The sequence below is a fragment of the Methylorubrum subtropicum genome (assembly GCF_038442325.1).
GTDB classification, from domain to species: Bacteria; Pseudomonadota; Alphaproteobacteria; order Rhizobiales; family Beijerinckiaceae; genus Methylobacterium; species Methylobacterium subtropicum.
The window spans coordinates 56,229-111,698 of sequence record NZ_JBBXMW010000007.1 but is presented as its reverse complement, the minus strand read 5'-3'; the positions used below and the strand labels follow the sequence as shown (position 1 = coordinate 111,698).

Annotated in this window: 50 protein-coding genes (1 of these 50 cut by a window edge); 23 read left to right on the top strand and 27 right to left on the bottom strand. The window is 70.7% G+C overall.

Going from position 1 to position 55,470, the window contains the following annotated elements; all coding sequences use genetic code 11:
- The 4 genes from AAHG03_RS11910 to AAHG03_RS11895 form a co-directional block, all read left to right on the top strand.
- A protein-coding gene (locus tag AAHG03_RS11910; RefSeq protein WP_342150884.1) for a hypothetical protein crosses the window boundary here: on the top strand, window positions 1-183 show its 3' portion. 63 nt of this gene lie to the left of the window's left edge; the window shows 183 of its 246 coding nt (coding positions 64-246); its start codon lies beyond the left edge, outside the window; the stop codon is at window positions 181-183.
- A gap of 106 nt (window positions 184-289) precedes the next feature.
- Window positions 290-1,018, top strand: a complete 729-nt coding sequence (locus AAHG03_RS11905) for an NUDIX hydrolase (RefSeq protein WP_342150883.1) — start codon at window positions 290-292, stop codon at window positions 1,016-1,018.
- A gap of 63 nt (window positions 1,019-1,081) precedes the next feature.
- Entirely contained in the window at window positions 1,082-2,068 is a 987-nt protein-coding gene (locus AAHG03_RS11900; RefSeq protein WP_342150882.1) for an SPFH domain-containing protein, read from the top strand.
- 12 nt (window positions 2,069-2,080) lie between these two features.
- Window positions 2,081-2,977 carry a diacylglycerol kinase catalytic domain-containing protein gene (locus AAHG03_RS11895; protein WP_342150881.1) on the top strand — a complete coding sequence of 299 codons (897 nt, stop codon included), beginning with the start codon at window positions 2,081-2,083 and terminating at the stop codon, window positions 2,975-2,977.
- Between the two features lie 58 nt (window positions 2,978-3,035).
- Here AAHG03_RS11895 and AAHG03_RS11890 read toward each other — a convergent pair whose 3' ends face one another.
- Window positions 3,036-6,761, bottom strand: coding sequence for a beta strand repeat-containing protein (locus AAHG03_RS11890; RefSeq protein WP_342150880.1), 3,726 nt, complete (start codon window positions 6,759-6,761; stop codon window positions 3,036-3,038).
- Here AAHG03_RS11890 and AAHG03_RS11885 point away from each other — a divergent pair.
- Entirely contained in the window at window positions 6,747-7,058 is a 312-nt protein-coding gene (locus tag AAHG03_RS11885; RefSeq protein WP_342150879.1) for a hypothetical protein, read from the top strand. The genes AAHG03_RS11890 and AAHG03_RS11885 overlap by 15 nt on opposite strands.
- A 397-nt stretch (window positions 7,059-7,455) precedes the next feature.
- Here AAHG03_RS11885 and AAHG03_RS11880 read toward each other — a convergent pair whose 3' ends face one another.
- The 3 genes from AAHG03_RS11880 to AAHG03_RS11870 form a co-directional block, all read right to left on the bottom strand.
- Entirely contained in the window at window positions 7,456-8,364 is a 909-nt protein-coding gene (locus tag AAHG03_RS11880; RefSeq protein ID WP_342150878.1) for an outer membrane protein, read from the bottom strand.
- A 223-nt stretch (window positions 8,365-8,587) separates the two neighbouring features.
- Window positions 8,588-11,539 (bottom strand): RICIN domain-containing protein, encoded by a 2,952-nt coding sequence (locus AAHG03_RS11875; protein WP_342150877.1) that lies wholly within the window; start codon window positions 11,537-11,539, stop codon window positions 8,588-8,590.
- Between the two features lie 51 nt (window positions 11,540-11,590).
- Window positions 11,591-12,241 carry an SCO family protein gene (locus AAHG03_RS11870; RefSeq protein WP_342150876.1) on the bottom strand — a complete coding sequence of 217 codons (651 nt, stop codon included), beginning with the start codon at window positions 12,239-12,241 and terminating at the stop codon, window positions 11,591-11,593.
- A gap of 533 nt (window positions 12,242-12,774) precedes the next feature.
- On the opposite strand from AAHG03_RS11870, the gene gspD reads away from it, so the two are divergent.
- Window positions 12,775-15,147, top strand: coding sequence for a type II secretion system secretin GspD (gene gspD / locus AAHG03_RS11865; RefSeq protein WP_342150875.1), 2,373 nt, complete (start codon window positions 12,775-12,777; stop codon window positions 15,145-15,147).
- 13 nt (window positions 15,148-15,160) lie between these two features.
- On the opposite strand, the gene AAHG03_RS11860 is transcribed toward gspD, so the two are convergent.
- From AAHG03_RS11860 to AAHG03_RS11830, 6 genes are all read right to left on the bottom strand, one after another.
- Window positions 15,161-16,015: a GGDEF domain-containing protein gene (locus tag AAHG03_RS11860; RefSeq protein WP_342150874.1), complete on the bottom strand. Its 855-nt coding sequence runs from the start codon at window positions 16,013-16,015 to the stop codon at window positions 15,161-15,163.
- Between the two features lie 231 nt (window positions 16,016-16,246).
- Window positions 16,247-16,804 carry a DUF4166 domain-containing protein gene (locus AAHG03_RS11855; RefSeq protein WP_342150873.1) on the bottom strand — a complete coding sequence of 186 codons (558 nt, stop codon included), beginning with the start codon at window positions 16,802-16,804 and terminating at the stop codon, window positions 16,247-16,249.
- A complete protein-coding gene (locus AAHG03_RS11850; RefSeq protein WP_342150872.1) occupies window positions 16,801-17,208 on the bottom strand; it encodes a thiol-disulfide oxidoreductase DCC family protein in 408 nt (135 codons plus the stop codon). The genes AAHG03_RS11855 and AAHG03_RS11850 overlap by 4 nt, the downstream gene beginning before the upstream one ends.
- 44 nt (window positions 17,209-17,252) lie before the next feature.
- Window positions 17,253-17,741, bottom strand: coding sequence for a hypothetical protein (locus AAHG03_RS11845; protein ID WP_342150871.1), 489 nt, complete (start codon window positions 17,739-17,741; stop codon window positions 17,253-17,255).
- A 271-nt stretch (window positions 17,742-18,012) separates the two neighbouring features.
- Entirely contained in the window at window positions 18,013-18,555 is a 543-nt protein-coding gene (locus AAHG03_RS11835; RefSeq protein WP_342150870.1) for a GspMb/PilO family protein, read from the bottom strand.
- A complete protein-coding gene (locus tag AAHG03_RS11830) occupies window positions 18,552-19,628 on the bottom strand; it encodes a hypothetical protein (RefSeq protein WP_342150869.1) in 1,077 nt (358 codons plus the stop codon). The genes AAHG03_RS11835 and AAHG03_RS11830 overlap by 4 nt, the downstream gene beginning before the upstream one ends.
- A 133-nt stretch (window positions 19,629-19,761) precedes the next feature.
- Here AAHG03_RS11830 and AAHG03_RS11825 point away from each other — a divergent pair, with 133 nt between their 5' ends.
- Window positions 19,762-21,492, top strand: a complete 1,731-nt coding sequence (locus tag AAHG03_RS11825; protein ID WP_342150867.1) for a GspE/PulE family protein — start codon at window positions 19,762-19,764, stop codon at window positions 21,490-21,492.
- Complete coding sequence (locus AAHG03_RS11820; RefSeq protein ID WP_342150866.1) at window positions 21,492-22,706, top strand: type II secretion system F family protein; 1,215 nt, start codon at window positions 21,492-21,494, stop codon at window positions 22,704-22,706. Before AAHG03_RS11825 ends, AAHG03_RS11820 begins: the two co-directional genes overlap by 1 nt.
- Before the next feature lie 204 nt (window positions 22,707-22,910).
- Here the strand turns inward: AAHG03_RS11820 and AAHG03_RS11815 are convergent, their stop codons facing one another.
- Both AAHG03_RS11815 and AAHG03_RS11810 read right to left on the bottom strand, forming a co-directional pair.
- Window positions 22,911-23,387, bottom strand: coding sequence for an A24 family peptidase (locus AAHG03_RS11815; RefSeq protein ID WP_342150865.1), 477 nt, complete (start codon window positions 23,385-23,387; stop codon window positions 22,911-22,913).
- Window positions 23,384-24,232 carry a hypothetical protein gene (locus AAHG03_RS11810; RefSeq protein WP_342150864.1) on the bottom strand — a complete coding sequence of 283 codons (849 nt, stop codon included), beginning with the start codon at window positions 24,230-24,232 and terminating at the stop codon, window positions 23,384-23,386. The genes AAHG03_RS11815 and AAHG03_RS11810 overlap by 4 nt, the downstream gene beginning before the upstream one ends.
- 176 nt (window positions 24,233-24,408) lie before the next feature.
- Between AAHG03_RS11810 and gspG the strand changes: the two genes are divergently transcribed.
- A complete protein-coding gene (gene gspG / locus AAHG03_RS11805) occupies window positions 24,409-24,852 on the top strand; it encodes a type II secretion system major pseudopilin GspG (protein WP_342150863.1) in 444 nt (147 codons plus the stop codon).
- A 157-nt stretch (window positions 24,853-25,009) separates the two neighbouring features.
- Here the strand turns inward: gspG and AAHG03_RS11800 are convergent, their stop codons facing one another.
- The 6 genes from AAHG03_RS11800 to AAHG03_RS11775 form a co-directional block, all read right to left on the bottom strand.
- Window positions 25,010-25,606 carry a GNAT family N-acetyltransferase gene (locus AAHG03_RS11800; RefSeq protein ID WP_342150862.1) on the bottom strand — a complete coding sequence of 199 codons (597 nt, stop codon included), beginning with the start codon at window positions 25,604-25,606 and terminating at the stop codon, window positions 25,010-25,012.
- A complete protein-coding gene (locus AAHG03_RS11795) occupies window positions 25,606-27,975 on the bottom strand; it encodes an Orn/Lys/Arg family decarboxylase (RefSeq protein WP_342150861.1) in 2,370 nt (789 codons plus the stop codon). Before AAHG03_RS11795 ends, AAHG03_RS11800 begins: the two co-directional genes overlap by 1 nt.
- Window positions 27,976-28,240: 265 nt before the next feature.
- Window positions 28,241-28,714 (bottom strand): arsenate-mycothiol transferase ArsC, encoded by a 474-nt coding sequence (locus AAHG03_RS11790; protein ID WP_342150860.1) that lies wholly within the window; start codon window positions 28,712-28,714, stop codon window positions 28,241-28,243.
- A 186-nt stretch (window positions 28,715-28,900) separates the two neighbouring features.
- On the bottom strand, window positions 28,901-29,404 hold the full coding sequence (locus AAHG03_RS11785) for a UPF0262 family protein (RefSeq protein WP_342150859.1): 504 nt from the start codon (window positions 29,402-29,404) through the stop codon (window positions 28,901-28,903).
- Between the two features lie 127 nt (window positions 29,405-29,531).
- A complete protein-coding gene (gene hisD / locus AAHG03_RS11780) occupies window positions 29,532-30,827 on the bottom strand; it encodes a histidinol dehydrogenase (RefSeq protein WP_342150858.1) in 1,296 nt (431 codons plus the stop codon).
- A 43-nt stretch (window positions 30,828-30,870) separates the two neighbouring features.
- The gene (locus tag AAHG03_RS11775; RefSeq protein WP_342150857.1) at window positions 30,871-31,323 is read right to left on the bottom strand and encodes a DUF2948 family protein; all 453 of its coding nucleotides are present in this window, start codon (window positions 31,321-31,323) and stop codon (window positions 30,871-30,873) included.
- Window positions 31,324-31,473: 150 nt separating this feature from the next.
- Between AAHG03_RS11775 and AAHG03_RS11770 the strand changes: the two genes are divergently transcribed.
- Complete coding sequence (locus tag AAHG03_RS11770) at window positions 31,474-31,785, top strand: hypothetical protein (protein WP_342150856.1); 312 nt, start codon at window positions 31,474-31,476, stop codon at window positions 31,783-31,785.
- Between the two features lie 17 nt (window positions 31,786-31,802).
- Here AAHG03_RS11770 and murA read toward each other — a convergent pair whose 3' ends face one another.
- On the bottom strand, window positions 31,803-33,092 hold the full coding sequence (murA, locus tag AAHG03_RS11765) for a UDP-N-acetylglucosamine 1-carboxyvinyltransferase (protein ID WP_342150855.1): 1,290 nt from the start codon (window positions 33,090-33,092) through the stop codon (window positions 31,803-31,805).
- Between the two features lie 156 nt (window positions 33,093-33,248).
- Window positions 33,249-33,413 (bottom strand): hypothetical protein, encoded by a 165-nt coding sequence (locus AAHG03_RS11760; protein WP_342150854.1) that lies wholly within the window; start codon window positions 33,411-33,413, stop codon window positions 33,249-33,251.
- 118 nt (window positions 33,414-33,531) lie between these two features.
- On the opposite strand from AAHG03_RS11760, the gene AAHG03_RS11755 reads away from it, so the two are divergent.
- From AAHG03_RS11755 to AAHG03_RS11745, 3 genes are all read left to right on the top strand, one after another.
- Entirely contained in the window at window positions 33,532-33,837 is a 306-nt protein-coding gene (locus tag AAHG03_RS11755) for a helix-turn-helix domain-containing protein (protein WP_342150853.1), read from the top strand.
- A 343-nt stretch (window positions 33,838-34,180) separates the two neighbouring features.
- Window positions 34,181-35,602 carry a 5-aminolevulinate synthase gene (hemA, locus tag AAHG03_RS11750; RefSeq protein WP_342150852.1) on the top strand — a complete coding sequence of 474 codons (1,422 nt, stop codon included), beginning with the start codon at window positions 34,181-34,183 and terminating at the stop codon, window positions 35,600-35,602.
- 7 nt (window positions 35,603-35,609) lie between these two features.
- Window positions 35,610-36,065, top strand: coding sequence for a hypothetical protein (locus tag AAHG03_RS11745; RefSeq protein ID WP_342150851.1), 456 nt, complete (start codon window positions 35,610-35,612; stop codon window positions 36,063-36,065).
- A 6-nt stretch (window positions 36,066-36,071) separates the two neighbouring features.
- Here the strand turns inward: AAHG03_RS11745 and AAHG03_RS11740 are convergent, their stop codons facing one another.
- Window positions 36,072-36,626: a DUF2059 domain-containing protein gene (locus tag AAHG03_RS11740; protein WP_342150850.1), complete on the bottom strand. Its 555-nt coding sequence runs from the start codon at window positions 36,624-36,626 to the stop codon at window positions 36,072-36,074.
- Between the two features lie 66 nt (window positions 36,627-36,692).
- Window positions 36,693-37,424, bottom strand: coding sequence for an MBL fold metallo-hydrolase (locus AAHG03_RS11735; RefSeq protein WP_342150849.1), 732 nt, complete (start codon window positions 37,422-37,424; stop codon window positions 36,693-36,695).
- 340 nt (window positions 37,425-37,764) lie between these two features.
- Here AAHG03_RS11735 and AAHG03_RS11730 point away from each other — a divergent pair, with 340 nt between their 5' ends.
- The 3 genes from AAHG03_RS11730 to AAHG03_RS11720 all read left to right on the top strand — a co-directional run bounded on the left by AAHG03_RS11730 (window position 37,765) and on the right by AAHG03_RS11720 (window position 41,147).
- Window positions 37,765-38,334 carry a DUF4337 domain-containing protein gene (locus AAHG03_RS11730; RefSeq protein ID WP_342150848.1) on the top strand — a complete coding sequence of 190 codons (570 nt, stop codon included), beginning with the start codon at window positions 37,765-37,767 and terminating at the stop codon, window positions 38,332-38,334.
- A gap of 10 nt (window positions 38,335-38,344) precedes the next feature.
- Window positions 38,345-39,478, top strand: a complete 1,134-nt coding sequence (locus AAHG03_RS11725) for a helix-turn-helix transcriptional regulator (RefSeq protein ID WP_342150847.1) — start codon at window positions 38,345-38,347, stop codon at window positions 39,476-39,478.
- Window positions 39,479-39,764: 286 nt separating this feature from the next.
- A complete protein-coding gene (locus AAHG03_RS11720; protein ID WP_342150846.1) occupies window positions 39,765-41,147 on the top strand; it encodes a class II 3-deoxy-7-phosphoheptulonate synthase in 1,383 nt (460 codons plus the stop codon).
- Window positions 41,148-41,254: 107 nt separating this feature from the next.
- Here AAHG03_RS11720 and AAHG03_RS11715 read toward each other — a convergent pair whose 3' ends face one another.
- Complete coding sequence (locus tag AAHG03_RS11715) at window positions 41,255-42,271, bottom strand: GlxA family transcriptional regulator (RefSeq protein WP_342150845.1); 1,017 nt, start codon at window positions 42,269-42,271, stop codon at window positions 41,255-41,257.
- Window positions 42,272-42,545: 274 nt separating this feature from the next.
- On the opposite strand from AAHG03_RS11715, the gene AAHG03_RS11710 reads away from it, so the two are divergent.
- The 4 genes from AAHG03_RS11710 to AAHG03_RS11695 all read left to right on the top strand — a co-directional run bounded on the left by AAHG03_RS11710 (window position 42,546) and on the right by AAHG03_RS11695 (window position 48,008).
- On the top strand, window positions 42,546-43,796 hold the full coding sequence (locus AAHG03_RS11710) for a sarcosine oxidase subunit beta family protein (RefSeq protein ID WP_342150844.1): 1,251 nt from the start codon (window positions 42,546-42,548) through the stop codon (window positions 43,794-43,796).
- A 181-nt stretch (window positions 43,797-43,977) separates the two neighbouring features.
- Window positions 43,978-44,295, top strand: a complete 318-nt coding sequence (locus AAHG03_RS11705) for a sarcosine oxidase subunit delta (protein WP_342150843.1) — start codon at window positions 43,978-43,980, stop codon at window positions 44,293-44,295.
- A gap of 136 nt (window positions 44,296-44,431) precedes the next feature.
- Window positions 44,432-47,413: a sarcosine oxidase subunit alpha family protein gene (locus tag AAHG03_RS11700; RefSeq protein WP_342150842.1), complete on the top strand. Its 2,982-nt coding sequence runs from the start codon at window positions 44,432-44,434 to the stop codon at window positions 47,411-47,413.
- Window positions 47,406-48,008: a sarcosine oxidase subunit gamma gene (locus tag AAHG03_RS11695; protein WP_342150841.1), complete on the top strand. Its 603-nt coding sequence runs from the start codon at window positions 47,406-47,408 to the stop codon at window positions 48,006-48,008. Before AAHG03_RS11700 ends, AAHG03_RS11695 begins: the two co-directional genes overlap by 8 nt.
- Window positions 48,009-48,496: 488 nt before the next feature.
- Here the strand turns inward: AAHG03_RS11695 and AAHG03_RS11690 are convergent, their stop codons facing one another.
- Window positions 48,497-50,572, bottom strand: coding sequence for a carbohydrate porin (locus AAHG03_RS11690; RefSeq protein ID WP_342150840.1), 2,076 nt, complete (start codon window positions 50,570-50,572; stop codon window positions 48,497-48,499).
- A 535-nt stretch (window positions 50,573-51,107) separates the two neighbouring features.
- A complete protein-coding gene (locus AAHG03_RS11685) occupies window positions 51,108-51,635 on the bottom strand; it encodes a DUF2147 domain-containing protein (RefSeq protein ID WP_342150839.1) in 528 nt (175 codons plus the stop codon).
- A 314-nt stretch (window positions 51,636-51,949) separates the two neighbouring features.
- Here AAHG03_RS11685 and ndk point away from each other — a divergent pair, with 314 nt between their 5' ends.
- The gene (gene ndk / locus AAHG03_RS11680) at window positions 51,950-52,372 is read left to right on the top strand and encodes a nucleoside-diphosphate kinase (RefSeq protein WP_342150838.1); all 423 of its coding nucleotides are present in this window, start codon (window positions 51,950-51,952) and stop codon (window positions 52,370-52,372) included.
- A gap of 219 nt (window positions 52,373-52,591) precedes the next feature.
- Window positions 52,592-52,972 (top strand): hypothetical protein, encoded by a 381-nt coding sequence (locus tag AAHG03_RS11675; RefSeq protein WP_342150837.1) that lies wholly within the window; start codon window positions 52,592-52,594, stop codon window positions 52,970-52,972.
- 233 nt (window positions 52,973-53,205) lie between these two features.
- On the opposite strand, the gene AAHG03_RS11670 is transcribed toward AAHG03_RS11675, so the two are convergent.
- Together AAHG03_RS11670 and bluB are read right to left on the bottom strand one after the other, a co-directional pair.
- The gene (locus AAHG03_RS11670; protein ID WP_342150836.1) at window positions 53,206-53,721 is read right to left on the bottom strand and encodes a L,D-transpeptidase; all 516 of its coding nucleotides are present in this window, start codon (window positions 53,719-53,721) and stop codon (window positions 53,206-53,208) included.
- A 176-nt stretch (window positions 53,722-53,897) separates the two neighbouring features.
- Complete coding sequence (bluB, locus tag AAHG03_RS11665) at window positions 53,898-54,560, bottom strand: 5,6-dimethylbenzimidazole synthase (protein ID WP_342150835.1); 663 nt, start codon at window positions 54,558-54,560, stop codon at window positions 53,898-53,900.
- Window positions 54,561-55,059: 499 nt separating this feature from the next.
- Between bluB and AAHG03_RS11660 the strand changes: the two genes are divergently transcribed.
- Window positions 55,060-55,419 (top strand): DUF2794 domain-containing protein, encoded by a 360-nt coding sequence (locus tag AAHG03_RS11660; protein WP_342150834.1) that lies wholly within the window; start codon window positions 55,060-55,062, stop codon window positions 55,417-55,419.
- Window positions 55,420-55,470: the final 51 nt, after the last annotated feature.

The following is a 55,470-nucleotide window of genomic DNA, read 5'->3' as shown; positions in this document are numbered from 1 at the left end:
GCCGACATCAAGGCCCGCGCGCTCACCGTGCTCGACGACAAGGACGTCGCCATCGTGGTCGTCCCGTCGATGAACGACCTCGCGTTCCTGCCGGTGCTGACCAAGCTCCATGTCGGCGCGGGTTCGAAGACGCTGCGCAGCTTCACCATCGCGGTCCAAGCGAGCGACGCCCGGATCTGCTGATCGCTCCCGATCCCTCGCGCTCGCGGCCGGATCGCATGGGCACGCCCGCTTGACATAGATGCGGTCTGCATCTTAGTTATTCGCACGACGAGAATAAGGGGCCGTCATGAGTGAGGACGCGTTTCTCGCCGCCTACGATCCGGACGCCTACGGGCGTCTCGCGCTCGCCGTCGATGTGGTCCTGATGGGGATACGCGACGGCCGCCCGGCCGTGATGCTCGTGAGGCGCGAGGAGCCGCCGCAGGCCGGGCTCCGGGCGCTGCCCGGCGGCTTCGTCGGCGTGACGGAGACGCTGGATGCGGCCGCCGCGCGGGTGCTGCGCGAGAAGGCGGGGCTCTCGGACCTCCACCTCGAACAGCTCTACACCTTCGGCGCGATCGACCGCGATCCGCGCATGCGCATCGTCTCGGTCGCCTATCTCGCGCTGCTGCCGGAGGCGGCTTTCACGGCAGCCGCCCGCAACGGCGCGGGGCTGCTGCCGGCCGTCATCGACGTGCCCTGGGCCGGCGAGGCGGGCGGCCCGGTCACGGTGCGGGATGCGGGGGAGGGCGGCCCGCTCGCCCTCGCCTTCGACCACGCCGACATCCTGGCGCTCGCCATGCTGCGGCTGCGGGGCAAGCTCGACTATTCGGCCGTCGGCTTCGCGCTGCTGCCCGAGCGCTTCACCCTGCGCCAGCTCCAAGAGGTGCACGAGGCGATCCTCGGCACATCCCTCAACAAGCCCGCCTTCCGCCGCCGGATGCTCGACCGCAGCTGGCTCGAACCCACCGGCGTGCGCGAGGCCGGCACCTCGTTCCGCCCGCCCGAACTCTACCGCTTCCGCCGACCCCGCTGATCCGCATCGTCTTCTTCCGAAAGCCGGCCACCACCTTTCGGGACGATGCTCAAGGAGGACACCATGGCCACGATCCGCAATCTCGGCCCGGTCGCCCAGCTGCGCAGCGAGGCGAGCCGGCACGTCATCCGCTACCGCAACGGGCGCGTCCGCCAGAGCGGGCGGGGCCTCGTGTTCTGGTTCCGCCCGGAGACGGCGAGCATCAGCGAGGTGCCGATGGACGACCGCGAGATGACCCTGTTCGTGCGCGGTCGCAGCCGCGACTTCCAGAGCGTGACGGTGCAGGGCACGATCGGCTGGCACGTCGTCGATCCCGAGCTTCTGGCAAGCCGGATCGACTTCTCGATCGGCCTTGGGAGCGGCCGGTTCCAGGGCGAGCCGATCGAGCGGATCGAGGCGCGGCTGTCGGGGATCGCCGGTCAGGCGATCCTCCAGCACCTCGGCGCGAGCCCCGTGCGCGCCCTGCTCGACGCCGGGCCGGAGCCGCTGCGGCTGCTGCTCGAAGCGGTGCTGACGCAAGCCCCGGCGCTCGCCGAGATCGGCGTCGCGCCGGTCTCGGTGCGGCTCACCAACCTCGCGCCGACGAGCGAGCTGGAGCGCGCCCTGCAGACCCCGACCTTCGAGGCCCTGCAGCAGAAGGCCGACGAGGCGACCTTCGCCCGGCGCGCGCTGGCGGTCGAGAAGGAGCGCGCCATCGCCGAGAACGAACTCGCGACCCGCACCGAATTGGCGCAGCGCGAATCCGGCCTCATCGCCCGCGAGGCCGAGAACGCCCGCGACCGGGCGGCGGGCCTGGCGCAGGCGCGCGGCCTGGAGGCGGCGGCGGAGGCCGAGCGCATCCGTCTCGTCGAGGGGGCGCGGGCGGAAGCCGAGGCGCGGCGGGTGGCGGTCTACCGCGATCTGCCGCCGACGACCCTGCTCGGGCTCGCGGCGCGCGAGCTGGCGGGCAAGCTCGACACGATCGAGCACGTCACCGTCACGCCCGATCTGCTGGCGAGCGTGATGGGCGAGTTCCGCCGGGCGGCGGCCCCGCTCACCGCCCCCCGCTGAGGACGCGACGCGATGGCGGCGATCCCCCCGCGCGCCGTGTTCGTCACCCGCGACACGGATTACGAGCTGCTGCTCGCCCGGCACGCGACCCGCGGTCAGGCCAAGTTCTTCCTGGAGAGCCGCGGGCAGTCGCTCGGTGAGGTCGAGGACCGCCACGCCCGCTTCCACGCGGTGCTGGGCCGAGCCCGCGCCGCGGTGCCGGGGGAGTGGCGCCAGGCGCTGGCCCGCCGGGCCGACCTCGACCGGTTCCTGTTCGCCCCGGAGGACGTCGTCGTCGCGGTGGGCCAGGACGGGTTGGTCGCCAACGTCGCGAAGTATCTCGACGGGCAGCCGGTGATCGGCCTCAACCCGGCGCCGGACCTCTACGACGGCGTGCTGGCGCGGGTCGCCGTCGAACGGCTCGGGCCCCTGCTGCCCGCGAGCGTCGCGGGCGCCGCGCCCATCGAGCGGCGCACCATGGTGCAGGCGGTGATCGACGGCGGGCAGCGGCTGCTGGCGCTCAACGAGATCTTCGTCGGCCACCGCAGCCATCAATCGGCGCGCTACCGCATCGCGGCGGGCGCGGCGGCGGAGGACCATGCGTCGAGCGGGCTCATCGTCGCCTCGGGCACCGGGGCCACGGGCTGGGCGCGCTCGATCAGCGAGGCGACCGGCCTCGGCTTCCCCTTGGGCCCGGAGGAAGCGGCGGTCGGCTACTGGGTGCGCGAGCCGTTCCCGAGCGTGGCCACCGCCACGCGGCTGCGCGCGGGAAAACTGCTCGCGGCGGCGACGCTCTCGGTGGTCTCGCGGATGAACGAGGGCGGCGTGGTCTTCGCCGACGGCATCGAGCAGGACTTCATCGCCTTCGACTGGGGCCGGCAGGTCGAGATCGGGCCGGCTTCCGAGACGCTCAATCTGGTGACGCCGTAAGGGGGCGCCGCGCGCTTCGGCGTGAGGGGCGCCGGGCGGGCGCCCCTCGGGTGTCGGCTCACACCACGAAGTCGGCGTGGGTGAGCGCGGCCTTGTTGTCGAGGACGGCGAACTTCACCGCCGCCCCGCGGCCCGAACCGTCGGCGTCGTAGAACACCTCGCCGGTCGATTGCTTGTACAGGATGCGGTCGTCGGCATCGACCGCGCCGCGGTCGAGGTTCTTGAACGCGCTCTCGGCGAGTTGCCCCGTGGTCAGCGCCGAGAATACGGTCTTGCCCAGCAGGAACCGGTCCTCGGCGGCAAAGTCGGTGATGCGGTCGACGTTGTTGGCCCCGAGCGCGGTGGCGAACACGAAGCTGTCGGCGCCGCGGCCCCCGGTTAGCACGTCGTTGCCGCCCTTGCCCTCCAGACCGTTGGCGCCGGCATTGCCCACCAGCGTCTGGCCGAACTCGTTGCCCGCGAGGTTCAGCCGCGCCGTGCCCGTCGAGCCCAGCAGGCTCAGGTTCTCGATCTCCTGCCCGCCGGCGAGCGCGTAGTTGGCGGTCGAGAAGATGCGGTCGGAGCCGCCGCCCGCCGCCTCGAACACCCGGTCGGTCGAGCTGTCGACGAGGTAGAGGTCGTTGCCCGCCCCGCCCGTCATCCGGTCGGTGCCGGTGCCGCCCTCCAGCGTGTCGTTGCCGGCCCCGCCGTTGAGGGTGTCGTCGCCGGCCCCGCTCGTCAGCTTGTCGTCGCCCGCCCCGCCGTCGAGCGTGTCGGTGCCGTCAAGCGTCAGGAAGCGGTCGTTGCCGGACCCGCCGATGAGCGTGAGGTTGCCGATGCCCTGAGTGGTGGTGCCGTCGCCGACCAGCGTGGTCGTGCCCTCGACGCTCGTCATGACGAAGCTCAGCGCCGCGGTGGCGCCCGAGCGGTCGATGACCGCGCTGTCGCCGCCGGCCCCGCCGATCAGGGTGTCGACGCCGCCGGTGCTGAAGATCCGGTCGGCGCCGCCGCCGCCGTCGAGGCGGTTGTTGCCGGCGTTGTCGGTGAGCGTGTTGGCGAGTTCGTTGCCGGTGAGGTCGATCGAGGCGGTGCCGGCGAGCTTGAGGATTTCGACCGACTGACCGGCGGCGAGCACGTAGCTGACGGAGGTGCGCAGGGTGTCGGTGCCCTGGCCCGCCGTCTCGAACACGCGGTCGCCGACGTTGTCGATCGTGTAGCTGTCGTTGCCGGCCAGGCCGTAGAGGCTGTCGGCGCCGGCACTGCCGTCGAGGCCGTTGGCGCCGGCATTGCCGATCAGGGTGTTGGCGAGCTCGTTGCCCTTGAGGCCGAGGGGAGAGCTGCTGTTGGGGGCGGCGAGCTTGAGGGTCTCGATTTCCTGGCCGGCGGCCAGCGTGTAGCTGCCGGAGGAGATGACGGTGTCGTTGCCCTGTCCCACGGCCTCGAACACGAGGTCGTCCCCCCCTTCGACGATGTAGGTGTCGTCGCCGCCGAGGCCGACGAGACGGCTCGCGCCGCCGTTGCCGATCAGGGTCTGGCCGACGGAGCTGCCGGTCAATTCGAGAACCCCGCTGGCGCGATTGTCGGCGAACTTCAGGGTCTCGATCGTGGCGTTCGCCTCCAGCGTGAATCGGCCGGAAGAGATGACGGTGTCCGACCCGCTATCGAAGGACGATTCCGAGACCCGATCACCCGCCTGATCGACGTAATACGTGTCGTCTCCGGACCCGCCATACAGCGTGTCGGCGCCGGCCCCTCCATCGAGGATGTCGTCGCCATAGCCGCCGATGATCGTATTCTGAAGTTCGTTGCCGACGAGCTTGAAGGATCGCCCGCTGCTGACATTGCCATCCGCGGCGAGTTCTTCCACGCCCGACCCGCGTTCCAGCGTCCAGTCGACGGTCGTCGTGATCCGGTCGTTGCCCTCTCCGACGATCTCCACGACCCGGTCCTCGGTACTCGTGACCCGATACCGGTCGTCGCCCGCACCGCCGATCATGACGTCGGCCCCGTTGCCGCCATCCAGGGAGTCGTTGCCGAGGCCGCCTTCGAGGCGATCCGCGCCGTTGCCGCCCAACAGCCGGTCGTTACCGCCACCGCCGATCAGCGTATCGTCGCCGTCGAAACCCGTCAGCGTATTGCCCAACACGTTGCCGGTGATGACGTTGGCGAGGGCATTCCCGGTTCCGTTGACCGCCTTGTTGTCCGAATTGTATTCGATGCCGTCATCGAACAGCGTCAGATTCTCGACGTTGTCGCCGAGGGTCAGGCTGATCCTGCTGACGACGGTGTCGGTGCCGCCGCCCGCCGCCTCCTCGACGACATCGTTGAGGGATTGGACGAAGTAGCGGTCGTTGCCGGCCCCGCCGATCATCCGGTCGGGACCGAGCCCGCCATCGAGCACGTCGTCGCCGTCGAGCCCCTGAAGGGTGTTGGCGGCGTCGTTGCCGGTGATGGTGTTGTTCAGCGCGTTGCCGTTGCCCTTGAGGGCGGCGGTGCCGGTGAGGACGAGATCCTCGACATTCGCCGCCAGCGTCGCCGAGTAGGAGGCGTAGGCCGTGTCGCGGCCGGCTCCGGCCGCCTCGACGATCGTATCGGAGGGGCTGTCGATGTAGTAGGTGTCGTCGCCGACGCCGCCGCGCAGGATGTCGTCGCCGAGCCCGCCGTCGAGGACGTCGTTGCCGGCCCCGCCGCTCAGGTCGTCGGCACCGCGATAGCCGTACAGCGTGTCGTCGCCGGCCCCGCCATCGGCCTTGTCGTTGGCCGACGACAGCAGCACCACTTCGCCGGTGCCGTCGCCGACGAAGTTCTGGGCGCCGGAATGGGCCCGAACCTTGACGAGGAAGCTCTGGCTTTCGCCGGGCGTCGTACCTTTCAGGGCCGTGAGCGTCGCCCTGAAATCGCCGTCCCGGTCGTAATCGAGGCCCACCGCCACCGACTTCAGCGTGAATTTGTCGAATACATTCTTGTAGGTGATGGCGGCGGTTCCGTCGCCCTTCGACACGGACACGCCATCGACGACGGCGGCGTCGTTCGCGCTCCTCACGTTGAGGATGAGGAAGCCGGTCGCATCGATCGCATAGATACCGCCGCCGAAGCTGACGAAGCCGCCATTGGGGCTGAAGCCGGGCTTCCCGCTGGCCGGAAACTCGATCACGCTGCCGCCTTCCTTGACGAAGGAGAGCGACGTGACGCCGCCGCCGTCGAGCGACTTGAGGAAGGCGTCCTGCCGGCCGTTGGTGTCGTTCGCGACGAGGTTGGACGCGGTGCTCTGGAAGGCGACCGACCGGCCGTCTGGCGAGAGGACACCGTCGGTCGAATCGCCGTTGCCCGCCGTACCGGAAGCCGTCACGGAGACCAGCGTGAGCGCACCCGTGGCGATATCCTTCACGTAGACGTTCTTGAAGCCGGCGGTGTCGGTCGAGGAGAGGTTGGTGGCCGTGCTGCTGAAGACGACCTTGCTGCCGTCGGCCGACACGCTGACGCTGCCGGAGGCGCCGTTCGCCTGCGCGCCCGAGCCCGACTTGGACAGGAGCGTGACCTCGCCCGTCCTGAGGTTCTTCAGGAAGACGTCGGCGGCGCCGTTGACGTCCCCGGCAACCAGGTTGCTCGACGTGCTCACGAAGACGACGGCGGTGCCGCCGTTCACCGGATGGATTTCGCTGATCTGGCCGTTGCCTGCGCTCCCCGATGCGCTCGCATCGAGAGGGATCACGGTGCCGGTGTTCGTGGCGAATGCCGAGTAGACGATTTTTCCGGCCTCGTACCGCCCGGCTGCTGCCGCGATGGAGGATTGATCGTCCGCCACGATTTCAATGAGCGAAAAAGTATCGGACTCGAAAATGATTTTCGCCGTCCTGGCCTGCAAGTCGTACTGAACGATATTGCTGCTGCCGTCCGAGAAAACATCGGAGTATATTTGTGTGTAATAAAAATACTTTCCGTCCGGGGAAAAGGCCAGCGGAGTATTGCCATCGCCGTTCGTTTGGATGGTAAACTCTTCGCCGGTGGCCTTGTTCGTAATGATGAAATCGCTGGAGCCCGTATAGCGACTGGACAGGTTTCCATCCGCCGAAACAAAACCGTCGCTGCCACTCGATCCTGACGAGCCGCTGTAGCCCGCCCCCTCGAAGATCGGCAGCGGTGGATGAGTGAACGTATAAGTGAAGGGAGAGCTTGCCACGAAACGACCCCTACTTCGCAAAGCGTGCGGACATTCAACGCCGTGACGGTCAAGCTACTGTCGCTTCGAGCGCCGCCGCGGTTGTATCCGAGAATTTGCTACCTGACGAGGGTCGAAGGCGAGACGAAGGCGGAAATCCGGCGCGAAATCGGGCGGGTATGAACGATATCTCCGGATTTCGCCGTCCGGGCCGCCCGTCCTCGCCCCGGCTTCGGGCGGATCGCCCGCAATTCGGCGGTCGGCAGCCGGCCCCGACGGCCCGCACGGCGCTGCTCGCGCCGCCGTCGGCGGGCGGATCCCTCGGGGCCGGCCGGACGCTTCAGTCCACGCCGAACTTGAAGTTGAGTCCGACGCGGGCGAGGTCGCCCTCGGTCCTGATCCGGGAGACGCTGGTCTGCCGTGCCGGGCCGATCGACGGGATCTGCTCGAACGCGGCGACGATGGTGCGCGTGCCGAGGTCGTAATGCAGGTATTCGGCCTTGAGGGTCACGGCGGCGGCGCCGAACAGGTTCAGGACGCTGGTCGCGGGCAGCGCGACCTCGATGCCGCCGCCATAGGCGTAGCCGGTCTGCATGCCCCGGCGCCCGCCCGTGGTCACCGCATCGACGACCACCGGCCCGCCGGGGCAGTTGGCGCAGGTGCTGACCTGATCGACGCGCGAGCCGTAAGTCGTCTCGCCGTAGGCGAAGCCGCCGGTGCCGTAGACCAGCACGCGATCGAAGGCGTAGCCGAGCCGCCCGCGCACGGTGCCGAGAGTGCTCAGGCGCCCGCGCGCCTCGGCCTCGAAATCGTTCTGGATCGTGAGGCCGCCGCCGATCGGCTGCACGAAGCCGCCGCTGCCGGTGCGGCGCCGCCGCAGGTCGGTGTATTGCGCGTCGGCCTCGACGCCGACGACCAAGCCCGCGCCCGGCGTGAACTGGTAGTTGGCGCCGACCTGCCCGCCGCCGGTGAAGCCGCCGCTGTCGAGGCCGATCCGCTCGAAGCCGATCGCCGCGATCGCCTGCCGCGTGAAGCCGGTATCCGGGCCGTCGAGGGCGCGCGTGACGACGCGGTCGTGGCTCCAGGCGTAGCCGAGGTTGAACCCGCCGTAGAGCCCGGTCCAGGTGAAGACCGGCACCGGCGTGAAGACCGGCGGGGCGGCGCGCGCCGGCAGGTCCGCCGCGACGGCACCGCCCGCGCACAGGGCCGAGGCCAGCAGCGAGGCCGAGACGAGAAGACGACGCCGCATGATCCCCGAACCCTCAGAACAATCGTCGCGCCAAGTCCTTCGGCTGCGCCCCGAACCATCATTTGATCGATACAGCCACGCTTGTCGAGGCGGCCGGGCCGGGGCCCGAAATACAATTTTCGCGACGATCCTTGACGGTGTAAGCGCGCCGTCCGACGGCAGAACGCCCCGACCGTGAGGTCGGGGCGCTCGCCTTCTCAGGATCTTGTCCGCATCGGTCCGCCTACCAGCGGAAGATGTTGCGGTTCTGGTCGATCATGATCGCCCGCTGGGCGTTCGGGGCCGTCACGGCGGTGGCCCGGATGCCGCCGCCGAACTGCGTCCAGTTCGCGGTCGCGTTGTCGCCGGTCTTGCGCCACAGCGAGCCGTTGTTGGAGTTGATCACCGTCACGCTGCCGTCCGGCGAGGCCGCGACGTCGGCGACGTCGTTCCCGACCCGGACCCAGTTGCCGTTCCGGTCACCCCGATAGACCCACTTGTCGCTGCCGACGTGCCAGAGGCTGTTGGCGTTCATCACCGCGACCCGGCTGGCCCAGCCCGGCAGGCGGGTCCAGGCATTGGAGTTGTCGTTGGCCTGCTTGAGCCACAGCTCGCCGTTGCCGTTGGCGATCAGCACCGTGCCGTCCGAGGAGGCGCTGATCGAGCGGGCGTTGGTGCCGACCTGGGTCCAGTTCTGGCCGTTGTAGCGGTAGACGTTGTTGTCGAGGCCGATGCCGTACATCGTGTTGGCGCTGATGACGGCGATGTCTTGGAGCTGGATGCCCGGCATCTGGGTCCAGTTGCCGTCGCCGGTCGAGCGCCAGACCGACCGGTTGTCGGAGTTGTTGGTGACGAGCGTCCCGTCCGCTCCGATCGACAGGCGGGTCGAGGGGCCGCCGATCTGGGTCCACTGCCCGTTCGCGGCCGGAAGGCTGCCGCCCGATCCCCCGCCCGTTCCGCCGAGGGCGAAGCTCTGGTTGGCCCCGCCGTGGCAGCCCCAGCCGAACACGGCGGTGCCGGCCTGGGTCGAGGCGCCGGGGATATCGACGCAGAGGTTCGGCGCGTAGGCGGTGGAGAAGGCGCTGCCGCCGTTCTGGGCCTTGGCCGTCCACGCTTGGTTGGTGCCGCCGTGGCAGGCCCACTGGTAGACCCGCGTGCCGTTGCCGACGGGCAGCTTCTCCAGGCTGAGGTCCATGCACTTGCCGGTGGCGGCGTTGACCAGCGCCGAGCCGCCGTTGATCGCCTGGACCTTCCAGAGCTGCTCGTTGCCGCCGGTGCAGGCCTGCTGCGTGATCGCCGCGCCGTCGGCGTTGTTGCCGCCCGGGACCGTGAGGCAGAGGCCGGAATGGGCCGCCTTGAGGGTCATGCCGCCGGTGCCGGCGACGCTGCCGAGATCGGTGCCCGAGCCGGTGCCGGTGCCGGTGCCGCCCGTGCCGCCCGCCGTCCCGCCGGTGCCCGTGCCGCCGCCGGTGCTGCCGCCCGCGTTGCCGGCGACCGGGGTCGCGGATTGCGGGGGGGCGGCGACGTTGCCGACCGCCACGATCACGCCGGGCGAGGGCACGCCCTTCTGGTCGATGGCGACGAGCTGGTAGTAGCCGGGCGGGGCGACGGCGCCCGAGGCGGGGCCGCGCAGCGTCACCGCCGTGTCGGCCTGGGTGAAGGTCAGCGGGATGCGCCGCTGCGTCGGGTTGAAGCTGTGGGTGACCGAGCTGAGGCCGATCAGCACCACCTGCGCCACGCCGTTCTGCGAAGCGAACTCGAACTGCATCTGCGCGCCGTAGCCGAGCCGGTTGGTGTCGAGGCTGACGATCTGCGGCCGGGGGGCGAGTGCCGCCTTCCCGTTCACGCTGGTGAACAGGTAGGGCGGATAGAAGAACTCCGCGTTCTGGTTGGCGACCGGGCCGGGGGCGCCGCCGCCCGCGACCAGCAGGGCGCCGTTCTGGAGCAGGATCGCGCTCGAATGGTAGCCGCGATAGACCGAGCCCGAGGCGCCGACCGACCAGCGGCCGGTGTTCGGGTCCCAGAACTCGCTGGCCAGCACCACGTCGCCATCGCCGCGGTCGTTGTACTTGCTGCCGCCGGTGACGGCGACGGTGCCGGTCGGCAGCACGGTGGCGTTGGCCCAGCCGCGGCCGAAATTCATATTGTTGGTGTCGTTCACGGCCGGGCCGTTGCCGTTGATGTCGATCACGGTGGCGCGGTTGCTCGACAGGAAGCCCTCGCCGTTGGAATAGGCGTTGCCGCCGACCTGGAGGATCTTGCCCGGTGCGTACATCACCGCGGTGGAGGCGGGGCCGACATTCGGTGCGTCCGCCGCGTTGCCGACGTCGCGCTGGCCCTGCTTGAATTGTTGCGTCGTCACCGAGCCGTTGTTGGTGGTGTCGAGGTACCACATCTTCTCGGAGGAGATGCCGAACACCTTGCCGTTCGGGGCGATCCAGGCGCGGGGATACCAGAACCGGTTGTAGTCGGGCCCGAACGCGTCGCGGCTCTTGGCGCCGAACAGGCTGCGCCAGTTCTGGCCGTCGAATACCTCCGGCGTCATGCCGGTCATCCAACCCTTGTCGATGGAGCCCTGCGGATCGGCCCAGCCGCCGAGATAGGGGTAGGAGCCGCCTACGATCACCTGCTGGCCGTTCGGCAGGGTGAGCATGGTGGAGTAGTAGCGGTCGTTGGCGAGCTGCGCCCCGATGGCCGAGACGCCGTTGGCGGCGGTGTTGAGCACCGCGCTGCCCTTGTTGTTGCCGTCGTTGACGATGCCGCCCGACACGAGCAGCGAGCCGTCGGCCTGGAAGGCCTGGGCCGCGCAGAAGCTGTTGACCTTGGCCACGCCCCCCAGGGTGACGTGGCTGTTGCCGGACAGCCCCGCATAGGGGTCCCACACGTCGAAGGTGCGGCCGTCCTGGGTGCCGGGATTGCCGCCGGGCGTGCCGAACGAGACCACCTTGCCCGACGGCAAGAGGCCCATGTGGATCGCGTTCATCGGCCAGTCGCGCAGGCCCGACCACATGCCGACGGTCGGCGCCGCGTCGGGAATCGCGAGGTTCGACAGCAGCGGGTCCTGGACCGGGTTGACCACGATTCCGAACTTGGCGGCCTGCGCCGAAGTCATCAGGCCGGTGGCCAGCATCGTGGCCGAGAGCAGGGCGGTCCGGCGGGCACGCGCCCGGCCGGATGCCGCGTCGTGTCGCGTCATGTCGAGAACTCCGTCGTGGATCGTCAGAAGGGGGGAAGGGGAGGGGAAGGGTCAGAAGGTCGAGGCGGCCGGGGGCGCGCCGCGCGGGGGCCGTCCGAGCCCCTCCTCGAAGGTTTCGAGGGCGGTGAGGTCGGCGAGCAGCCGGGGGGCATCGAGGGGATCGCTGCCGTAGGTCATCGCGATCTCGCCGCGCCGGTCGAACACCAGCAGGGTCGGGGGCGGCTCGGGCAGCAGGCTCGCGGGATAGCGCAGCCGGGCCAGGATCGCCGCGGCGGAGGCCGCGTCCGTCTCGAGGAAGCGGAGCGGGGTGGTCGGCCCGACGAGCCCGTCGGCCATGGCGCGCAGGCGCCCCGCCCCGTCGCGGGCCGGATCGGTGCCGACCGCGAGGAAGCGCACCCGCTCCCGCAGCGGCTCGGGCAGGGCGCGGGCGAGCCGGTCGAGTTCCAGCGTGCGCACCGCACAGACGATGGTGCATTCGCCGTTCACGAACGCGACCACCACGAGCCGGTCGTGCAGGGTCTCGGCGGTGATGCGTGCGCCGTTCTGGTCGAGGCGCGGCGGGGATTCCGCCAGCGGCCGGAGCAGACCGGCGAGGTCGCTCGGGCGGGCCGCCTGTTCCGGCGCGGCGACGCTCGGGGCCGTCGTCGCGAGAACGAGGAAACCGAGGCTTGCCGCGAAGGTTTGTCTGATGAGCGAAGGCATCGGGCGGGTCGTCGAAGTCTTATCGAGTGGATGTGATGTGATCCTCGATCCTAGACGTTGACAAAAGGTGTGGCGCGTTTGCACAGGATGGTTTTGAAGGCGATAACCTGAACGGATTCTTGTTTTTTCAGCTCGTTCGACCAGAGAAAGCGCTTGGGTAAGGCTTCCAGAATCTTGCCGGGATGCGCGGGTCGGGCGTTCGATTCGACACGGCCGGGGTTGGGGTGAACGGGCGCCCCGGCCGGGCGGGGCCGCGATGGTTTCACCAAGTCCGGAGACGCGGTGCCGCCCCGACACCGTGAGCCGATCTCGTCCGACCTATGCTTGTTCAGGCTCGGGCGGCTCGACCGAAAAACCCCCCAAAAAACAATCGCACGGCGAAGACGGTGATGTGAAAGCAGCGCGCCGCCCGGTCCTATTGGTCGAGGTCCAGTCGTCGTCGGAGGGGGCGGCGCCCGCAACACCCCGTTAACCATAAATCCCTAACGTCGCCCTCGAACGATCGGATCGGGGCGCAAAGGCTCGTCGGCGGCATGAAGTGGGGGGCATTGGTCGTCGGAGCGGCGCTCGGCGGCGCCGTGGCCGGCGCGGCGCTCGCCGCCGAACCGCTGGGGGGGCCGGTCTCCGGCCTCAACCCGGACCATGTCGGCGTCGCACCCGCACCACGGCCCTCCGGCGGCATCGTGCTGCGCGGCACCGACCGCTTCGTCGGCGGCGAGGCCCCGGCGCGGGCGCCGCTCCCCGGCGCCCTGGTCAGCCTCAACCTCGTCGAGGTGCCGCTGGCGGAGGCCGCCAAGGCGGTGCTCGCCGATACTTTGGGCTGGGGCTACAGCCTCGATGAGCGCGCCGCCGGCACCATCACCCTCCAGACCGGCGGCCCGGTCACCCGCGACACGCTGCTGTCGATGTTCGAGACGGCGCTGGGCAGCCGCGGCCTCGTGCTGCGCCGCCGCGGGCGCACGGCGCAGATCGTGCCCTCCACCGGCGCGGGCGTGAACCCGGTCCAGGGCCCGGCCGCCGAATCGGGCGCCGTCACCGTGCCGCTGCGCTGGATCTCGGCCGCCGAGATGCAGGCGGTGCTGGGCTCCATCGCCCCGCGCGAGGTGGTGCTGCGCGCCGACCGCGCCCGCAACCTGCTGATCCTGTCGGGCGATGCCGGGCAGATCCGGGCGCTGCGCCAGACCATCGAGGTGTTCGACGTCGATTGGATGCGCGGCATGTCGACGGCGATGCTGCCGGTGCGCAGCGCCAACCCCCGGAGCATCGCCCGCGACCTCACCCAGATCTTCGGCGGCGAGGCGGCGGGCACGGGCGACCTGATCCGCTTCGTGCCGAACGAATCGCTGGGCGCCATCCTCGTGGTCAGCTCGCGCGCCGCCTATCTCGACCGGGCGCGGGCGTGGCTGGAGCAACTCGAGACCTTCGCCGCCGAGCGCGAGCGGCAGCTCTTCGTCTACCGGATCCAGAACCGCTCGGCCAAGGAACTCGCGATGGTGCTCCAGGGCGTCGTCGCGGCCGAGACCGGGATGTCGGTCGGCGGCGGGATGGGCGGCGGGTACGGCGGCGGCTTGAGCGGCGGCATGAGTGGTGGTTTGGGTGGCGGCTCGGGCGGCCTGATGGGGTCCGACCCGACCGGGCCCGGCGGCGGCAGCGGCGGGCTCAGTGGCGACCCGTCGCATGGCGGCTCTGGCAGCCTGCCGAGCCAGAACTCGGGCGGCTTCGGCTCCACGCTCGGCGGTTCGCCGGCGGGACAGGGTGGCGGTTTCGGCGGCGGCCCCTCGGGCGGGCTCGGCGGCGGCTTCGGCGCGGGCGGCGGCCTCGCGGGCGGCGGAGGCGGCACCCTCTACAGCGGCGCCTCGGCCTACGGCGGCACCGGCATGGAGAGCGGCTACGGCGGCGGCATGGGCGCACGGCGCGACGCCATCGGCATCGTGGCCGACGAGGCCAACAACAGCCTCGTCATCTCGGCCACCCGCAACCAGTACGACAAGATCCTGCGCATCCTCGGTCGCCTCGACGCGATGCCGACGCAGGTGCTCTTGGAGACCGTGATCGCCGAGGTGACCCTCAACGATGCGCTCCGCTTCGGCGTGCAGTGGTTCCTCAACAAGGGCGGGGCGCAGTTCAACAACGTCCAGGGCGACGTGGTCGGCCCGACGGGGCGCGGCGGCGGCACCGCCTCGCTGGTCAAGGCGGCGGTCGGCGGCGTGCCGGGCTTCAACTACCTCTTGAACGCCTCCGACTTCAACGTCGTGCTCAACGCGCTCCAGGGCGTGACGCGGGTCAACGTCATCTCGTCGCCCAATATCACCGTGCTCGACAACCGCACCGCCAAATTGCAGGTCGGCGATCAGGTGCCGATCGTGCAGCAGACCGGGCAGAGCGCGCTCTCGACCAACGCGCCGATCCTCAACCAGATCGAGATGAAGGACACCGGCGTCATCCTCTCGGTGACGCCGCGGGTGAACAAGAACGGCCTCGTGGTGCTCGACATCAACCAGGAGGTCAGCGACGTGGTGAAGACCACGACCTCCAACATCAACTCGCCGACGATCCGCCAGCGCCGCGTGGCGACGAGCGTCGCGGTCAACGACGGCCACAGCCTCGCCATCGGCGGCATGGTGCAGGAGAAGGCGCAGATCTCCAACGAAGCCGTGCCGGTGCTGGGCGATCTGCCCGTGATCGGTCAGGCCTTCCGCAACCGGATCGACGAGCGGGTGCGCACCGAACTCATCGTGTTCATCCGCCCCAAGGTGATCCGCGGCACGGCGGAGGCCGACCGCATCGCCGAGGATTTCCGCCAGCAGTTCAAGGCGATGATGCCGGTGAGGCCCGTGCCCGCGCCCCCGCCGATGTCGGTCGCGCTGCCGGGCCAGGAGGGGGTGCTGCGCCGGATGATGGAGTGAGGGCGCGCGCCGGTCAGGCCGCCTTCCGCTCCGCCTTGCGCCGGTACATCTCGGCATCGGCCCGGTCGAACAGGGCCTCGAACGTCGTCCCGGGCGTCCACGCCGCGCAGCCGACGCTGGCGCCGATCCGCATCCGCTGCTCGGCGATGGTCACGTCGCGGTCGAGCAGCCGGCCGAGCGCGTTCGCCCGATGGTGGAGTTCGGCCGGCGAGGCCGCGAACAGCTTCAGGGCGAACTCGTCGCCGCCGAGCCGCGCCACGACCTCGTCCCGCTCCACGGTGAGGCTGAGCAGCGAGCCGATGTGGCGCAGCACGTCGTCGCCGCGGCGATGGCCGTAGGTGTCGTTGATCGGCTTGAAGCCGTCGAGGTCGATCACCGCGAGGCCGAAGCCGCGGCCGGTGGCGGGGGCCTGCGCGATCGTGGTCTCGACGCTGCGCACGAGGCGGCGCCGGTTGGCCAGCCCCGTCAGCGGATCGCGGAAGGCCGCCTCCGTCAGGGCGCCTTCCTCGGCCTTGCGCTGCGTGATGTCCACCGACACTCCGACGATCCGGACGACGCGGCCCGAGGCCGGATCGACGACCGGCGTCAGGGTCGTGCGCAGCCAGCGCAGGCCCCCGTCGCGCTGGAGCCGCTCGTCGTATTCGTGCAGGGCGCGCTTGGCGACGCATTCCGAGCAGCGGGCGATGATGTGCCGGGCGAAGTCGGGCGCCACGCACGCCTCGACGCGGCGCCCGATCACGTCGTCGGCCCGCACGCCGACCGCCTCCTCGTCGGCGCGGTTGATCGCACACACGCGAAAGCCGCCGTCGGAATCGACATCGAGAATGAAGACCGGCACGCCGATCAGATCGATGTCGATGTCCCGCATCCGTCGCCCCCCTGCGCCCGAGCATGGCGCGGCCGCAATCGTCAAAACACAGTCAAGGATTTTTCTATGACTCTACAAGCGTCGAATAGTAGACCTTTCGACGCCCGGCCATCTGCACGAGCGAACGTCGAGCCAAGAAAATCGGGTCCGAATCAAATCGAACGGCTTAGGTTCTCTGCTATAGCCGCTTCCGATCGCTCGATGCCAGCATAGAATGCCCGGCATCGACCCTCACGCCGCGGGGTCGGGCGCCAGCGTCCCGCGATAGGTGACGACGAGCCCGACGAGCGGCACCTGCACGGTGATGTCGAAGGCGAACAGTCCGTCGCGCTCGGTTTCAAAACTCTCGCCCGTCGGCAGCAGGAAACCCGGCATCGGAAGGCCGAGGACCGACCAGCGCCGGGGCACGAACCGGAGACGGTCGCCGTCGGGGATCAGGGCCAGCGCGAAGGCGGCGAGGCCGAAGCGCTCGACCAGCAGGCCGCGGTCGCGGCCCGTCCCGGCCGACTGGAACGAGACGACCGTTTTCCGGCCGATGATGCGGGTCCAGCGCTCGCCGCGCGGCTCCGGCGCGAAGGTCACGCTGACGGGCACGTCGTCGGCGGTTTCGGGGAAGCGGAAGAGCGCGCAGAGGAGCCGGGCCGGGAGTCCGCTGCCGCGCCGGACGCGCGCCGAACCGGTGAGGCGGCGGGTGCCGGTGCCGGCGTGCAGCGCCCGCACGGGGGCGGGCAGGGCTTTGAGGGCGGGCCCGAGGATGGCGCGGTAGAGCGTGCCGCCCGGTCCGCTCACAGGATGCGGTCCCGGAACTGCGCGGGCGCGATCCAGCAGGTGTCGCGCTTGCCGAACAGGCGGTAGCGGTTGCGCGCGACGAGGCGGTAGACCGGATCGCGTAACGCGGCCGGGACGATGCGCAGCAGGCCGGCGAGCCGCCAGGGGAAGCCGAGCCCCTCGTAGATGAACAGCACCGCGTCGCTGTCCCGGCGCATCCGCTCGCCCTCGACCACGAGCAGGCTCACCGGATCAGCCGGGTCCATGCCGTGGCGGCGATAGAGCGACCGGCCGAGTTCGCTCTGCATCGAGGCGAGGCGGAAGCGGGCGGAGCGGTCGCGTTCGAGGATGAAGCGGGCGTTGCCTGAGCACAGCACGCATTCGGCGTCGAACAGGATGATCGGACCGGCGTGAGGCGTCGTCATGCGGAGGTTGTAGCCCGGAGAGCCGGCCGCGGAGAAGTGTCCGGTCACCGCCGCAGGGCCGGATCGAGCGGCTTCGGGCGCAGGGTCGCCGGGGGCCCCATGAAGGCGGCGGTGAAGCTGCGCCCGCGCTGGTCCAGGGTGACGCGGTCGGGGGTGATGGCGGTGACGCGCCAGTCGCCGCGGCCCTCGCCGGCCTTCAGCCACGCGCGCTCGCCGCTGCCGTCGTCGATGAGCGCGTGGGCCACCGCGCCGTCGAGGCGGATGCCGCGCAACGTCAGGACCGGGCGGGGCGGCTCGCCCTCGGCCACGGTCTCGCGGCTGCCCCGCGCGGTCCAGGCACGCCGGCCGGGATCGAACAGCGGGCGCTGCAGGGCGGCCGTGCCCGGCGGCTCGGTCCAGGGCATGGAGGGCGGCGGCGCGGGATCGATCCGCACGGGCCACGCGAAGGCCGCGAGCGCCAGGGCGGCGGCGAGGCCGAACAGGGCGCGGGGCAGGAGGCCGGTGGGGGGGAGAGCAGACAGGCGCAATCTCATGCGGCCTCCGGTTGATCACTTCGGAGGCCGCCGGCTCCCCCCTCTCCCCGCACGCGGGGAGAGGCCTGTAGGGACCTTGTCGTCCCTCCAGGAAGCGCAGGCGAAGCCGGAGCGGAGGTGAGGGGGCGAGTCCGAAAGAGGCTCTTTCGTCGACTCCCCCTCACCCCCGGCTGCCGCCTCGCCGCGCCGACGACGAGGTCATCGCGGCCCTCTCCCCCCGTGCGGGGAGAGGGGATGCAGGGGCCGCCGACGCGATCTGACGAAATCCGTCTCACGGGGCGCGCCCTCCGGTCTCCGGTGGGGGCGGCGGGAGTTGCACGCCGCGCACCGTCAGGCTCGCGCGCATCACCAGCGGCCGGCCGCCATCCTCGTCGGCCGCGCGGGCGACGTCGAGGTCCGCCGCTTCGACCGCCATCAGCGGCGCTTCGGTTTCGAGCGCGTGCAGCAGGCCGTGCAGGCCCTCCGCCGTGCCGCGGAGATACGCGCGCAGGCGCGGCAGGGTCGGCTGGGCCGGGTCGGGCTCATAGTTCGCCGCGTCGATCACCACGGCGCGGTTGGCGGCGAGCCCGTCGAGCCGCGCCCGGAAGGCGGCGAGCAGGGCGTCGGCATCCGGGGCCGTGAGCGGCGCCGGTTGCGGCGGGCGGGTGCTGGCGGCTTGCGCGCGGGCGAGGCGGTCGCGGGCGGCGGCGATCTCGGCCTGCGCGTCGATGGCGCGCGAGACCGGCCCGACGGCCAGCGCCAGCAGCAGCCCGAGGCCGCCGAGCGCCACGAGCACCGGGCGGTTCGGCAGCAGATCGAGGGCGGGGAGCTTCACGGCCGGCCTCCGCTCTTCAAGGCGGGCAATTGCACCACGATGGTGCGCGTGCCGTCGGGGGCGACCGCGTAGCCGCTTAAAGAGGGCGCGCCGAAGCCCGGCACCTTGCTCAGCGCCGCGAGCACGGCCGGCTCGTCGGCGGCGACGAGGGTGATCCGGGCGCCCTCCGCGTCGAGGCTGAGCTTGGTAGCCGAGACCGAATCCAGCAGGGCGGCGGCGAGCGCGTCCCAAGTGCGGGCGAGGGGGGCCGCGCGGCCGGACAAAATCGCCGCCGTGCCGACCTGGACCGGGGCCGGCAGGGCCGGGCCGGCGGCGCGGCGGGCCTCAGCGAAGGCGTCGTCGAGGGCGGCGAGCGTCGCGTCCTGATGCGCGCGAAAGCCCCAGAAGGCGGACAGCACCAGCAGGGCGGCGCCGGCGAGCAGGGCGAGGTCGCCCTTGCGGGCGCCGCCGGCGAGCCCCTGGAGCGTGCGGTGGCCGCCGGTGAGGAGATCGACCGGCATGGTCCGGTCCTCGTCCGGCCCGACCGTGACCGGGCCGGCGGCGATGCCGGCCTCGGCCAGCGCCGCGAGCAGCGGATCGAGCGCGGCGCGCTTGAGGACGACGTGGCGCACCCGCAGGCTGCGCGTGGAGGCGTCCTCGCCCTCGACGTACCAGTCGCTGTGCACGCTTCCCGCCCGGAAGGGCGTCGCCGCCTCCAGTTCCTGCGCCAGCACCGCGCGCATCCGCGGCAGCGCCGCGCTCGGCAGGGTGAGGGTGCGCATGAAGCAGCGGGCCGGATCGACCAGAATTTTCGCCCGGACGCCTGCCTGCCCGGCGCGAATCGCGGCGAGCTGAGCCGGCAAATCGTCGGGTGCTGCGTCGAGGCGCTGGACGAGCGGCGCCTCGCCGCGCCGGTCGATCAGGGTCAGGCCGGGCTCGCCGGGGCCGCCAACCCGGATCGTCAGCAGGCCCGGCGCGCGGTCGGCCCGCACCTCGCTGAGGCCCAACAGATAGGCGGTGGCGTCGAGGCTCTCGCGCAGCACGGCCTTGCGCCCGGCGAGTGCGCGGGCCGGATGGGCGTCCATGGCACTCACGCGCGAAGGCTCCGGGAAAGGCTGACGAGACGAGTTGTTAAGGCTGCCGGTGTTTACGTCGGCTTAAAGGGCGCAGGGCCGGCCGGACCGCCGTTCGCGGGCTCGGCCCGCGGCGTCGGGGGCGATCCGGGACATGCTGAGCGTCTGGGGTTCGAAGAGCCGGCCGCAGCGGGCGCGGCCCGACCGGCGCGGGGGCGCCCGCGACCGGCTCGACGCGCCCAGCGCCTTCATCGAAACGCTCGCCGCCAACGGCCTGCTCGATCCGGCGGGGCACGAGCGGGCGCTGGCGGCGCTGGACCTGCCCGGCCGCCGGCCGCTGCCGGTGCTGCTGACCGAACTCGGCCTCGTCCACGAGGCGAACCTGACGGACGCGCTCGCCGAGGCGACCGGCTTCTTGGTGCTGCAGGAGGAGGACCTTCCGGCCTCGCCGGTTCTCCCGGACATCATCGGCGCCGATTACTGCGCCCGCGCCCGCGTGCTGCCGCTCAGCGAGGAGGCGGACGGCCTCGTGGTGGCGCTGGTCGATGCGTTCGATCCCGAGATTCCGGCGGCCCTCGAACACCTCACCGACCGCACGATCACCTGCCGGCTGGTGGGCCCGAGCCAGTTCGAGCGGGCGCACCGCGCCCTCTACGGCGACGCCGCGGGCGAGGAGGACGGGGGCGCCGACGACGACCTGAGCCGGCTCGCCGACGTGGCGAGCCAAGCGCCGATCGTGCGGCTCGCCGCGCGCCTCGTGCGAAAGGCCTTCGAACTGACGGCCTCCGACATCCATCTGGAGGCGGAGGAGGCCGACATGCGGGTGCGCTACCGCGTGGACGGCGTGCTGGTGGAGGCGGAGCGGCTGCCGAAATCGGTTCAGCTCGTGCTGACCACCCGCATCAAGATCCAGGCGGGCCTCAACATCGCCGAGCGGCGCCTGCCGCAGGACGGGCGCATGAAGGCGCCGGATCGCGGCCAGGACGTCGACATCCGCGTCTCGACCCTGCCCACCGCCCACGGCGAGAGCGTGGTTTTGCGCGTGCTCGACGGCTCGCGCCGGGTCGAGGATTTTTCGTCTCTCGGCTTCGACGCGCCGGCCATCGCCCGCATCTCCGCGATGACGAGTAAGCCCAACGGCCTCGTCCTCGTCACCGGCCCGACCGGTTCGGGCAAGACCACGACGCTCTACGCGGCCCTGCGGCGGATCAACGGCCCGCATCTCAAGGTCGTCACCGTGGAGGACCCGATCGAGTACCGGATGGCGGGCGTCAATCAGGTCCAGGCCCATGCCGGGATCGGGCTCGACTTCTCGGCCGCACTCCGCTCGATCCTGCGCCAGGATCCGGACGTGGTGATGGTCGGCGAAATCCGCGACGGCGAGACCGCGCGCATCGCCGTGCAGGCCTCGCTGACGGGCCATCTCGTGATCTCGACACTGCACACCAACTCGGCGCCCGCCACCGTGACCCGGCTGATGGACATGGGCGTCGAGCCCTACCTCATCGCCGCGACGCTGAACGGCGTCGTGGCGCAGCGCCTCGTGCGGCGGCTGTGCGGGGCCTGCGCGACGCCCGAACCCGCCACTGATCAGGAGCGGCTGCGGCTCGCCGTGCCGGCCTCCCGGCCGTTGACGCTGAAGCGCGCCCGCGGCTGCGCGGCCTGCAACGGCACCGGCTATCGCGGCCGGATGGTGGTGTCGGAAATCATGCCGTTGGACCCGAGCCTGCGCTCGCTCATCGCGGACGGGGCGGGGGAGGGGGCCATCACCAAAAGCGCCCGCGAGGCCGGGATGGCGAGCCTCGTCGAGTGCGGCCGGGCGCGGGTGATCGCGGGCGACACCACGCTCGACGAGGTCGGGCGCGTGCTGGAGGGCCAGCTCTGATGCCGCGCTTCGCCTATCAGGCCTATGCCGCCGACGGACGCGCCCGCTCGGGGAAGATCGAGGCCGACAGCCGCCAGCGCGCGGTGGCGCAACTGCGGGCCGACGGGTTGCAGGTCTTCGCCATCGAGGCCGCCGCCATGGGGCCGGCGCCGTTCTGGAGCCGCGACCTGTTCGGGCGCGACCGGGTCAACGACGCCGCCCGCCTCGCCTTCCTGCGGGAGTTCGGCACGCTGGTCGGCGCCGGGCTCACCGTGGATCGGGCGCTCCGCCTCGTCGAGCGGCAGGCCTCCGCGGCGCTCAAGCCGATCCTCGCCGACATCCTGGAGCGCGTCGTGGCCGGCGCCTCGCTGTCGCGGGCGATGGCGGCGCACCCGCAAGCCTTTCCCGCCGACATGGTCGATATCGTGCGGGCGGGCGAATCGACCGGCACCTTGGTCGACGTGATCGGCTCGCTGACGGGCTCGATCGAGCGGCGCGACGCGGTGCGCCGCCATCTCTCCTCGGCGATGATCTACCCGGCTTTGCTGGTGCTGATGGCGATCGGCACGCTCGTCATGATCGTCGTGGTGCTGGTGCCGGCGCTGGCGCCGCTGTTCGACGGCACCGGCCGCGAGCCGCCCTTCGCGATCCGGGCGGCCGGCGCGCTCGGCGATTTCGTCGGCAAGGGCTGGCCCTGGCTCGTCGGCGGGGGCGGGCTGATCGCGCTGGCGCTGGTGAAGTTCTGGCCGGACCCGGCCTTCGCGGCGGCGCGCGGGCGCTTCGCGCTGCGGCTGCCGCTGGTGCGGGAGATCGTGGTGGGGATCGAACTCGGGCGCATCTGCCGGGTGCTCGGCACGCTCTTGACCGCGCAGGTGCCGATCCCCGACGCGGTGGCGGCCACGCGCCCGCTCGCGGGCAACCGGGTGTTTCGCAAGGCCCTCGAAGAAGCGGGGCGGCGGCTGACCGAGGGGGCGAGCCTCGCCACCGGCCTGTCGAGCCTGAAGGCGCACGCGCCCTCGACGCTCAACCTCATCGCCAGCGGCGAGCAGGTGAACCGCCTCGGCCCCGTGCTGATCCACGCCGCCGAGATGCACGAGACCCAGACCCGCCAGCGCATCGACCGCCTGCTGGCGCTGATGACGCCGCTGGTGACGGTGACGGTCGGCGGGCTGATCGGCGGGCTGATCATCTCGGTGATGGGGGCGATCACGAGCGTCGGCCAGTTGGCGCAGTAAGTCTCGGGATTCCGAAGGGATCATCCCTTTAGCGGGTTCGGGCGGAGCCCGAGCAATCGCTTACAGCGATCACTCGGTTTCTTGCTTGGCCTCAAGCGCCGGCGGCCGCGTCCGCGGCCTTGGGCTGCTCGCTCCGCTAGACGCCTCGGCGATGGCCGAGGCCGCTACGCGGGGCGCTCTTCGCGCCCGGGATACGGAGCCCTTTCAGGGCGCATGCCCCATGAGCAAGGCGGCGTGCAGCCCAACCGCCAGGAACGGCCCGAACGGCAGCCGGAAGTCGCGGGTGACAGCCCGCCCCGCGAGCGCGGCGAGGGCCAGGGTGGCGAGCGCCGTGGTGCTCGCCACGAGGATCAGGATCGGCAGTCCGGCGAGTCCGACCCAGGCAGTCGCGGCGCCGATGAACTTCACGTCGCCGAGGCCGAGGCCGGTGCGGCCGCGCAGGCGCGCGTAGAGGGCGCGCAGGGCCCAGAGCAGTCCGAACGCTGCTGCGGCTTGCGCGAGGCAGGCGGCGAGCGCCGCCGGGTTGGGCTCGCGCAAAGCCGCGACGGCCGATCCAAGAATGAGCAGGAGCAGGTTGAGCGGATCGGGGATGATCCGGCGGCGCGCATCGATCACGCTCAGGGCGAGCGTGATCGGCAGCGGCAGGGCCGCCAGCGTCAGCGAGCCGGGATCGAGGGTCATCGACGGCCGATGAGGACGATGCGGTGCTCCGGAACCGAGGTGAAGGTCATCGGCACCAGCCGCATCGGGTGGGGCGGCGGGGGCGGGGCGTCGCTGAAATCGAGGGGGCGCAGATCGGGGGAGGGGGCGGCCATCCCGCCGCGGGCGCTGCGGGCGAGCAGGTATTGCCAGAAGGCGAAGGCGCCGACCGAGGCGGCGACCACCGCGACCAGCCAGAGCGAGAGCAGGAGGCCGGTCGAGACGCGCCCGTTCAGCTCGCGCATCAGCCCGAGCGCGAAGGCGGCGTACCACGACACGCCGGAGATCGCGCCGGAGACGAGGAAGACGGCCGTGCTCGTGTGCGACACGCCCTCGAACATCGGCCGGCTGACGTCGCGCAGCACGCTCGGCAGGACGAGGGCGTGGATCAGCAGACCGTTGATCGTGAGCGCCAGGACGATGACGAACTTGGCGACGAGCTTGGGGTTGCTCAGCTTTTCCGGCGACTCGACGGCGTAGACCGCGAGGAAGCCGAGGCCGGAGAGCCAGAGCAGGGCGATGCCGACCGAGACGACCTTGCTGACGAACAGGAAGGTGCGGGCGATCTCCGAGGGCAGGCCGCCCCAGCGCATCCAGCGCAGGATCCAGAAATCGAGCATGGTCGCGCCGCCGAGCCCGAAGCATAGGCCGATCAGGTGGAGGCCGACGAGCAGGGTGAGCAGCCGGATCGGCGGGAGCGGCGCGGGCAGCGGCAGGCTCATCACCTTCGGCAGGGTGTCGGCGGCGGCCGGCGCGATGCCGAGGAGCACCGTCAGGATCAGGACGAGCGAGGCCGTCTTGAGAGGCTGAGAGCTGGCCGCGGCCATGAGGGCTTCCCGCAGGCGCGGGACGAGGCCCGCCGGATCGACCGGGAGCGTGGCAGGATTCCGATAACAAACATCAAAAGAAAGGCGGGACGGCGGGCGGCCTCGCATGTCGGCGGTCAGGTCTTGTTCGGGACTCGCGGCGATCCTGCCGCCCGAACAGACCACAGGTGGCGACGATGACGGACGACGCGGTTCAGGACAAGCAACGGCGCGACGAGCGGCAGGCCGGCTTCTCGCTGGTGGAACTGCTGGTGGTGCTGGCGATCATCGGCATGATCGCCACGATGGTGACGCCGCAGGTGCTCGGCTATCTCGGTCGGGCGCGCGGCGACACCGCTCGCGTGCAGGTCAAGAACATCGCCCAGGCGGTGGAGCTGTACTACCTCGACCTCGGCAGCTACCCGAACGCGCAGCAGGGGCTCCAGGCGCTGGTCCAATCGACCGGCCCGACCTGGCGCGGCCCGTACCTGCGCGATGCCCGCGGCCTGATCGACCCGTGGAACCAGCCCTACCTCTACCGCTCCCCCGGCGCGGGCGGGAAGCCCTACGAGATCTACTCGCTCGGCAGCGACATGAAGGTCGGCGGCAGCGACGACGCGACCGACGTGGCGAGCAATTGAGAGGCTGATCTAATCAAACCCCCTCATCCTGAGGTGCGGAGCGAAGCGTAGCCTCGAAGGAGGGCTCCAGGAATCGCGCGATACGCTGGAGCCCTCCTTCGAGGCTGCTCCGCAGCACCTCAGGATGAGGGGGATGGGAGGGAGGGGGAGGCCTGCGCTACTCCGCCGGCCGGTCCCACGATTGCGGCTGGTCGTCGGCGCCCGAACCCAGCGGGCACTGGACCATGACGCTGTCGCTCCAGCGGCCGTACTTGTAGCCGATGGCCGGCAGGTAGCCGACGCGGGCGAACCCGCAGGCCTCGTGCAGGCGCAAGGATGCCTCGTTCTTAGCGTCGATGTAGCCGATCATCTGCCGGTAGCCGCCCGCGGCGCAGGCCTCGATCAGCGCCGGCAAGAGGCGCCGGCCGATGCCGGCGTGCAGGTGGTCGGGATGGACGTAGATCGAGTGCTTGAGGGTGAAGCGGTAGGCCGGGCGCTTGCGGAACGGCACGGCGTAGGCGTAGCCCGCCACCTGCCCGTCGCGCTCGGCGACGAGATGGGGCAGGCGCTTGCTGCGCATGTTCTTGCGCCGCCGCTTCAACTCGTCGGGGAGCAGGCGCTCCTCCTCGAAGTCGCCGGTGTCGCCGACGCCGCGGCGGATGTGGCGCTCGTAGATCGCGATCATCGCCGGCACGTCGGCATCCGACGAGGGCCGGATCACGATGTCCGGCCAGTGGGCCGGACAGGCCCGTTCCGCGAGCGCCCCCTCGGCCATCAGGCCCCCTCGCGCAGCACGTAGGTGTGGAAGCGGATGCGCCCGTCCGGATCGACCTCGCGGTAGACGCCCTGAATCTCGGCCTCGAAGCCGGGAAACAGGTTCGAGGCCGCCTCGAACATCTTGAAGTAGTCGAGCATGGGTTTGGCCCGCTCGTCCAGGCGCTCGCCCGGCAGCACGGTGCCGATGCCGGGCGGGTAGACCAGCATCAGGGTGGTGGCGATGCGCCCCTCCGCTTCCGCGATCGGCACGTAATCGACCCGGTTGCGCGTCAGCATCTGCGCGGCGGCCTTCGGGGGCATCACCATCTCGGGCAGGTGTTCGGGCATGAACTGCTTGCGCTGGAGCGCCGAGGTGCCGGATTCCCGGTGGAAGGTGTGGTAGTCGGCGCAGAGGTCGCGCAGGCGCACGCCGCGGTAGCGCTTGGGCCGGGCGCGGACGAATTCCGGCATCGCCTCCTCCAGCAGCACGTTGTCGTCGTGCAGCCGCTTGAAGGCGACCAGCCCCGAGATCAGCGTGCCGGCCTTCGACGATTCGACGCCCGGCGTCAGCAGGAAGAGCAGCGAGTTCAGATCGTTCTTCTCCGGCACGATCCGGTTCTCACGCAGGTATTGCGCCACGATCGGCGCGGGCACCCCGTGCTCGGCATAGGCACCGGTCTTCCGGTCGAAGCCGGGGGTGAGGATGGTAAGCTTGTTCGGATCGGTGATGGCGAAGCCCGGCTGGCCGCCGTCGCGATGGGACGGCCCGACATGGGTGAAGCCGTGCCAGGACGCGCCCGGCGTCAGCTCCCAGTAGCGGGCGTCGGAGGCCAGGATGTCGGTCGGGATCGATTCCCACGGCGTCTCGCCGCCGTCGGGACCGGCCACCACGTCCGGCACGAAGGGATCGAAGAACCAGCGCCGCTTCGGATCGGCCTCGCGCTCCTCGAACTCCTTGCGGATGGCGCGGGCCTTCTTCCGCCACTCGATGCCGAGCCGGATCGTGTCGTCCCACAGGACGACGCCGGAGCGGCCCTTCATCATCTGCGCGCCGACATCGAGCGAGGCGAAGATCGGGTAGAACGGCGAGGTCGAGGCATGCACGAGGAAGCTCTCGTTGAGCCGCTTGTGCTCGACGCGCCGGGTCTGGCCGCGGATATGGCCGTCGCGGGTGTGGATCTGCGAGGCTTGGCTGAAGCTCGCGAGCTGCTTGTGGGTCGACTGCGTGGCGATGATGCCGGGCGAGGTCTCGTCGAGCCCGGTCAGGCCCATGGCGAAGCGGCGGACGTAGAGCGGGTGGAACTTCATGAAGCCCGCCCAGGCCTCGTCGAACAGGATGTAGTCGCACAGGTGCCCGATCCGCTCGACGAGCGCTTGCGCGTCGTAGATCGTGCCGTCGTAGGTGCATTGCTCGATGACGGCGCAGCGGAACGGGCGCTCCTTCCGCCACGCCTCCTTGTCCTTCACCAGCGGATTGGTGCGGATCTTTTCGCGGATGCGGTCTTCATCGAGCGACTCGTGGTAGATCGGGCCGATCAGGCCGTAGGCGTTGCGGTCCGTCTCCAGAAAGATCGGAATGCCGCCGGCGAGCAGCAGGGCGCCGTGATGGGCGGCCTTGTGGTTGTTGCGGTCGAACAGGACGAGGTCGTCCTCGGCCACCAGCGAGCCCAGCACGACCTTGTTCGAGGCCGAGGTGCCGTTGAGGACGAAGTAGGTTTTTTCGGCGCCGAAGATCGCGGCGGCCTCCTTCTGCGCCTTCAGCGCCGGGCCCTCGTGGGTCAGCAGATCGCCGAGATCGAGCACCGAGTTGTCGAGGTCGTCGCGGAAGATCGCTTCGCCCAGATGCTCCACGAAGATACGGCCGATGGGGGAGCGATTGTAAAAAATGCCGCCGTTGTGGCCGGGGCAGGTCCAGAGCTGGTTGCCCTCCTCGGCATAGTCCACCAGCGCGCCGAAGAACGGGGTCTTCAGCGTGTCGGCATACTGCGTCACGCGGGAGACGAGGCCGCGGGCGATGAATTCGGGGGTCTCTTCCGCGAGGAAGATGTAGCCGTCGATGAAGTCCAGCAGCTCGACCGGGATGTCCTCCAGCCGCTTGCGGCGGACCATGATGACGATCGGCATCTCAAGGCCGCGCTTTCGCATCATGTCGATGAGGGCTGCGGCCTTGCCCTCCAGCCCGCGCTTGCCCCAGTCGACCACGAGGCAGCCGACGGCCGAATCGGTCTGGACCGCGATGGAGGCGTCCTCGACGCGGCGGGCCCGCACCACCTCGAAGCCGCGCGCCTCGACCGCCGCCACGATCTGCTCGACCCGCGCGCCTTCGAGGTCGCCCTGTTCGAAATGGGGCGTGCACATCAGCACGGTGAAACGGCGGTGGAAGTCCATGGGACCGGGCTCTCCTCGCAAGGGTCGGGCCCTGCCTTTCGGGGCGATCCGCGACGATTCGATGACAGCGGCGAAATCTCCGTAGCCGGCTGTATCGCAGGGGCGGTGTTCGGGTGTCGCTCGGTCGTCAGGATGCGGCGCTCTCCTCCCCCTTGCGGGGAGGAGGTAGGAGGTGGGGGTCGGGCCGGATGGGGCTCGGCGGTGCCTCCTGCGCCACCCCCACCCCTAACCCCTCCCCGCAAGGGGGAGGGGAACCTTGCCCCGCCTACCCCTTCAACCGCGCCTTGATCCGATAGGTCAGCCCGTCGCGCACGTCGCGGTAGCCGTCGAGGCGCTGCTCGCGGGTGCCGTCCTGGTTCAGCGTCGGGTCGGGGGTCGGCCAGTATTCCACGTCCGCCGCGACCGTGTGGGTCAGCTCCAGGGCGCGGTGGTGGGCTTCCGGAGAGAGGGTGACGATCAGGTCGAAATTCAGACCCTCCCAGTCCTCCAACTGCTCGATGGTGCGCGGCTTGTGGCGGGCGGCGTCGATGCCGATCTCGTCCAGCGCCGCGATCATGAACGGGTCGCTCGGCTCGCCCGTGCGTACGCCCGCCGACTGCACGTAGGTGGACTTGCCGAAATAGTGGCGCGCGATCGCCTCCGCCGCGAGCGAACGCACCGCGTTGAAGTTGCACATGAACAGGACGGACTGCACCCGCCGCTTCTTCGGCCCCGTCCCCGGGATCGCGTCGTCCGCCATGCCCCGCCTTACGAAGGCCGCCTCGGGTCACCCGTCATAGGGCCGCCCCGCCTCGCCCGAAAGCGCAACGTTTTTCCGATGCGCCCGGTGCCGCGGGCAGGATGATGCGCCCCGCGCGCACATAGGCCCGCATCCGGCCACGCTCGCTGTCGCGGAAGCGACACCCGCTTCCTCTCGACAGCGGTTTCACCCCTTCCAATGCAGGGCGAAGACGAGGGTGAACAGGCGGCGCGCGGTGTTGTGGTCGAGATCGACCTTGCCTTCGAGGCGCTGGCGCAGCAGCTCGGAGGCCTCGTTGTGCAGGCCGCGCCGGCCCATGTCGATCGCCTCGATCTGCGTCGGCGAGGCGGTGCGGATCGCGCTGTAATAGCTCTCGCAGATCATCTCGTAGTCGCGGATCACCCGCCGGAACGGCGTCAGCGACAGCAAGTGGGTCATCACCGGCTCGCCGGCCTCGGTGGTGATCGCGAAGGAGAGCTTGTTCTCCACGAGCCCGAGGACGAGGCCGTAGGGGCCGTCGTCGCGCTCGGGGATGGTGAAGCTGTTCTCCTCCAGGATGTCGTAGATCGCGATGGCGCGCTCGTGCTCCTGGTCCGGGTTGCCGCGGCCGATGGAGGCCTCGTCGAGGCGCACCGCCGCGAGCCGGTTCCTCGGTTTCTCCGCCGCCGCTCGCCCCGCTTCGGCCGTCATCGCCGCCGCCTTCTTCTTGCCGGTGCCGAATCCGCGGGCACCGCTCCCCCTTCACATGAGCCGAAAGCCCACGCCACAGGCAAGTTTTTAGTGTCTCTCATGAAGCGCGCCGCACTTCACGAGGCACTTACAGGTTGAGCCGGATCGCCACCGACCGGGCATGCCCGTCGAGCCCCTCTGATTGCCCTAGGGCAATTGCCGCCGGCCCGAGCGCGCGGAGTGCGGCGGGGTCGCAGCGCAGGATCGAGGTGCGCTTCATGAAGTCGAGCACGCCGAGGCCCGAGGAGAACCGGGCCGAGCGGGCGGTCGGCAGCACGTGGTTCGGGCCGCCGACATAATCGCCGATGGCCTCCGGGGTGTGGGAGCCCAAAAAGATCGCACCCGCGTTGCGGATCTTCAGCGCGAGTTCGTCGGCATCCTCGGTCTCGATCTCAAGATGTTCGGGCGCGATGGCATCGACCAGCGGCACCGACTCCTCGAAGTTCTGGACGCGGACGATGGCGCCGTAATCGCGCCAACTGGCGCGGGCGATGTCTTGGCGCGGCAGGGTCGCCAGAGCGCGCTCGACCGCCCCCTCCGTGGCGTCCGCCAGTTCGTCCGAATCGGTGATGAGCACCGACTGCGCCGCGGGGTCGTGCTCGGCCTGGGCGAGCAGGTCGGCGGCGATCCAGTCGGGGTTGGCGTGGCCGTCGGCCAGGATCAGCACCTCGGAGGGGCCGGCGATCATGTCGATGCCGACCTGCCCGAACACCCGGCGCTTGGCCGCCGCGACCCAGGCATTCCCCGGTCCGACGATTTTCGCCACGGGCGGAATGCTCTCCGTGCCGTAGGCGAGCGCTGCGACGGCCTGCGCGCCGCCAATACGAAAAATTTCGGTGACGCCCGAGAGGTGGGCGGCGGCCAGCACCAGCGGGTTGAGCTGGCCTTCGGGCGTCGGCACCACCATGACGATGCGCGGCACGCCCGCGACGCGGGCCGGCACCGCGTTCATCAGCACCGAGGACGGGTAGCTCGCGGTCCCGCCCGGCACGTAGAGGCCGACCGATTCGAGCGCGGTCCAGCGCCAGCCCGCGGTGACGCCGAGATCGTCGGTGGAGAGGTGGTCTTCCGGGATCTGGCGGCGGTGATAGGCCTCGATCCGTTCGGCGGCGAGTTCGAGCGCCGCGCGCGCCTCCGCCGGGCAGGCCGCGACCGCCGCCTCCACTTCCTCTGCGGTGATCCGCAGGGAGGCGGCCGAAAAGTCCTGGCCGAGCCGGTCGAAGCGGCGGGTGTAATCGACGAGCGCGGCATCGCCGCCGGAGACGACGCCCGCGATGATGCCGCGCACGGTCTCGTCCACGTCCTCGGCGATCTCGCGCTTGAGGCCGAGCAGGCGCTTGAAGGCTTGCGCGAAATCGGGCGCGCGGCTGTCGAGGCGGATCATCGGGCGGGGCCGGTCTCAGAGGAAAGGGTCTTGCGAGAGGACATCACGGGCGGTTCTCGACGAGGGGGCGCACGGCCTCGTGGTCGGGCGTGCCGTCGGCCTCCCAGACGGGACCGAGATCCTTCAGGCGCACCTCGACGCATTCGAGGTCGAGGCGGATCGCGGCCCCCCCGGAGAATACGAGCGTCGCGATGCCGGACGGCGCCTCGCCCTCCTCGAAGGTGACGGCGAGCAGGCTCAAGGTATCGTCGGAGGCGCCCGGGGTGATGCCGCGGGTCTTCACGCCGTTGACGCGCTCGAAATGCACGCCGGTGAGCCGCCGCCGCGGTGCCTCGCCGGGGGCGACCGACCAGTCGAACCGGCGCGCCACCAGCACGAAGCGGTGCTCGCCCGGCAGCCACGCGAGGTCGCCGGCCCGCAGGACCGCGTCCTGAAGGTGGGCCGAGATCACGGCGAGATCCTCGGCATCGAGGGCGGCGAGCTTGAGAAGCTCCATTCGTGGCTCCGGGCGCCTAAGAAGGGCCGATGACGGAAGACGTTGGGGCGTAGGTAGCGACGCGACCCCTTCCCGGCAACCGGAACGGCTTTTCTCATCGTCCGTTCAGATGCGTCCGACGAAACTCGCCGGAATCTTGAGGAGGGAACGATGCGACGTGGACTTCCGGCGCTGGGCGCCGCCCTGATCCTCGGGCTGGCCGCCGGCCCGGCCGCCGCCCAGTACCGGTACTACGACGACGGCTACGGCCCGCCCCGCCGCTACGCGCCGCCTCAAGGCTATTATTACGAGGAGCCCCCCGCGCCGCCGGCCCGGGTACGTCGGCCCGACGGCGACCCGCGCGGCAGCCTCTGCGTCACGGCCCGCGGGAGCTGCCCGACCTGGCTCGCGCCCCCGAACGCGCCCTGCGCCTGCGACATCCCCGGCTTCGGGACCAAGCGCGGCGGCGTCGCGCCTTACTAGGCGCGCACGGCGAGCCCTCAGGCTCGCACGCGCTCGATCTGCGCGCCGCAGCGCCCGAGCTTGGCCTCCAGCGCCTCGAAGCCGCGGTCGAGGTGGTAGACCCGGTTGATCTGGGTCTCGCCCTCGGCCGCGAGCGCGCCGATCACCAGCGACACCGAGGCGCGGAGATCCGTCGCCATCACCGGCGCACCCTTCAGCCGCTCGACGCCCTCGACCACGGCCAGATCGCCGTCGAGCCGGATCTTGGCCCCCAGCCGCGCCAACTCCTGCACGTGCATGAAGCGGTTCTCGAAGATGGTCTCGCGGATGCGCGATTGGCCCTTGGCCAGCGTCATCAGCGCCATGAACTGCGCCTGGAGATCGGTCGGGAAGCCGGGGAACGGATCGGTGGTGATGTCGACGGGGCTGATGCCGCCGCCGTTGCGGCGCACCCGGATGCCGCCGGGAATGTCGCTCACCTCGGCGCCGGTGGCCGAGAGCGTTTCGAGGGCCGAGGCCAGCAGATCGGCGCGGGTGTTGACCAGCGAGACGTCGCCGCCGGTCATCGCCACCGCCATGGCGTAGGTGCCGGTCTCGATCCGGTCGGGCAGCACCTCGTGGCGGGCGCCGCCCAAGCGCGCCACGCCCTCGACGACGATGCGCGACGTGCCCGCGCCCTCGATCCGCGCGCCCATCTTGATGAGGCAGTCGGCGAGATCGACCACCTCCGGTTCGCGGGCGGCGTTGTCGATCACGGTGGTGCCGTAGGCCAGCGCCGCCGCCATCAGCGCCACGTGGGTGCCGCCGACCGTGACCTTCGGAAAGTCGATCTCGGCGCCGCGCAGGCCGTTCTTGGTCTTGGCGACGACGTAGCCGCCGTCGATCTCGATCTCGGCCCCGAGCTTTTCCAGCGCCATGATCAGGAGATCGACCGGCCGCGTGCCGATGGCGCAGCCGCCCGGCAGCGACACCTTCGCCTCGCCGAAGCGGGCGAGCAGCGGCGCGACCACCCAAAAGCTCGCCCGCATGGTCGAGACGAGTTCGTAGGGCGCGGTGGTGTCGATGACGTTGGAGGCGGTGAGCCGCACGGTCTGGCCGGTCTCGGTGGTCTGGCCCGGCCGCTTGCCGACGACCATGTGATCGACGCCGTGGTTGCCGAGGATGCGGGTCAGCGCGGCGATGTCGGCGAGCCGCGGCACGTTGATGAGTTCCAGCGTCTCGCCGGTGAGCAGGCTCGCGATCATCAGCGGCAGGGCCGCGTTCTTGGCCCCCGAGATCGGGATCGTGCCGTTGAGCGGCGCGCCGCCGGTGATGTGGATACGGTCCATGGGGGTCCTCGGCTCGCGCGCGCTTGGAAGCGCCGCGCGGCGGTCGCGTCGTGTTTTGCGGATGCGCGGCGTTCCGGCGCATCGCCTCGTGGCTTCAGGTATAGGCGCAGTCCGGCGAAAAGAAGAAGCGTGGCCGCAACATCGAGCCGGTGTTGCTCAGGTGCCGGAGCGCTCGCGGTCGTCCGGTGGGCGCGGTGCGGGCGACTCGGCCTCGGCCGGGCCCGGCTCCTCGGCGCGGCCGCGGGCCTGCGTCTTGCGGCGGCGCAGGTTGTCGCGCAGGGCCGCCTTGAGGCGGGCGGCGCGGTCGTCGTTCGGGGGCATGCGGCGGTCTCGCGGCGTTCCGGGTGACGCACCGATTACACCATCGGCGTCGCGCCCTCGCCATCCTGGCCGCTGCGTGAGAAGAAGGCATCGGCTTCCTGCAAGAGCAGAGCGTCCGATGAACCTTGAGGCCACAGACGGCGACACCGACCGCGCCGCCCTCGCGACCTTTCGGGAGCGCTTGGCCTCCGGCGAGGAAGAGCTGATCCCGTCCGAGATCGTGGACCGTCTGCTCTCGGGCGAAAGCCGGCTCCGGGTCTGGCGCGAGCATCGCGGCCTGACCGTCCGGGCGCTCGCGGAGCGGGCCGGCCTCGCCCAGCCCTACCTGTCGCAGATCGAGACCGGGCGGCGGGAAGGGACGGTCGAGACCTATCGCAAGCTCGCCGGCGCCCTGTCCCTCAGCTTGGACGGCCTGCTGGGCTGAGAACCGGGCTACCTCGCGACCCATCGTCACCCGAAACCGCGCGTCGGGGGCGTGATTCCGTCGCGTCCGGGGCCATGCAAAGCAGGAATGTCTCGAACTCACCTTGAACCAATTCGAAAATACGCCCAATCTCGCGGACGCAGCGGAACCGCATGACGACGGTGCCGCCGGCCGATGACGAGGGGCTGACCGACAAGCCGCCCGCGAAGGACGGGCGATCCTCGAGCCGTCGTGCCGTGAACGGCCCGGACCTGCCCCGATCGGATCAGGCCCAGACCCGGATTCTTCGAGCCGAGACGCGCCCTTGAGAAGAGCGCCCGGCCAGCACAAGCGTCGAGGACGGATGCCCGTGAACCTGATGCCCGTGAACGCCGACGACGCCGCCAAGAATGCGGCCAAGGGGGCGTCCATGCCCGACCACATGCTCATGGGCGGCGACGGCGGCGTGGACGATGCCCCCGCCATCGACGCCTGCAACATGCGTGCCGGGGCCGGCCGCAGCGCGCCCGCGCGCCCGGCCGGCCCGCGCACCGACTACGAGAACTATTTCCGCGGCGCCCTCGACCGGCTGCACAGCGAGCGCCGCTACCGCGTCTTCGCCGACATCGAGCGCATCTCCGGCCGCTTCCCGCAAGCGACGTGGCGCCGGCCCGAGGGCGGCACCCGCGAGATCACGGTGTGGTGCTCCAACGACTATCTCGGCATGGGCCAGCACCCCGAGGTCGTCGAGGCCATGACCCAGACCGCCGCCCGCTGCGGCGTCGGCGCGGGCGGCACCCGCAACATCGCCGGCAACAATTCGCCGCTGGTCGATCTCGAGCGCGAACTCGCCGACCTGCACGGCAAGGAGGCCGGCCTCGTCTTCACCTCGGGCTACGTCTCGAACCAGTCCGGCATCTCGACCATCGCCAAGCTGATCCCGGACTGCCTGATCCTGTCGGACGCCTTCAACCACAACTCGATGATCGAGGGCGTACGCCATTCGGGCTGCGACAAGCGCGTCTTCCGCCACAACGACCTCGCCCATCTCGAAGAGCTGCTGATCGAGGCCGGCGACCGGCCCAAGCTGATCTGCTTCGAATCGGTCTACTCGATGGACGGCGACGTGGCGCCGATCGCCGCGATCTGCGACCTCGCCGACACCTACGGCGCCATGACCTATCTCGACGAGGTCCACGCGGTCGGCCTCTACGGCGAGCGCGGCGCGGGCATCGCCGAGCGCGACGGCGTGATGCACCGGGTCGACGTCATCGAGGGCACGCTGGCCAAGGGCTACGGCTGCGTCGGCGGCTACATCACCGGCTCCGCCATCCTGTGCGACGCCGTGCGCAGCCACGCCGCGGGCTTCATCTTCACCACCGCGCTGCCGCCGGCCATCGCGGCCGCCGCCCGCGCCTCGGTGCGCTACCTCAAGCGCTCCAGCACCGAGCGCGAGGCGCATCAGCGCCAGGCCGCGCAGACCAAGGCGGCGCTGGCGGCGGCCGGCCTGCCGGTGCTCGCCACCGAGACCCACATCGTGCCGGTGATGGTGGGCGACGCCGAGCTGTGCAAGGCCGCCGCCGACCACCTGCTGGAGCACCACGCCATCTACATCCAGCCGATCAACTACCCGACCGTGCCCCGCGGCACCGAGCGCCTGCGCATCACCCCCTCGCCCTTCCACGACGAGGCCCGCATCGCCGCCCTGACCGCGGCGCTCGTCGAGACCTGGGACACGCTGGACCTGCCGCGGGCCGGGACGGTGTTCGCGGCCGCCGCGGAGTAGGAAAAACGTGAGGCCCGCGACCTTACGCGAGGTGGTGGAGCGGGCCCGCGGCGACGGCGACTGGGACCATCACCTGCAGAACTTCCTCGACGCCTTCTATGCGCTGGACGGCGACGGGGCGGCGCAGGGGTCGATGATCGCCGAGGAGCCGGGCTTTCTCGGGCAGGCCCGGCCCGACGCCTTCCTCGGCGGCGTCGGCGAACACCTCGCCCGGCGCTGGCGCCTGCCCTTCATCCCGGCTTGGGTGCGCGACGAGCGGCGCTACCTCTCGACCGTGATGTACTGGCCCGACGAGCGCAGCTCGCGCGGATACCTGCTCTGCGTCAGCCCCGTGGCGTTCCGGGTGCGCCTGATCTTCACCGGGCCCGACCCGCTCCAGCGGGCGCGGTTTCCCTATCACCGCGGGGTGGTGCGCTACCCGCTCACCTTCCCGCCGGAGGGTACGGCGAACGAGCCGGCCTGAAACGGATCAGTTCGATTTCGGCCGCTGGTCCGGGGCGCCGGGAATCCAGCCATGCGCCTTCGCGGTCTCGGCGAGTTTCTGCTGGATCTCCGGCATCAGCGCGGCCATCCACTGGCGTATGCCGACGAGGCTCGCCTGGGCGAGCTGCGGCTGCGCCTTGGCGAGGCGCTGTCCGGCGGGCGTGGCGTAGAAGGCCGCGATGGCGCGCAGATCCTCCGCCGGGAAGACGGCCGCATAGGCGAGGGCCTGCACGTTCAGCATCTCGTCGTAATGGGCCGTCAGGATCGGCATCAGGACTTCGTCCATCATGATCTGCGCCTTGTCCGGGGCGGCGACGCCCATCTGGCGCATCTGCTGATCGAGCAAGGCGCCGAGCGGCCCCTTCATGGCGGCGAGCGTCGCCTCGCGCCCGCCCTGAGCGCGCGCGATCACGTCGCGCGCGAGCGCCAGCCGGGCCGGATCGACTTTGGTGGAGGCGGGCGGCGCGGTCGCAGGCTCGGCCCGGAGGGAAGCCGGAAGGGCCGCGAACAAGGCGAGCCCGAGGATGATCGCGCGGCGCATGGCCTGATTCTCGCGAAAGTTGAGGCGGCCCGGTATCGGCCGAAATTCCCCTCCTGCCAAGCCGCCTCAGAACACCACGACCAGCCCGTCCTCCGCCGCGATGTAGCCGTCGGGCTCGCGGGCGATCATCTCCGGGCTCATGTGAGTCAGCATCAGGCGCTTCGGGGCGATCTCGGGCAGGCGCGCCCGCAGGGTCGCCCAGTCGAGATGGAACGGGACCGGGCGCTCCGCGGTGTAGCCCTCGGCGATCATCAGGTCGGCGCCCCGGCCCGCGGGGATGATGTCGTCCACCCATTCGGTGTCGCCGGTATAGGTCACGACCTTGCCGTCGACGGTGAGCCGCAGCGCCTGCGCGGGTGCGCCGGAGGGATGGCGCATGGCGAACGCCTCGGCCCGCACGCCGCCGACCGCGACCGGATGCTCGGGCTCGATCTCCACGATCTCGACGGCGAAGCGCCGCTCGGCGGTGGAGGAGCCGGGAAACAGCGCCTCCATCGCCGCGGGCAGCCGCGCGCGCAGGCCCGGCGGGCCGACGATGGTCAGCGGCTGCTCGCGACCGCTGACGAGCTGCCCGTCGAGGATCAGCCAGGGCAGGCCGCCGAAATGGTCGCCGTGGAGATGGGTGACGAACACCGCGCGGATCGCGTTCGAATCGACGCCGAAGCGGCGGATCGCGATGAGCGCCGAGGCGCCGCAATCGACCAGGAACGCGCCGGCCTTCGCCTCGACGTGGAAGCAGGTGTGGAAGCGCCCGCCGGAGCCGAAGGCGTCGCCGCAACCGAGGACTTGGAGGCGCATTCTTTTCTCCCCGGCTTCAGAGCCTGCTCGAACGGTTCCTCCCACCCTACCCCCTCATCCTGAGGTGCCGCGAAGCGGCCTCGAAGGAGGGTTCCAGAGGTCTCGCGCGAACTGGAGCCCTCCTTCGAGGCTCCGCTTCGCGAAGCACCTCAGGATGAGGTTTAGGGGTTGGACGCATCACGGCATCGAACCGGCTCGCGACCGCGACCGTCTTCCTCGCATCTCGGGCGCGGCTGCCGCCCGGCAACGGTGTCCCGCAATTTTCGGTTTGCGCTCGGCCCCGAGATCGGCTGTGACTCCGGGCTCGCGAATCTCACGGTTGATAAGGGAAACGGACGGCATGTCGGGTGGGCACGGAGCGGTCGAGTCTTCGAACAAGCGCGTCGCGCTGCTGATCTCGGTGCTGGCCCTGTTCCTGGCCGGGGCCGAGACGCTGGCCAAGAGCGCGCAGACCGAGGCGCTCGGCGCCAACATCGAGGCCGCCAACCAATGGGCCTATTTCCAGGCCCGCACCATCCGCGGCACCGTGGTCAAGACCGCCGACGAGGTGATCGCCCTGCTGCCGCCGGGCGCCGACCCGGCCGCGCTCAAGGCCAAGCGCGACGAGTGGGCCGCCACGATGCAGCGCTGGGAATCCGACCCGGCCAAGGGCGAGGGCCGCAAGGAGCTGTCGGCCAAGGCCCAAGCCGCGGAGGGGCGGCGCGACCTCGCGCTGGAGCGCTACCACCATTACGAACTCGCCTCCGCGGCGATCCAGATCGGCATCGTCCTGGCCTCGGCGGAGGTCATCACCGGCATCGTGGCGCTCGCCTTCGCGGGCGGCCTGCTCGGGGTGATCGGGCTGGCGCTGGCGAGCTTCGGCCTGTTCGCGCCCCACACTTTGCCCCACCTCCTGCCGTTCTTCCATTGAACGCTCCTGCATGAACGCCCCGCAGCGCCCGTTCCTTAGGGTCGAGCCCGCCGCGCCGTCCGCGGCCTCGCTCGCCCTGATCGACCGGATCTACGAGGCGGCCGCCGTGCCCGAGTTGTGGCGGGCGGTGCTGATCGACCTCGCCCGGCTCGCGGGCGCGCCGCAGGCGGTGATGATCGTCTCCACCGGCACGCGCTTCCGCGACTGGGTGACGACCTCGCCCGAGTTCGACGCGCTGGTGCTGGCCCATACCGAACGCTTCCCCGACAACATCCGCACCCGGCGCCTGTTGGACATGCGCCATCCGGGCTTCCTGTCCGACCTCGACGTAGTCACGCAGGACGAGATCGACACCGATCCGCTCTATCGCGATTTCCTGATCCCCCGCGGCTACGGCTCGGGCACGGCCACCGCCGTGATGGTGCCGAGCGGCGACAGCGTCATCGTCCATTGCGAGCGCCCGCACGCGGACGGGCCCTTCGGCCCGGAGATGCTGGCCACCCTCGATACCTTGCGCCCGCACCTCGCTCGCGCGGCCCTGCTCTCGGCGCGGTTGGAAATGGAGCGCATCGCCACCACCACCCGCACCCTGGAACTGCTCGGCCTGCCGGCGGCCGTGCTCGGCACCGGCGGGCGGCTGCTCGCGGCCAATGCGGGCCTCACCGCCCTGATGCCCCACACCCTGAGCGACCAGCCCTCGCGCCTCGCGGTGGTCGATCCGGCCGCCGACCGGCTGCTGCGCGAGGCGATGGGCGGGGCAAGGGGCGGGGACAGGCCGCTGCCGGTGCGCTCGATCCCGATCCCGGCGCAGGACGAACGCCCGCCGGTGATCCTCCATCTCGTGCCGGTGCGGGGCGCGGCCCACGATGTGTTCGCCCGTGCGCGTGCGGTGCTGATCGCCACCCCCGTCGTCGCCCGCGACGTGCCGAGCGCCGACGTGGTGCAGGGCCTGTTCGACCTGACGCCGGCCGAATCGCGCCTCGCCGCCCTGATCGCCGCGGGCGATGCTCCGGTGCCGGCTGCGGCCAAGCTCGGCATCACCCCGAGCACCGCCCGCTCCGTGCTCAAGCGCGTGTTCCAGAAGACCGGCGTATCGCGGCAGGCCGAACTCGTGGGGCTGCTCACCGGGACGGCGCTGAGCTGAATGCTTGTCTCGACGCCGTCATTCCGGGGCGCCGCAGGCGAACCCGGAATCCACCCGTGATACGCGGCTGCAAAGAGCGTCGCGGCCAGTCGTGGATTCCAGGTTCCGCTGCGCGGCCCCGGAATGACGGCGGGGGTTTGAGCGGGATCGCGCTAACCGGATCTCAAGAAAAACGTAGGCCGCTTCCCAACTCGCCACCCGCAAAAAACCGCTCTATAAGCCGCGCTTCGCGCGAGGCGGGAGGGCCCGCGCGCTTCACCTTGTCGAGGTGAGCGGAGAGAGTGTCATGACCGAGCGGTGGACCCCCAAAACCTGGCGCAACCTGCCGATCCAGCAGGTGCCGTCCTATCCGGACGCGGATGCGCTCCAGGCCGTGGAGGCTCAACTCGCGAGCTTTCCCCCGCTCGTGTTCGCCGGCGAGGCCCGCAAGCTGAAGGCGGCGCTGGCGCGCGTCTCGACCGGTCAGGCGTTCCTCCTGCAGGGCGGCGACTGCGCCGAGAGCTTCGACGAGCATTCGGCCGATAACATCCGCGATTTCTTCCGCGTGTTCCTGCAGATGGCGATGGTGCTCACCTTCGCCGGCGGCTCGCCCGTGGTGAAGGTCGGCCGCATCGCCGGGCAGTTCGCCAAGCCCCGCTCGTCGCCGACCGAGACGCTGGAGGGTGTGTCGCTGCCGAGCTACCGCGGCGACATCATCAACGGCCTCACCTTCACGGAAGAGGCCCGCATCCCCGACCCCAAACGCCAACTCGAGGCCTACCGGCAGTCGGCGGCGACGCTGAACCTTCTGCGCGCCTTCGCCACCGGCGGCTACGCCAACCTCGAGAACGCCCATCGCTGGATGCTCGGCTTCGTGAAGGACTCGCCCCAGTCCTCGCGCTACCGGGACGTGGCCGAGCGGATGTCGGACGCGCTCGACTTCATGCGCGCCATCGGCATCAACCCGGAGACGCACCAGGAGGTGCGCACCACCGACTTCTACACCAGCCACGAGGCGCTGCTGCTCGGCTACGAGGAGTCGCTGACCCGCGTCGATTCGACGAGCGGCGACTGGTACGCCACCTCGGGCCATATGCTCTGGATCGGTGATCGCACCCGCCAGCCGGACCACGCCCACGTGGAATACGCCCGCGGCATCAAGAACCCGATCGGCCTCAAATGCGGGCCGAGCACGACGCCCGAGGGGCTGATCCGCCTGATCGATCTCCTCAACCCGGAGAACGAGGCGGGCCGCCTCTCGCTGATCTGCCGCTTCGGCGCCGACAAGGTGGGCGACCACCTGCCGGCCCTGATCCGCGCGGTCGAGCGCGAGGGCCGCTCGGTGGTGTGGGTGTGCGATCCGATGCACGGCAACACCATCGCGGCGGGCCGCTACAAGACGCGTCCGTTCGAGCGGGTGATGCAGGAGATCGAGGGCTTCTTCGGCGTCCACCGCGCGGAAGGCACGATCGCGGGCGGCATCCATCTCGAGATGACCGGCAAGGACGTGACCGAGTGCACGGGCGGCGCCCGCGCGCTGACGGCGGACGACCTGCAGGATCGCTACCACACCTATTGCGACCCGCGCCTCAACGCGGAGCAGGCGCTGGAAGTGGCGTTCCTCACGGCCGAACTGGTCAAGCGCGAGCGCGCCGAGATCGAGCATCCGCGCCTCGACGCGGCGGAATAAGTCTCTTCCCCTCCCCACGGATCTCGGGCTTGCCCGAGATCCGCACTTTGCTTGCCCAGATCGGGCAGGCCCGACCTGGGTGGGGAGGGGTCAGGGGTGGGGGTGGTTCAGGATGGATCGGAGGCGGTGCCGTCTGCACCACCCCCACCTCCGGCTCCTCCCCGCAAGGGGGAGGAGAGGGCCCGCTGTCGCCGCCGCTCCGCCCGCGCCAACTCCTCCGCATTGAGAAACCCCGTCGCCGCGGCGATCTCGGCGGCCGGCATCGCGGTCTCGCGGCGCAGGCGATGCGCCTGATCGAGGCGCAGGCCGAGATAATGCCGGTGCAGGCTCGTCCCGAGCCGCTCGCGAAACAGCCGCTCCAGCTGGCGCACGCCGATCCGGGCGAGGTCGGCCAGCGCCTCGCGGGTGAGCGGGACCTCCAGATTCTCCTCCATGGCGGCGAGCACGCGCAGCAGCCGCGGGTCGCGCAGGTCGAAGCGCTGGCGCAAAGCCATCCGCTGCGGGCTCAACCCCTCCCGGATCTGGTTGTGCAGGAACCAGTCGGCGACGCCCGCGGCGAGGCCCGCGCCGTGGTCGCGCCCGATCCGGTCGAGCATCATGTCGAGGGCGGCGATGCCGCCGGAGCAGGTCATGCGGTCGGGCCCGACCTCGTAGAGCGCGCGCACCACCTCGACGCGGGGAAACCGCTCGTGGAAGGCCGGGATGTGCTCCCAGTGCAGGGTGCAGCGCCGCCCGTCGAGGAGGCCGGCCCGCGCCAGCAGGTAGGGCCCACCGGACAAGCCCCCGATCACCGTGCCGGGTCGCAGCGCCAAGCGCCGCAGCCACGCGAACAGGGCGGGATCGTCGAATTCCGACGGGTTGCCGCCCGCGCAGACGATCACCCAATCCGCCCCCGGCGGCTCGGCACCGACCGCGACATCGGGCGTGATGCTCAAGCCGTTCGAGGCGGCGACCGGTGCGTCGGCGGGGGCCGCGTGCCACCAGCGATAAAGAACGCGTCCCGACAGGGCGTTGGCCGCCCGCAGCGGCTCGACCGCCGCCGCGTAGGTCATCAGCGCGAAGTCCGGCACCAGCACGAAGCCCACAATGGTGGGCTCGGGGTCGGGAAGGGGGGCGGGGCACATTCCGCCGCGATCTGCCGGGAATGTGTCGCGATTTGCAAGGGGCCGCTGCCGCAGGGGGCGTATCAAGAGCGCCGTGCCGAGGGCGATGGGCCACGCCGATCCCATCCACCCCCTCATCCTGAGGTGCCGCGAAGCGGCCTCGAAGGAGGGCTCCAGTTCGCACAGCGATCCCTGGAGCCCTCCTTCGAGGCCTCCGCTTCGCTGCGGCGCCTCAGGATGAGGGGATTGGATGGGATCACCCCGTCGCGACCGGCGATCCGAGTGGACGAACGCGATGCGCTATTCCCTCTTCAGCGTCCTCGGGCAGGCGCTCCGCGGCCAGCGGGACTGGAAGCCGCAATGGCGCGACGCGGCGCCGAAGGCCGAGTACGACGTGGTCATCGTCGGCGGCGGCGGGCACGGGTTGGCGACCGCCTATTACCTTGCCAAGGAGCACGGCCTGACCAACGTCGCCGTGCTGGAGAAGAGCCACATCGGCTCCGGCAATGTCGGGCGCAACACCACCATCGTGCGCTCGAACTACGGGCTGCCGGGCAACATCCCGTTCTACGAGCACTCGATGAAGCTCTGGGAGGGGCTGGAGCAGGACATCAACTACAACGCCATGGTCAGCCAGCGTGGCGTCTTGAACCTCTACCACACCGACGCCCAGCGCGACGCTTACGCGCGCCGCGGCAACGCCATGCGGATGGCCGGCATCGATTCCGAGCTTCTGGACCGCGAGGGCGTGCGGGCGATGGTGCCGTTCATCGATTTCGACAACGCGCGCTTTCCCGTGAAGGGCGGCCTGCTCCAGCGCCGCGGCGGCACCGTGCGCCACGATGCGGTGGCCTGGGGCTACGCCCGCGCCGCCAGCGACCGGGGCGTGGACATCGTCCAGAACTGCGCGGTCACCGGCATCCGCCGCGAGAACGGGCGCGTCGTCGGCGTCGAGACCAGCCGCGGCTTCATCGGGGCGAAGAAGATCGGCCTGTCCGTCGCCGGCTCATCCTCGCTGCTCGCCTCCATGGTGGACATGCGGCTGCCGATCGAGAGCCACGTGCTCCAGGCCTTCGTCAGCGAGGGCGTGAAACCGCTGATCGACTGCGTGATGACCTTCGGGGCCGGCCACTTCTACGTCAGCCAGTCGGACAAGGGCGGCCTCGTCTTCGGCGGCGACATCGACGGCTACAATTCATATGCACAGCGCGGCAACCTGCACACCATCGAGGACGTGATGGAGGGCGGCATGGCGCTCTGGCCGGGGCTCGGGCGCCTGCGGCTGCTGCGCCACTGGGGCGGCATCATGGATATGTCGATGGACGGCTCGCCCATCATCGACCGCACCGACATCGGCGGCCTCTATCTCAACGCCGGCTGGTGCTACGGCGGCTTCAAGGCGACCCCGGCGGCGGGCTTCTGCTTCGCCCACACCATCGCCCGCGACGAGCCCCACCCCGACAGCGCCGCCTTCCGCCTCGACCGCTTCGCCACCGGCCACGTCATCGACGAGAAGGGCATGGGCGCCCAGCCCAACCTGCACTGATTCTTTCTCTCCCACCCCCTGCCCTCATCCTGAGGTGCCCGCCTTGGCGGGCCTCGAAGGAGGGCTCCAGGGATCGCGAGCGGGCTGGAGCCCTCCTTCGAGGCCGCTGACGCGGCACCTCAGGATGAGGGGGTTGGGTGGGATCGGGCCGAGCAACGCCAACGAGGACGGACGAAGAGCCATGCGCATCCGATGCCCCTATTGCGGCGAGCGCGACAACGGCGAGTTCAGCTATCTCGGCGACGCCGCGCCCGTGCGCCCGGACGGGCTGGAAGCCTCTGCGGAGGCCATGCACGACTACGTGTATCTGCGCGACAACCGCGCCGGGGAGATCCGCGAACTCTGGTACCACGGCGCCGGCTGCCGCGCCTGGCTCGTCGTGACCCGCGACACCCGCACCCACGCCATCAGCGATGTCACGCCCGCCCGCGACGTCGCCAAAGCCCGCGCCGCCAAGGCTCACGTCACCGAGTCCGTCGGGAGCGCTCCCCATGCTTGATCGCACGCCGAACTTCCCTCCCCCCTCCGCGGGGGAGGGTGGTCCTCGCGTCAGCGAGGGTCGGGAGAGGGGAGCGCCCTTTCCGGAAACGTCGCCCCCGCACCCGCTGGCACCCTCCCCCGCAGAGGGGAGAGGGTTGGGCGATCAACCCTTCCGCACATCCTCCGGCGGCCTGATCGACCGTCGCCGCGCCCGCGACTTCACCTTCGATGGGCGCACACTGACCGGCTACCACGGCGACACACTCGCCTCGGCGCTGCTCGCCAACGGCGTGCGGCTGGTCGGGCGCTCGTTCAAGTATCACCGGCCCCGCGGCATCCTTTCGGCGGGTTCCGAGGAGCCGAACGCCCTGGTCGAGCTGCGCTCCGGGGCCCGGCGCGAGCCCAACACCCGCGCCACCATGGCCGAACTCTACGAGGGGCTTGAGGCGACGAGCCAGAACCGTTGGCCGACGCTCGCAGTCGATGCGCTCTCGGTCAACGCGCTGCTCTCGCCGATCTTCGCGGCGGGCTTCTACTACAAAACCTTCATGTGGCCGGCGGCCCTGTGGGAGAAGCTGTACGAGCCGATGATCCGCCGCGCGGCGGGCCTCGGCCGGGCCGCGAATGCACCCGATCCCGACACCTACGAGCACGCCCACGCCCATTGCGACGTGCTCGTCATCGGCGGCGGCCCCGCCGGCCTGTCGGCGGCGCTCAGCGCCGGCCGATCCGGCGCCCGCGTCATCCTCGTGGACGAGGATTTTTGCCTCGGCGGCCGGCTGCTGGCCGAGCGGCGCGAGATCGACGGCGTGAGCGGCCCCGAATGGGTCGCGCAGGCGGTGGCTGAGCTGGAAAGCCTGCCCGAGGTGCGGCTTCTGTCTCGCACCACCCTGTTCGGCGTCTACGATCACGGCGCCTACGGCGCGGTCGAGCGCGTCTCCGATCACGTCGCGGTGCCGGCCCCCCACGCGCCGCGCCAGCGGCTGTGGCGGATCGTGGCCCGGCGCGCGGTGCTGGCGGCGGGCGCCATCGAGCGCCCGCACGTCTTCGGCGGCAACGACCGGCCCGGCGTGATGCTGGCCGGCGCGGTGCGGACCTATCTCAACCGCTACGGCGTGCTCCCCGGCTCTCACCCCGCCGTGTTCACGTCGAGCGACGACGGCTGGCGCACGGTGGCCGACATCGCCGCGGCCGGCAGGCGTGTGGCCGCGGTGGTGGATTCCCGCCCCGACGTGCCGGTCGCGCTCCGTCGCATGGCCGAATCCGCGGGCGCCCAGGTGGTGGCCGGCGGGCAGGTGGTCGGCACGCGCGGGCACCTCGCCCTGTCGGGAATCGACGTGCGCGATTCCTACGGCAGCACGCTGAGGATCGCCTGCGATACCCTCGCCATGGCCAACGGCTGGAACCCGGTGGTGCATCTCGACTCGCACCTGTCCCGCCGTCCGGTCTGGGACGAGGCGATCCACGGCTTCGTGCCGGGCCAATTGCCCACCGGCATGGTCGCGGCCGGCGCGGCCTCGGGCCGGCTGACGCTGGCGGATGCGCTCGAAAGCGGCGCCCGCCTCGGCGCCGAGGCGGCGGAATCATGCGATTTCAGGGCGACGGCGACGGCCACGCCCCGCACCGACCCGGAATCCACTGCCCACACCCCGCTCTGGCGCGTCGCCAAGCCGAAAGGAAAAGCCTTCGTCGACTTCCAGAACGACGTGGCGGCCTCCGACGTGGAGCTGGCCCACCGCGAGGGGTTCCGCGCGGTCGAACTGCTCAAGCGCTACACCACGCTCGGCATGGCGACCGACCAGGGCAAGACCTCGAACCTCGCCGGCCTGTCGATCATGGCCGAGCTGACCGGCCAAAAAATTCCGGCGGTCGGCACCACGGTGTTCCGCCCGCCCTTCACCCCCGTCGCCATCGGCGCCTTCGCCGGCCACCACCGCGGCAAGGAGTTCCGCGCGACGCGGCATGTCCCGTCCCACGCGTGGTGCCTGGAGAACAACGCGCAGTTCCTAGAGACCGGCCTGTGGCTGCGCCCGGCCTATTTCCCGCGGGCCGGCGAGACCGACTGGCTCCAGACGGTCGTGCGCGAGGTCGAGACCGTGCGCGGCAAGGTGGGTCTCTGCGACGTCAGCACCTTCGGCAAGATCGACATCCAGGGCCGCGACGCGCTCGCCTTCATCGAGCGGGTCTGCGCCAACCCGTTCGGGACGCTGAAGGTCGGCCGTTCGCGCTACGCCCTGCTGCTGCGCGAGGACGGCTTCGTGCTCGACGACGGCACGGTCTCGCGGCTGGCCGAGAACCACTTCGTCATGACGGCCTCGACGGCCAACGCCGCCCGCGTGATGCAGCACCTCGAATTCTGCCGCCAATGGCTCTGGCCCGAACTCGATGTGCAGATGGTCTCGGTCAGCGAGCAATGGGCGCAATACGCGGTGGCCGGCCCCCGCTCGCGCGACGTGCTGAGGCGCATCGTCGATCCGGGCTTCGATCTCTCGAACGAGGCGTTCCCGTTCTTAGGCGCGGCCGAGATCACCGTCGGCGGCGGGATTCCCGCGCGGCTGTTCCGCATCTCGTTCTCGGGCGAACTCGCCTACGAGATCGCGGTGCCGGCCAGTTACGGCGACGCGGCGTGGCGCGCCATCATGCAAGCCGGCCTGCCCTACGGCATCTGCCCCTACGGCGCCGAGGCGCTCTCGGTGATGCGCATCGAGAAGGGCCACGCGGCGGGCGCCGAGATCAACGGCCAGACCACCGCCCGCGACCTCGCGCTCGGGGGGATGCTCGCGAAGAAGAAGGACTATGTCGGTCGCCTGATGAAGGAGCGCCCGGCGCTCACCGACCCGGATCGCCCGATCCTCGTCGGCTTCCGCCCGGTCGATCCGAGCCAGCGCCTGCGGGCCGGCGCCCATTTCCTGGCCGTCGGTGCCGAGCCGAGCCTGGCGGCGGACGAAGGAACCATGACCTCGGTCGCGTTCTCGCCCTCGCTCGGCCACTGGATCGGCCTCGGCCTGATCCGGCGCGGGGCGGAACGCCACGGCGAGCGGGTGCGCGCCTACGATCCGGTGCGCGGCGGCGATGTCGAGGTCGAGATCTGCAACGCCGCCTTCGTGGACCCGGCGGGGGAGAGGATGCATGGCTGAGCACGCGACCCTCTGGCGGCCCCGCGGGGCCTGGGACCTCTACGCTCATGCCGGTCGCCACGGCCGGCGCAAGGGCCCGGCCAGCGTCACCGTCATCCCCCGCGAGGGGCTGGCACTCATGAGCGTCACCGCCGTGGACGGCGCCGAGGAGCGGCTCGCGGCTGCGGTGCGGGACCGCTTCGGCCTCTCTCTCCCCGAGCCCGGCACGGCTTTGTTCTCCGGCGAGACCGGCCTGATCTGGTCCGGCCCCGGCCAGTGGCTGGTGCTCGCCCCCACCCGCGGCACTCTCGACGGGCTCGGCGCGGCGCTGAGCGGCCTCGCCGCGGTCGCCGACCAGAGCGACGGGCGGGCCGTGCTGCGGCTCTCCGGGCCGGACGCCCGCCGCGTGCTGGAAAAGGGCGTCTCGGTCGATCTGCACCCGCGCGCCTTCGGTCCCGGCCGCACGGCGGTGACTTCGGTCGCGCATATCGGCGTGCAGCTCTGGCAGCGCGACGATGCGACCTATGAAATCGCCGTCGCCCGCAGCCTTGCCGGCAGCCTGTGGTCCTGGCTGGACGAGGCGGCGGCGGAGTTCGGCTGCGAGGTGCGGGGCTAGAGCGAAGTGATTGTTTTCGGACGCAGGCGCCACCGCCACATCCCTCCCCCCTCTGCGGGGGAGGGTGGCCCCCGAAGGGGGTCGGGAGAGGGGAGCCCGGCTTCCGGAGATGACGGGACAACGGCGGCGAGGCGGTAGCGTCGCGCTGCCCCTCTCCCGTCCGCTCCGCGGACACCCTCCCCCGCAGAGGGGGGAGGGACTTGCGTCGCGTTTTACGATCGCCGCTCTAATTCAATCGCTTCGAGCGCCGCTGGGCCCCCCTCTCCCCGCACGCGGGGAGAGGCCTTCATGGACCCCGTCGTCCATGAAGGGAGCGGAGCGATGGTGAGGGGGCTTCGACGGATGAGCCTCTTCGGACAAGCCCCCTCACCTCCGGCTGCCGCCTCGCCGCGCCGACGACGAGGTCGTCGCGGCCCTCTCCCCGCGTGTGGGGCGAGGGGATGCGCGTCGCCGATGCGGCCAACCGGAAACCCCGAAAAAGCCCACCCTCAAAAATCCGTGTGCAACCGGGTCCCAAAAAAATCCGCCGGGCCGCGGTCGCGGTTGTAGGCTGGGTTCTCGACGTGCTGGTAGTCGAGGGAGACGGTGACGCCCTTGGTCAGGTTCATCGCGTAATAGACCTCGACGGCCCGCTCCGGCGAATAATTCAGGCGCCCGTCGCCGATCAGCAGGCCCAGGCCCCCGTTGGCGAAATAGGCCTGATGCGCCCGCGAGATGGTGTTGCGCGAGGCGCCGACCCCCACGGTGTCTTGCGGGCGGCCCCAGGCGGTGCCCTTCAACGAGAGGCCGCCGGAGACCGAGCCGTCGACATCGGTGAAGGACAGGCTCTCGGAGCGCCCGTCGTTGGCGCTGGCGCGGGCGAACAGGCCGAGATCGGGGGTGAGCGCCTGTTCGAGGTTGACGTAGAGTCCGCTCTTGCGCAGCGGCGCGCGGGTGGCGGCGACCGCCTCCTCGATGTCGGCGAAGCTGCCGCCCTGCGTCAGCGCCACGACCTGCCGGTAATCGGCGGTGTTGCCGACGTTGGAAAAGAAGCCGAGCCGCAGCCGCCCCGGCTGCTCCAGCACCGGCAGCGCGTAGCGCCCCTCGAACTCGATGTTGGTGCCGGCCCGCTCGAACACCCGCGGATCGAGCACGTCGGAGGAGGGTTGCTTGGGCACCTGCGTGTAGGCGGCGCGGACCGCAAACTCGGCCCGGTTGTACTCGACCATCAGCCCTTGCGTGAATCCGGGGAGGTTGGCCGGAAAGTCCCAGGCGGCCGACGCCCACAGGCCCCAGTTCATGAAGTCGATGCGCGGATCGTGGGCGTAGAGGTTGCCGTCGAAGAAGTCGCCGAGCGCGAACTTGCCGGCGATGACGGTGATGCGCTCGACATCGCGGGTGCCCGCGATCGAGTTCGGCCCGTCCGGCACCTCTTCCGTCTCGCCGCCAAGCCCGAAGGTCTGGCGCACGAAGTAGCGGTTGGAGCGCAGCTTCGGGAACGGGGCGCCGGCCTTCTGCGCCTCGCCGTTGACGAAGCCGGCTACGCCCAGCGTGCGCGACAGCCCGAAACCCTGGCTGAATTCCGGATTGTAGTAGAGCTCGGTCCCCTCCGCGAGCTTGAGGCCGAGGAACAGCGTCGCCGTGGTGGTGGCCTGCGCCTGATCGGGCACGAGGCTCTGCGGCCCGCGATAGGGCGCGCGGAAGCCGCCGACCGCCTGATTCACGAAGGTGGTCTGGCCGTGCAGCGAGAAGCGGGTGTCGCGCGGCGCCTCGTCCTCGTCCGGCTGGAGCGCCAGCGCCTGCGGATGCCAGGTGAGGCGGGCCATCATCTTGTTGGAGACGAAGGCGGTGCGGGTCGTCACCGGGCCACCGTCGGGGCCGGGCAGCACGCCGAGATCGAAGCGGCGGCTCTCGCCCAGATCGCTGTAGCGGTAGTCGAGCCCGAGCGACCAATGCGGATGGACCGCGAACTGCACGCCGGCCCCCAGGGTGAAGCCGAGATAGGTGACGTCGCGCGAGACGGACGCGACCGGGCCGCCCGTGAGATCGGGATAGGTCGCGAGCACCCGGCCGTTGGCGCCGGTCAGGCCGGCGGTGGCGTAGATCAGGTTGTTGCCGAAGGCGTAGCCGAGCCGCCCGCGCAGGGCCCCGAACACGTCGGTCTTCTCGCGGATGAGGGCGAAGGGCGCGTCCAGCCCCTCGTAGCCGAAGCCCGGCGCATCGGAGCGCACGCCGCGCTTGAGGTTCGCGCCGACGAGGTCGGCCTCGACCCCGTAGACGAGCGGGCCGCTCTGCCAGTTCCAGCCGGCGAATCCGCCCGCGGCGACCGTGGTCGCGTCGGCGCCGAGATCGCGGCTGCCGGTGGCGTCGCCCGTGGCGAAGGCGGGCAGGCGCCGCGCGCCGACCGTGCTGGGCCCGAAATCGTAATTGCCGAAGGAGGCGCCCGCGCTGCCCTGCAGCCCGAGATAGGGGCCGGACCAGTCGATGAAGCCGGGCGGCGCGGGAAGGTCGGCGGCCTGCGCGCCGAGCCCGAACAGGGCGGCGAGGCAGGCCGTGCCGCAGGTCAATGCGCGCTTCGTCCCCACCCCGCAGCCTCCCCTGCACGCGTCCAGGGGCGAGCTACCAGATGCTCCCGCCGCCGTAATCCGCGGCGCATCACGTCCGCATCATTCGACGGAGGACGGTTGCAGATGCGCCACGGCGGAGACGTAAAGACCGGATCGTCCGACAGGACGATGACAGCCGGCGAAGCGGTTTTGCGAAAACCGGGGAGGGCGCGGAAAAATCGCGCGGGAGGGATGCCGACGCGCAGCGCGACCCCTTGCCGCGGTCAAGCTCTGCTGTAGGTAGGCGGTGCCTGGACCCCCATCAGGTTAGGCAACCGACTGGAAGGGCGCATCGGCGACGATGCGCCCGCTTTCGTTTCGGGCCGGGCCGCGCATTATCGGCTCGTCTTACAAGACCCGCCACCACCGCCGTCATTCCGGGGCCGCGCAGCGGAACCCGGAATCCACGACTGGCCTCGACCGTTCGTATAGCCGCGCATCACGGGTGGATTCCGGGTTCTCGCCTGCGGCGAGCCCCGGAATGACGGCGGAGGGTTTTTTACGGCAGCGGGACCTACTCGGAGGCCTTCGCGGCGGGCTTGGCCGCCGGCTTCGGCGCGGCCTTGGCCTCCGGCTGGATCGCCGCCTGCTGGTTCACGTCCGGCACGCGGGTCCACGTCTGCGAGCCGCACAGCACCTTGAGCAGGCAGCCCTGCACGCTCAGCTCGGCCTCGCTCTCGCGCTCCAGGCTGACCTGATAGATCTTGCCCTCGTCGGCATTGTAGATCTCGCCCGCGAACGACGCGGCGTCGGGCTTGAGGTTGTCGAGCAGCGTCAGGCCGATGATCGGGCGGGCGCGCTTCTTCGGGTCGGGGTTCTTGGCGTCGGTGCGCGGCGCGCCGGCCTCGTCCGTCGGCGACTTCAGCCACACCACCTTGCCGCAGGCGTTGGAGCCGCCGGGGCCGCAGCGGTCGATCCGCACCTTGGCGCGTCCGTCGCCCGTCAGCCACGTGCCGGACAGGTCCTTGGGGGCCGCTTCGGCGGCGGTCGAAGCCAGGAGGGCCGTGAGGGCGGAGGCGGCGAGACCGGTGGACAGACGCATGGGCAGGCTCCTGAGGCTGTGCCCCGTGACGGGGCGGGGGCTTTACGGAGATCGGCAGTCCCGCCCGGAGGGACGGGGGGTTCGTTCGCCCTTCAGAAGGCCGGCGCAATCCGGCGAATTTTCGGCGGTGTTGCGCAAAAGCCATGGCGGGGCGTGAAACGGCTCCGCTTTTCCCGCCATCGAGCGTTTCGCGTGCGCATTCGGGCCCTGGCGGCCGCTTCGGTTGAGGCTGAGCCGACCCGCCGCTATAAGCCGCCCGCGCCGGCTGCCCCGCGCGTCGCGCGATCCTCTTTCCTCAGCACCGGACGAACCCCATGGCCACCGAGCGCACCTTCTCGATCCTCAAGCCCGACGCCACCCGCCGCAACCTCACCGGCGCGGTCAACGCCGTGATCGAGGCCGCGGGCCTGCGCATCGTCGGCCAGCGCCGCATCCGCATGAGTCGCGAGCAGGCCGAGACGTTCTACGAGATCCACAAGGAGCGCCCGTTCTTCGGCGAGCTCGTCGAGTTCATGACCTCGGGCCCGGTCGTCGTGCAGGTGCTCGAAGGCGACAACGCGGTCGCCAAGTACCGCGAAGTCATGGGCGCCACGAACCCGGCCCAGGCTTCTGAGGGCACCATCCGCAAGCAGTTCGCCGAGTCGGTCGGCGAGAACACGGTGCACGGCTCGGATAGCGTGGACAACGCCAAGGCCGAGATCGCCCAGTTCTTCACCGACGCCGACATCGCGGCGTAATCTTCCGTTTCGCCGCGCCTTCCCGCGGGCGACCTCTGCGAGGTTAAGAAACGGTTATCCTTCCGCCGGGCGGGCGTCGCCCGGCGGACTCACCCGCGCGACAATCGTGCGACGCGCGGCGCATTCGGCGGCGGTGTGACTCTCCTGCGCTAGCGTTAAGGCTAAGCTTGGCCGGAAACAGGGGTCCGACGATTTCCCGTCATGACGGATCCCGCTTCCATGCGCTCATCGCTCCCGCGCACCGGCCGCCTCGTGCTCGCGGCCGGCCTCGTTTCGCTGCTCGCCGCCTGCAACACCGCGGGCCGCACCGGGCAGTACGCCTCGCTCGAAGGCTACACGCCCGATCCGACGCTCAAGACCGCCTCGAAGTCCAACCTGACCGGCCGCGTGCGCAACGCCTGCGCGATCGTCCAGTCCCGCCTGCAGAAGGTCGAGCAATCGACGCTGGAGGCGCCCTGCGGCTGCTACGCCGACCGCACGCTGGCGTCGCTCGACAAGGACGAGGTCGCCTCCTACCGCGCCACCGGCTACTTCAACGACACCGCGACCGCCAAGGCGCTGAACGCGCTGGACAGCTGCAAGCTGCCGCGTCCGGTCTGATCTTCGATCAAACCGGTCTTTTTTGGGTTGGCCTCAATCGCCGGCGCCCGCATCCGCGGGCTTAGGCTTTCGCTTCGCTAGACGCCTCGGCAGAATGCCGAGGCCGCTGCGCGCGGCGCTCTTCGCGCCGTGAAGCCGCTCGCGCGGCTTCGAGCGTGGGTCTCGCTTGGTCCGATACCCGCTTCCGGTTGGTCGCCTCGGATGGAGCCCGGCGCGACCGGCCGGAAACCGTCTCACCGCACCACGTAGACCTGCGTCCCCACCGACACGCGCTCGATCAGGTCGGCGATGTCGTGGTTGTACATGCGGATGCAGCCGTAGGACGCGAAGGTGCCGATCGAACTCGGGCGGTTGGTGCCGTGGATGGCGTATTCGCCGCCGCGCAGCGTCATCGCCGCCACGCCCATCGGGTTGCCCGGCGAGCCGCCGCGAATGAGGTTCGGCAGCCAGGGCTTGTCGCGCTTCACCTCGCGGGGCGGCGACCAGTCGGGCTGGTAATACTTGCCGTCGATCTCGGTGGCGCCGCTCCACTGCTTGCCGGGCTTGCCGACCGCGACCGCGTAGCGGATCGCCGTGCCGTCGCCGTTGACGAGGTAGAGCCGGCGCTCGCTGGTGCGCACCACGATGCTGCCGCGCGACATGCCGTCGGCGAAGGGCACGATCTCGCGGGCCTGCGCGGTCCCCACCAGGCATAGCCCCGCCGCGAGCGCGCCCGCCAGGGCTGCCCTGTACTTGACTGATCCGAACATCGAAGACCGCCTTTCCGAGCTTGAGCGTAACTCGGAAGAGCTTGGACCGTTCCGGCTTGCCGTATTGCTTTATGCGGACTCAAGTTTGGCCCCCATGCACCGCCGGGTGAAGTCACGCCGAATCCCCGGCTCGCGGGATCGCGCGCATTTTAAGTGTCGGGGTAAGGAACGCCCGCTCAGCGCTCGTGCAGGCGCGCGGCCTCGGCGGTGCGGGCCTGCCAACCGTGGCGGACGAGTTCCGGGTCGGCGTGCTCCTCCTGCGGATGGCCGACGCAGAGATAGGCGACGAGGCCCCACGCCTCCGGCACGTCGAGGAGGCGGGTGATGCGGGCGGGCTCCAAGATCGAGACCCAGCCGACGCCGAGCCCATGGGCGCGGGCGGCGAGCCAGAAGGCGTGGACCGCGGCCACCGCCGAGTAGCGCAGCATCTCCGGCATGGTGGCGCGACCGAGCCCGTGGCCGGTTTCCGTCGCGCCGTCGCAGAACACGGCGAGGTGGACGGGTGCTTCGCGCAGCCCCGCGAGCTTCAGGCTGGCGTAGAGGGCGCGGCGCTCGTCCGCGTAACCGTCGCGCGCCGTCGCGTTGCAGCGCTCGAAATCCTGCGCCACGGCCTCGCGGCGGGCGGGATCGGCGACGCGCACGAAGCGCCAGGGCTGGCTGTTGCCGACGGAGGGCGCGAGCGCCGCGAGCGCGAGGCAGGCGCGCAGGGTGGCCTCGTCCACCGGGTCGGCGCGGAAGCGGCGCACGTCGCGGCGCCACGCGAACAGGTCGCCGAGCCGCGCCCGGAAGGCGGCGTCGAAGACGGGCGGATTTCCGCAAGCGTCGGGAAGGTCGGACATCGTCCGGGCTTCTCGCGCCGAAGCAGGTCGCTGGCAATGGCCGGGGCCCGGACGAAAAAAGGGCGGCGCTCCGAAGAGGCCGCCTGAAGTCCTTGGGTCTCGAAACCTCCGGGTGTCGGCGAGCCGGAACCGGAATGACGCCCGAGGGCTGGGGAGCTCGGGTTTCAGGCGCCACCCCGGGGACGCGCCGACGAGGTTTCAGGTCACACATGACCGTGTCGCGGTGACCTTGGCAAGGCGAGATCGCGGCGAGACCGTGGCCGCAACGACCGACGGTGCGGCGGCGCACACAACGGATTCATTTCGGTTGCCAAGGGGCGAGAGAGGCGGCCCGGCGCTCGATGGCCGGCGAAGCACCTTGTCGGCGCGGGCCGGGCGGCCCATCATTCCTCGACACGAACCGGCGGCCCCGTCGGGGCCAGATCTCATTTTTGTGCCGCATCGGCTTTTTCCGACAAGCCGGTGCCCACCTTGTCAGACCGATGCTCTGGGAGCGACGATGAGCCAGGGGCCGAGCGCCGAGCCGCGGGATTCGCAGGTGATCCCGTTCCCGTCCACCACCACACCCCAGGTCGCCTTCCAGCGCGACGAGTTGCGGGTGCTGTTCAACCTCTACGGACGCCGCGTGGCGGAGGGCGAGTGGCGCGACTACGCGCTGGATTTCCGCCGCGACAAGGCGGTGTTCTCGATCTACCGCCGCACCTCCGAGATGCCGCTCTACCGGGTCGAGAAGGATCCGAAGCTCGCCCGCCGCCAGGGCGCCTACGCGGTGATCGCGGCGAGCGGCCTCGTGATGAAGCGCGGCCACGACCTCGCCCGCGTGCTGGGCGTCCTGGAGGGCCCGCTGAAAGCGGTGTGATATCGATGGATTCCGAAGGGATCATCCCTTAGGCGGGGAGCGGGGCAGAGC

What these genes read in the sequence shown, in the direction of transcription:
- AAHG03_RS11880 (WP_342150878.1), bottom strand. Translation starts at nt 8,364, where the DNA reads ATGCGGCGTCGTCTTCTCGTCTCGGCCTCGCTGCTGGCCTCGGCCCTG.
- AAHG03_RS11715 (WP_342150845.1), bottom strand. Translation starts at nt 42,271, where the DNA reads ATGTGCCCCGCCCCCCTTCCCGACCCCGAGCCCACCATTGTGGGCTTC.
- AAHG03_RS11735 (WP_342150849.1), bottom strand. Translation starts at nt 37,424, where the DNA reads ATGCGCCTCCAAGTCCTCGGTTGCGGCGACGCCTTCGGCTCCGGCGGG.
- AAHG03_RS11895 (WP_342150881.1), top strand. Translation starts at nt 2,081, where the DNA reads ATGGCGGCGATCCCCCCGCGCGCCGTGTTCGTCACCCGCGACACGGAT.
- gspG (WP_342150863.1), top strand. Translation starts at nt 24,409, where the DNA reads ATGACGGACGACGCGGTTCAGGACAAGCAACGGCGCGACGAGCGGCAG.
- AAHG03_RS11800 (WP_342150862.1), bottom strand. Translation starts at nt 25,606, where the DNA reads ATGGCCGAGGGGGCGCTCGCGGAACGGGCCTGTCCGGCCCACTGGCCG.
- AAHG03_RS11825 (WP_342150867.1), top strand. Translation starts at nt 19,762, where the DNA reads ATGCTGAGCGTCTGGGGTTCGAAGAGCCGGCCGCAGCGGGCGCGGCCC.
- AAHG03_RS11785 (WP_342150859.1), bottom strand. Translation starts at nt 29,404, where the DNA reads ATGACGGCCGAAGCGGGGCGAGCGGCGGCGGAGAAACCGAGGAACCGG.
- AAHG03_RS11875 (WP_342150877.1), bottom strand. Translation starts at nt 11,539, where the DNA reads ATGACGCGACACGACGCGGCATCCGGCCGGGCGCGTGCCCGCCGGACC.
- AAHG03_RS11870 (WP_342150876.1), bottom strand. Translation starts at nt 12,241, where the DNA reads ATGCCTTCGCTCATCAGACAAACCTTCGCGGCAAGCCTCGGTTTCCTC.
- AAHG03_RS11675 (WP_342150837.1), top strand. Translation starts at nt 52,592, where the DNA reads ATGCGCTCATCGCTCCCGCGCACCGGCCGCCTCGTGCTCGCGGCCGGC.
- AAHG03_RS11845 (WP_342150871.1), bottom strand. Translation starts at nt 17,741, where the DNA reads ATGAGATTGCGCCTGTCTGCTCTCCCCCCCACCGGCCTCCTGCCCCGC.
- AAHG03_RS11740 (WP_342150850.1), bottom strand. Translation starts at nt 36,626, where the DNA reads ATGCGCCGCGCGATCATCCTCGGGCTCGCCTTGTTCGCGGCCCTTCCG.
- AAHG03_RS11725 (WP_342150847.1), top strand. Translation starts at nt 38,345, where the DNA reads ATGAACGCCCCGCAGCGCCCGTTCCTTAGGGTCGAGCCCGCCGCGCCG.
- AAHG03_RS11905 (WP_342150883.1), top strand. Translation starts at nt 290, where the DNA reads ATGAGTGAGGACGCGTTTCTCGCCGCCTACGATCCGGACGCCTACGGG.
- AAHG03_RS11900 (WP_342150882.1), top strand. Translation starts at nt 1,082, where the DNA reads ATGGCCACGATCCGCAATCTCGGCCCGGTCGCCCAGCTGCGCAGCGAG.
- hisD (WP_342150858.1), bottom strand. Translation starts at nt 30,827, where the DNA reads ATGATCCGCCTCGACAGCCGCGCGCCCGATTTCGCGCAAGCCTTCAAG.
- AAHG03_RS11710 (WP_342150844.1), top strand. Translation starts at nt 42,546, where the DNA reads ATGCGCTATTCCCTCTTCAGCGTCCTCGGGCAGGCGCTCCGCGGCCAG.
- AAHG03_RS11790 (WP_342150860.1), bottom strand. Translation starts at nt 28,714, where the DNA reads ATGGCGGACGACGCGATCCCGGGGACGGGGCCGAAGAAGCGGCGGGTG.
- AAHG03_RS11810 (WP_342150864.1), bottom strand. Translation starts at nt 24,232, where the DNA reads ATGGCCGCGGCCAGCTCTCAGCCTCTCAAGACGGCCTCGCTCGTCCTG.
- AAHG03_RS11685 (WP_342150839.1), bottom strand. Translation starts at nt 51,635, where the DNA reads ATGCGTCTGTCCACCGGTCTCGCCGCCTCCGCCCTCACGGCCCTCCTG.
- AAHG03_RS11770 (WP_342150856.1), top strand. Translation starts at nt 31,474, where the DNA reads ATGCGACGTGGACTTCCGGCGCTGGGCGCCGCCCTGATCCTCGGGCTG.
- AAHG03_RS11795 (WP_342150861.1), bottom strand. Translation starts at nt 27,975, where the DNA reads ATGGACTTCCACCGCCGTTTCACCGTGCTGATGTGCACGCCCCATTTC.
- AAHG03_RS11820 (WP_342150866.1), top strand. Translation starts at nt 21,492, where the DNA reads ATGCCGCGCTTCGCCTATCAGGCCTATGCCGCCGACGGACGCGCCCGC.
- gspD (WP_342150875.1), top strand. Translation starts at nt 12,775, where the DNA reads ATGAAGTGGGGGGCATTGGTCGTCGGAGCGGCGCTCGGCGGCGCCGTG.
- AAHG03_RS11705 (WP_342150843.1), top strand. Translation starts at nt 43,978, where the DNA reads ATGCGCATCCGATGCCCCTATTGCGGCGAGCGCGACAACGGCGAGTTC.
- AAHG03_RS11670 (WP_342150836.1), bottom strand. Translation starts at nt 53,721, where the DNA reads ATGTTCGGATCAGTCAAGTACAGGGCAGCCCTGGCGGGCGCGCTCGCG.
- ndk (WP_342150838.1), top strand. Translation starts at nt 51,950, where the DNA reads ATGGCCACCGAGCGCACCTTCTCGATCCTCAAGCCCGACGCCACCCGC.
- AAHG03_RS11815 (WP_342150865.1), bottom strand. Translation starts at nt 23,387, where the DNA reads ATGACCCTCGATCCCGGCTCGCTGACGCTGGCGGCCCTGCCGCTGCCG.
- AAHG03_RS11660 (WP_342150834.1), top strand. Translation starts at nt 55,060, where the DNA reads ATGAGCCAGGGGCCGAGCGCCGAGCCGCGGGATTCGCAGGTGATCCCG.
- AAHG03_RS11730 (WP_342150848.1), top strand. Translation starts at nt 37,765, where the DNA reads ATGTCGGGTGGGCACGGAGCGGTCGAGTCTTCGAACAAGCGCGTCGCG.
- AAHG03_RS11720 (WP_342150846.1), top strand. Translation starts at nt 39,765, where the DNA reads ATGACCGAGCGGTGGACCCCCAAAACCTGGCGCAACCTGCCGATCCAG.
- AAHG03_RS11695 (WP_342150841.1), top strand. Translation starts at nt 47,406, where the DNA reads ATGGCTGAGCACGCGACCCTCTGGCGGCCCCGCGGGGCCTGGGACCTC.
- AAHG03_RS11860 (WP_342150874.1), bottom strand. Translation starts at nt 16,015, where the DNA reads ATGCGGGACATCGACATCGATCTGATCGGCGTGCCGGTCTTCATTCTC.
- AAHG03_RS11755 (WP_342150853.1), top strand. Translation starts at nt 33,532, where the DNA reads ATGAACCTTGAGGCCACAGACGGCGACACCGACCGCGCCGCCCTCGCG.
- bluB (WP_342150835.1), bottom strand. Translation starts at nt 54,560, where the DNA reads ATGTCCGACCTTCCCGACGCTTGCGGAAATCCGCCCGTCTTCGACGCC.
- AAHG03_RS11850 (WP_342150872.1), bottom strand. Translation starts at nt 17,208, where the DNA reads ATGACGACGCCTCACGCCGGTCCGATCATCCTGTTCGACGCCGAATGC.
- hemA (WP_342150852.1), top strand. Translation starts at nt 34,181, where the DNA reads ATGCCCGTGAACCTGATGCCCGTGAACGCCGACGACGCCGCCAAGAAT.
- AAHG03_RS11760 (WP_342150854.1), bottom strand. Translation starts at nt 33,413, where the DNA reads ATGCCCCCGAACGACGACCGCGCCGCCCGCCTCAAGGCGGCCCTGCGC.
- AAHG03_RS11775 (WP_342150857.1), bottom strand. Translation starts at nt 31,323, where the DNA reads ATGGAGCTTCTCAAGCTCGCCGCCCTCGATGCCGAGGATCTCGCCGTG.
- murA (WP_342150855.1), bottom strand. Translation starts at nt 33,092, where the DNA reads ATGGACCGTATCCACATCACCGGCGGCGCGCCGCTCAACGGCACGATC.